The organism is Bacillus sp. bc15 (genome assembly GCF_900142585.1).
GTDB lineage: Bacteria > Bacillota > Bacilli > Bacillales > Bacillaceae_G > Bacillus_A > Bacillus_A cereus.
Map to the genome: position 1 here is coordinate 519,042 of NZ_FRBJ01000002.1, position 57,671 is coordinate 576,712.

The following is a 57,671-nucleotide window of genomic DNA, read 5'->3' on the forward strand; positions in this document are numbered from 1 at the left end:
TAAAAAACACTCATAATTTCGTAAAAACTACTTACAAATCCCACAGAAAAAATCCCTATAGCTTTTAAACTTAGAACGATAATATTAAAATAATTTAAGTCGGCAGAAGGCACCTTTTGGTGTCTTTTCTTTATTTTTACAAGGACCTGCTCAATTAATTCTTAAAAACATAATAGGAAACATTGTTTTATTTATCCCATTTTCATTCATGCTATATATAAAATTCGTTAATAAATCCACCTCAAACATACCTATATGCATAGGAGTATGTTTGAGGTGGAACTCCTTCAAATACTAGTTCCTTTTATAAGCCGTTTTTTTGATGTAGATGACATTATTCTCAATACAATAGAATGAATTATTGGAACATATTTAGCAATATATATCAAAAAACAATATTAAGAAACCCCCTCCACCTTAAGGTAGAAGGGATCTTTTAATTTCTATTTCAAACTACCTAAAATTTCCGTAAAGATAACCCCAAGCGTATGTGCACCTGCATCTGGATATCCTAAACTTCTTTCACCAACTACCGCTCCTCTGCCGAATGATCTTTCAACGATAGATTATATGCCTTGAAGTGCTACTTGCAACATTCAATTCAGATATATGACAGTAAAGAATACATCATCACGGTGTCAGCAAGCAAAAGTGTATTCTGCATTTCTGAAAACAGTAGATGGCAGATTATGACCTACTGAATCTGCTAAGAAAGAATATACAAGAACATCCTTAACATCCTCTTTATTTCCACTAATGATGACATCAAGAAAATCTTCTATTTGGAATTCTGGAGTAAATAACACAATCTTAGTTGTTCTGTTTGGTTCTAAAGAAACAAAAGTACGAGAGATTTCAACTAATTCATTTTGAGTTGGGAAAAAAGTGTTTCGACTTCTCTTAACAGTTACCGTCACATTACTAGTATGGCAACGCGAATCATTGTTTAGCATAATGTTGAGAGCAGTTGGAATAATCCCATTTTCAGAGACTGGAACTCGGAACACTCCAGTAGATTTATGGGCCATATAATCACATCCTTTCAAAATAAAATATATTTACAATATATTAGATGCAAAAAACGTTCATTTTGATATGGACAAATTACATGATTAATATATCTATAATAACCCTCGGTATTACTAAGCCAATGTTTTAAAAGATTAACAAATATCGCGAGAACCAATCGAATGTATATTAAAAGTAAAAAGAATAAGTTGTCTAAAAGACCCCCTATTTTGAGCCAATAATGAGACATTATGTTAATCTTATATGTATAGCTGCACAAAATTGAGAAACTTAAGGAGACAGATAAATTTTATGAGAAAATTATCTATATTACTTACTTTCATTCTAGTATTAGTCAGTGTTACGGCTGCTTGCACACAAGATAAAACAGATAGTGCCGTTGAAAATGGTCCAATAGAAGAACCAACCGCAAAAAATGAAAATGAAGAATTAATAAATTTTGAAGAAAAAGAAGAGATGAGCCGCTTGGAACAAGGCATTTTATTAGTTGGCGAGAGTGTTAAGGGAGGCTATTACTTGGCCGCTGTTCAAAGTGCATATTTAAATGCTAGCAACGATTCCGTCATTGTTAATGTCTCTGTAAAAAATGTACGAGGTCAAACGATTGGACTATCAGAATTAAAATATAACTTAAAAGATGAAAAAGACGGAAAAATCTATAAAGGAAAGGTGCTTGATCAAAACCCTTCTGATATACAAGTTAAACCAAATGAAACGGTAGAATTGAAAATAGCTTTTGAAGTACCACATACCGTAGATGAATATATGTTTTATATTGAAAGCTCTTTAGACCCTCTACAAACATACTGGAAAATTGATAAGCTACAATCACAAACAAACTAAGTCTAAAATAAGCAAAAAGCAATGAAAAATTTGATATAGATACAAATGAATACTATATAAACGTAAGACCATCGATTTAATGAATCGTTGGTCTTTTTCAAAAAATGCCCCATTAAAAACTAAGAGATAAAAAAGAACTAATCTCTAGAAGAGATTAGCTCAATATATCCAAAGCTATTATGGTACATAGTTTTATGAGCAAACGTTATATAATGTTGTATGGGATACATAACCTGTCATCCCTTTATATGTAACTTTTAACCACTGTTTAGAATTACTGTAATGACCTTGAACATATTCACCAGTTACCCATGTTCCAGTAATTTTCGTACCATCATTAAATGTATGTAAGACAGGTGAATTGACAGTATAACCACTGCGCATCTTTGCACCATATACACCTACCGTACCTCCCTTTGCACAAGCTGCTACTACTGTTTCATTTTCAGTAGCATTCGTAGCCGCGAAAGCAGAGCCGTTAAATGTAAATAAAGTAAATATAAAAGCTGTTAGTACTGTACAAATAGATAAACGACGTAACAAAATAAATTCCCCCTTTTTTTATAATTTACTTCTTCACAAATGATTATCTTAAATATTCTAACTATTTTCAATATATTAATGTTGAGAAATATTAGTTGTATTTTTGAAATAAGATTTTATCAAAAATAGTAACAAACTCATATTTTACAGGGAGAGCACCGAAAGAAGCCTTCTACATATCAACTATATAAAAGTCCCTCCACCTTAAGGCAGAGGGACTTGCTAATTCCTATTTCAAACTACCCGCAATCTCCGTAAAGATAACTCCAAGCGCATGTGCACCTGCATCAGGGTATCCTAAACTTCTTTCGCCAACTGTACCAGCGCGATCCTTTAAGCAGCTACTGGCAAAAAGGTTTTTTTAGTGTGGGATGAAGTTGGTATTTTTAAATTTAATGATACTGAACAAATTACTGATATGTGGTACATATGTGAAGAAATCAAATTGGCCATGGAAATAGGCTTTAGACTAGACAAATAAAAGTTGATTGATATTGTTAAAAAACAAAAAAACTCTAACTAATTCGTCATGGCGATTTAGTTAGAGTTTTTTTGTTTGAAGTATTCACGAGTATCTACCCTTATCTTTTCAGGTAAAACAATATCAAGTTCTTTATCTAACCATGCAAGAGTCTTTTTACGAAGAAACTCACGCATGTGTTCTTCCGCTTCAAGCATTACTAAGTTAATTGTACAAGAAGAATTGCTAGGTTCACAAGAATTACAAACCTCATCTCGATATAGTACACCATTCTGTACAATATTTTTACATTGAAAAATAGGTTTTGGGCCTTCGACAGCTTCTATTACATCCCAAAAAGAAATATCTTCTGGAGACTTAGCTAACCTATATCCTCCCTTTACACCTGGGACAGAATTCACAATGTCAGCTTTAGATAATTTACCGAAAACTTTTGAAAGGAATGTTTCAGAAAGTCCTTGAAACTCTGCCAAATCCTTTATTCCAACACTTTCCTTGGAAGGAGCATTGATTAAATAAACTAGGCAATGCAAGGCATATTCAACCCCAACACTATATTGCATATACAAATCACCTGCTTTTTATTTTAAGGGTTATCAAATTGTATCTTAGGACCATTTAGAATTTTAGTCAAATAAAAAAAGGCTCTTTTAGAATAGTATGTATTTCATTGACAAAAATAATTTCGGAGTTTATATTAAAGACAACATTAATCGTCGATTAATGTTGTCGACGATTAAAACATAAAAACTTTTAAAAAGGGGAAATACAAATGAACAAAACACTTATCATAAACGCACATCCAAAAGTGGATGATACATCATCGGTCAGCATTAAAGTTCTTAACCACTTTTTAGTATCTTATAAAGAATTAATTCCTAATAATGAAACGATTGAACAGATTAATTTATACGATGATGTAGTACCAATGATAGATAAAACTGTTTTAAGCGCATGGGAAAAGCAAGGAAATGGACAGCAGTTAACTGATGAAGAACAAAAAGTAACAGAGCGTATGTCCGAAATTTTACAACAATTCAAAAGTGCAAATACGTATGTAATCGTATTACCTTTGCACAACTTTAATATTCCATCAAAGTTAAAAGATTACATGGACAATATCATGATTGCACGTGAAACATTTAAATATACTGAAACTGGATCAGTGGGATTACTTAAAGATGGAAGAAGAATGCTTGTTATACAAGCAAGTGGAGGAATCTATACAAATGATGATTGGTATACAGAAGTGGAATACTCTCATAAATATTTAAAAGCAATGTTTAATTTCCTTGGTATTGAAGATTATCAAATTGTTCGTGCACAAGGAACAGCAGTACTAGATCCAAATGAAGTATTACAAAATGCATATAAAGAAGTTGAAGAAGCTGCTTCTAGATTGGCTAACAAATAAATTTTTTCACTGGAAGAATGATAGTTATAAATAAAGAACCCCTCCACCACAAGGCAGAGGGGATCTTCTCATTCCTATTTCAAACTACCAGCAATCTCCGTAAAGATAACTCCAAGCGCATGTGCACCTGCATCTGGATAGCCTAAGCTTCTTTCACCAACTGTACCGGCGCGGCCCATGCGAGCTACGATTTCTTTCGTATACTCTGCTCCTTTAACCGCTGCTTCGGCTCCTTTTTCGAAGGCAGTTTTCATGTCTTCTTCGTTTGAAGCGCTATCTAACCAAGAATCTACACATGGAGCAAGTGCGTCGACTAATGTTTTGTCACCAACTACCGCTCCTCTACCGAATGATCTTTCACCGATAGATTGTATGCCTTGCAGTGCTGCTTGTAACATTTCAGCGAATTCTTTCACTGTTAGCTCACGCTTCTCGCCTGCTGCTTTACTAGCTGCGCGGAATGCTCCGCCCCAAATTGGACCAGAAGCGCCGCCGCAATGTTCCATAATAATCATCGAACAACCGTCAAGGAATGATCCAATCGTTACATTTTCTTGTTCTACAATCGAATGCCACTCACGTTTTAATTGCTTAAATCCTTTTGCAACACTCATTCCGAAGTCGCCGTCACCTGCATGTGTATCTAACTCACAAAACGGTACTTCATTTTTAATAATAATATCGCTCATTTTATCAACGAGATAAATTATGTTGTTTAATGTGATGACATTATTTTTAATCACAGCGTGCTCTTCCGCTGTTTCTAGTTCAAAGGAAACTTCCTTCTCTTCTGTTTCTTCAAGTACATTCACGTACTCTACACTTTCAACTGGTCCATCTACTTTAAACGCTGGTGTATTACATTCTTTTGATAGTAATGTTTTTAGCTCGTCATCTAACTTCATTACCGTTAAAGACATACCAGCCATATCAATACTTGTCATATAGTTACCGACGAATACTCTATTAATTTTAATGTTTCTTGCAGCTAGTTCTCTCGTAACGGCGTTGTTAAATAAGTAAAGTTCTTGCAGTGGTGTTCCGCCAAAACCGTTAACTAGAAGTGCGATTTCCTCGCCATCTTTTACTCCTAAATCTTTCATTAAATCATTTGTCATACGGTTAGCTAATTCATCAGCCGACAGCATTTTTTCACGCTTAATTCCTGGTTCGCCGTGAATACCTACGCCGTATTCCATTTCATCTTCCGCAAGTGTGAAAGTAGGTGATCCGCTCGCTGGAACTGTACAAGACGTTAACGCTAAACCGATTGTGCGCACGTTAGTCGCTGCTTTTTCTGCTACAGCTTTCACCGCTCCTAAATCCATACCTGCTTCCGCTGCTGCGCCGGCAATTTTATGAACTAAAATAACTCCCGCAACGCCGCGGCGTCCTACTGTATATAGGCTATCTTCTACCGCAATATCATCGTCCACTTTTACGTAGTCGACTTCAATTCCATCTTCCGTCGCTAAATGCGCACCGTTTTTGAAATTCATAATATCGCCGCTATAATTTTTAATAATTAATAACGTACCTTTTTTACTAGCTGTCTCTTTAATCGCTTGGTAAACTTGAATTTGCGAAGGAGAAGCAAACACATCTCCGCACACTGCCGCATCTAACATTCCTTTTCCGACTAATCCTGCATGTGCCGGCTCATGGCCACTACCGCCGCCGCTAATTAATGTTACTTTATTTTCGTTCATTTCTTTCTTCTTAATGACTTTATATTTTTTCAAAAGCTCAAGCTCTGGGTGAGCCATAACCATTCCGTTGCACATTTCCATTACTAATGTTTCTGGTTTGTTTATAATCTTTTTCATTGTAGTTCTCCCTCAATTCCTTTAATATATTGTGATATATTTGAAATCTTCTTCTTACTACTCATGTTAAAATGAAAGCGTTTTATAGTAAACGGACAAAATGGACAATCTGTCTAAAGACACCGCTCTCATTTATGGGTAGGATTTTTATATTAATAACATTCTAGGGATGATTTAGATGACCTCTTCTATAATTTCTAAAAAGATAATCGCGAACTCATTGAAGTATTTAATGGAAACAGAGTCGTTTCATAAAATATCAGTGAGCGATATTATGTTACACTGTCAAATGCGTAGGCAAACTTTTTATTATCATTTTAAAGATAAATTTGAACTATTAAGCTGGATTTATAGAGAAGAAACGAAAGAAAATATTATAGACTTTCTCGATTATGAAAAATGGGAAAACATTTTCGATTTATTATTTGATTACTTTTATGAAAATCAAAAATTTTACCGAAATGCTTTTAAAGTCATTGAGCAAAACTCGTTTAATCACTATTTATTTGAGCATACGAAAAACTTATATATGAAGATTATTGATGAATTATCTGTGAGCTGTGGATTCAGCCTTTCTGATGAGACCAAAAATACGATTGCCTCCTTTTATAGTCACGGCTTCGTTGGAACGATAAAAGATTGGATTGAAAGCAAGTGCGAAGTAGATCCATCCGTTATGTCTTCTCTTATGAAAAATATGATAAACAATCAATTACTACTATTACTTGAGCAATCAGCAAAGTAATTAAAGGGTGGCAAAAGCAATGAAAAAGATTATGAATGATGTACAAAATATCGTTCAAGATATGCTGCATGGCTTTTATTTTGAACATAACGACAAAGTAAATTACGATGAAACAAATAACATCATTTATGTAAAAGATATCGAAAAAATGAAGCAAGACGTCGCTATTATAAGCGGCGGTGGTAGCGGACATGAACCTGCTGATATTGGTTATGTAGGAAAAGGTATGCTTACAGCGGCAGTAAACGGCAATATTTTCACTCCGCCTACAGTGGAACAAATTGTAGCGGCAACCCGCCTCATACCAAAAGATAAAAGTATACTATTCATCATCAAAAACTTTAAAGATGACGTAGAAAACTTTCTAGCAGCAAAGCAAATTGCTCAAGAAGAAGGAAGAAAAGTTGACCATATCATCGTAAATGACGATGTTTCAATTGAAGATGATGCTTCCTTTAATAAAAGAAGACGCGGCGTCGCTGGTACTGTTTTCGTTCAAAAAATACTTGGTGCGGCCGCTCTTGAAGGTCACTCTTTAGAAGAACTAACAACAATTGGCCGTTCTGTTACAGAAAACTTACACACATTAGGAGTTGCTCTTTCACCTGCAAACGATCCAGTGAAAGGAAAAGCTTCCTTCACATTAACCGAAGATGAAGTCTTTTACGGCGTCGGTATTCACGGCGAAAAAGGTTACCGCAAAGAAGCACTATCCTCTTCTGAAATATTAGCGATCGAACTAATGAACAAACTAAAAAGCATTTATCGCTGGAGAAAAGGTGACAACTTCGCTATTCTCATTAATGGATTAGGTGCGACACCATTAATGGAACAATACATTTTCGCAAATGACATTCGTCGTTTGTGTGAATTGGAAGGCTTACAAGTTACATTCGTAAAGGTTGGTACGTTGTTAACTTCTTTAGATATGAAGGGTGTTTCGCTCAGTTTGCTTAAGGTAGAGGATTTGGATTGGGTGAAGTGGTTGAAGGCAGATGTTAGAGTGGGTAATTGGTAAGTAAAAATCATGATGATAAAAGCCTTTAACTATAACAAGTTAAAGGCTTTTTACAAATTGAAATATCGCACGAGCGTTCAAAAAAAATTCGTAATCACCTCACTGAATGATGACAGGTCTTCCAAATAAAGCTGGATGATAAATTAACATCGCCCCTACAAATGAACACACTAAACAAAAAACAGCCTCGTATTTTATAACTAGAGAAGAGTTGATATCAAGCTTTTTCCCCTCTCTTCTTAATATCATTTTAAAAGCTCTATATAATAAATATCCAATAATCGCCCCGAGAGTGTTCGTAAATAAATCATCAATATCTGTAATTCTATTATTAAGTAATTGATTTAACTCAATTGCCAATGAAAAAAGAAATCCTGCACATACGGTGTTTTTCATTTTTCTAAAGTGCGGCCAAATCATCGGTAATAAAAAACCTAACGGCATAAACAGTACAATGTTCAAAAGATACGTAGTACTACCTGCCGTATCAAATAGAGTCAAATTGATTTGACTTACACGAATCCACGTTTCATATCTACTTATATCCCATACAGTCGCGATTTGCGTCACCTTATACACTAACGAAAGATAGAACAGAAAAACATACACCCACAAAAAATGCCGAATAGATATAGTTCTTTTCGCTTTAAAATAAACTCCAATTTGAAACACAATACAAAACATAATAGTAAAGAAATAAGTATACAAATAACTAATCAAAACTCCTGTATCCATGTAGAATCCCCTAACTTTACATTTTCATCTATGACTTTGTCTTTTTTAGTCTCCTTCATGATGTAACTCATTTATAGGATAGGAAAAACTTTTAAAATAAAGAGTGGGGTAAATATAAAATTTTTTTTAAATCTTCAGTTGGGTTTTATTATTACTCTTCTTAGGCATCCGCCATTGATAGCTAGGCAACAACATGCTTAAACCTAACAATACTATCATTTTTGCACGTAATCCTCGTAGTACTTTAACCGATAAAGCATATATAAAATCATGTGACTCGTTTGTTCAGTTAAAACATGAAATTAATAAATATATGACGTACTATAATCACTCTTGCTATCAATGGAATTTAAAGAAGATGACTTCTGTTTGCATACAGAAATCATCTTTTTTAGGTTGCCTAACTTTTTTTAAAATGTCCTTTACAAAGGGTACAGATCAAGAGCACCTTATTCCTATTCGAGGGGATCAACTAGACCTTCTTCCCTTAAAATCACACAAACCCATTTACAAATCTATAAAAGTAGATATAATATCCTTATGGAACCTTCATTAATTTATAAAGCATTGTCAAATGAAACAAGATGTCAAATTCTATCATGGTTAAAAAATCCAGAAAACCATTTCGACGAAAAACCTTATTTAGAACAAGGGATTAATTTTCAGATTGGAGTGTGTGTAGGAGATATTCAGCTTAAAACTGGCTTAGCCCAATCGGTTATTTCTAGTTATTTATTAACTATGAAAAAGGCAGGACTACTAGACTCTGACCGAATTGGAAAATGGACATATTATCGTCGAAATGAAAAAACAATACAAGCGTTTTCTGAATACGTTCAAAATGAATTATAAAGTAAAAGCAAATAATCAACCTACCATTGATTATTTGCTTTCACACATTCTGCTTTTATATAGCTGCCCAATACATTCTTTTTAAAACTTCGCTACCTATAAAAGAAAGAAACATAGAAAGGAGCATCTTTTTTAACATATCATATCTAGTTATTTAGATATCTGTGTTTGTGTTTAACATTACATAATTCTAATACTATTGACATCCAATCATGCTCATTTCCTTGTTAATAAATCGATTTCACTTTCAAAATAATAAGAAGAATGGAGAGTTTTACAAATGAAAAAAGTAAGTCCTTTACTTATTCTTACACTAGCAATAGGGGTGTTTGGAATTATTACTACCGAGATGGGTATTGTCGGTGTATTACCACAAATCACTCAGAAATTTGACATTTCAACTGCACAGGCAGGATTTTTAGTAAGTATATTCGCACTAGTCGTTGCTATTTCTGGTCCGTTTTTAATTCTGCTCGTCTCTAGTATTAATCGTAAAATAATTTTATTAATAGCAATCTTTGTTTTTGTTATTTCAAATATAATTTACGCTTATACAACACAATTTGAAATCATGCTTATTTTTCGTATTTTACCTGCAGCACTTCACCCACTCTTCTTTTCAATCGCTCTTGTAACTGCTGCTAAACTTGTCCCTCCTGAAAAGAGTGGTCAAGCGGTTACAAAAGTTTTCATGGGAATTACGGTTGGCTTTGCACTAGGTGTACCATTAACCTCTTACCTTGCAGATCAATTTTCATTAGAAATTGCTTTCTTATTCGGAGCGCTTATTAACGCCCTTGCATTCATTGGAATACTAATCTCACTTCCTTCTATGCCCGTTAAAGAAAAAATGTCTTTCGGCAAACAAATTCGTATACTCGGCAAACCAGGATTATGGTTAAATATTTTAACTGTCACATTCCTTTTTGCAGCCATGTTTTCCGTATACAGCTACTTCGCCGAATACCTTGCGAAAGTAACTTCCATGAATGGATCGCTCATCAGTATCATGCTATTCATATTTGGTATAGTTATGATTTTAGGCAATCATTTATTTGGTAGTCTTCTGCAAAGAAGCATAGTAAATACAGTAATATCGTTCCCTATTTTATATTCTATTGTTTACATATTGGTTTATTATTTAGGTCCTTATCTTGTTCCAATGATTTTTATGGTATTCATTTGGGGAATCGTGCATGCTGGTGGATTAATTGTTGGTCAAACATGGTTAATAAGTGAAGCAAGAGAAGCACCCGAATTTGGTAATAGCCTATTCGTTTCATTCTCAAATCTTGGAATTACTCTAGGAACAACTATTGGAGGCTGGTTCATTTCAAACTTAGGTATTCATCAACTTATTTGGAGTGGATTTATATTTACACTACTTTCATTTCTATTAATTATAATAAAACTAAAATTTTTCACTTCTAATAACCTAGCTTCATTATCAAGCTAGTACATTTTCAGTTCCAAACTGGATAAAAAACATTATACAGTGAAACTTTAATCAGCTCTCACCAATCGGGCGTTTATGGGCAGCCCGGCAAATAGTGGGATAAATTCTATATAAAATACTGGTTATTCTTCTTATAAGATTTTATAAACTATAAAGTATGACACTCAGAGCCTTTAGCTATAAATACAAGTTAAAGACTTTTTATATAAAAACAGCTTTAAAAGGTGCTAATTTTATGGAACATCATCAAAATAGAATACTAAAAAAAGGCTCCATTGCTGGAGCACTCAAAAAATAATATAACTAAACGAATTAAAACAAGGAACAGACAATTAAAATATACAAATAAAACATAAATAAATCTATATATATGTAATATTACATATAAAAATCCTATTTATCACTGCTATAATAAACTTACTCGATGATTGTTATATTATTCATAGGTTAAAAGCAATAAGTTACCTTCTTAACACCAATTTACAAAGAAAAAAGACATCTTAATTGATGTCTTTTTTTATTTTCCAAAGGACCTGCTCAATTATTGCGTAAAAAACATAAAGTAATTTGAATCCGTTAAAATACATGAGTGCACCCTTGTTTTCCCCTCTTATTAAAAGGAGGAACTATTATGGGTTTTGGTGGTAGTTGCGGCGAAGGCTGCGGTTTTGCTGGAGGATTTGCTTTATTAGTTGTACTGTTTATTTTATTAATCATCGTTGGAGCTTCTTGCTTCTGCTAAAAAACTATCAGAAAAGACACTCTTATATGGGTGTCTTTTCTTTATAATAAAGTGAAACTTTATTCCTCCGCATCCCTCATACTGTAATACCCCAAATTAATAATAACCAAGAAATACCCACCCATAATTCCGGCAGCGAATGTCCACATGAATTCATGGTGTTCAATTTCATACATAATAATCGCACCTAGTATTGCGGCTGCAAACCGATTTATCATTCCGAGCATCGGTGCTTTTTCTTTTTTTACAATGCTATCTCCGAACTTTTCAATACGCCTTCCTAAAATCCAGGCGCAGTACATACTCACCAAAAGGCCAATGCTTATCCCTACAAACTGGGCTGAAAAAGGTGTCACGAGCCAGCCCAATAACATTACGCCTAGCAAACAATACATTTGTATGTTAAACGATTTTAGTGCCATACGAATCATGTTATTCTCCTTTATCTTTCTCATTGTAATTCCGTATCATCAGTCCAATCTTCCAGGCTTCAAGCTTTCAGCTATATCTTTTTTAAAATGAGGGAATTTGATTTTGCTCACCATTAAATAAGCGAGTGCGCATGTACCAAACGCCACGGAAACTGGATTCTTTAAAAAACATAAAATGAGGAGACACATTGCCGCAAATGGAATCGGCATGCCGATAAAGGTCGGGAGTTTGCTTTGCTGTGTGTTAAATCTTGCAAGCCGAAGCATTCCGCAAATACTATAAGCAAGCGCACATATCATCCCGATAGACTGCAAATCTTTTAACGAAGTACTATATGCAAGAATAGATGGTGCCACACCGAAGGTCACTAAATCCGCAAATGAGTCTAGCTCTCCGCCTATTTCCGAAACAGAATCAAGTTTCCGAGCGACCATGCCATCAAACAGATCAAGGACCATACCTGTAATAATGAACATAACTGCACCGTACATCTCGTCAACGAAAACAGCATGAATAGCCAAAAGCCCACATATAAAATTTGCTATCGTAATCATATTTGGTATGAAACTCATAATGCACTTCTCCTCCTTTCTACTAATTGCTTCATCTAAGTTCTTACTCATTACAATCAAGATCCTTCTGCTTTTCTTCCAATATCACTTTATTTATTTTCGTTAACGTATCTGTCATTTGCTCTAGGGCGTTTATATCGATTTTAGAAAAATATTTCTCAATTAATACATCATCTAACTCAGACAACCGCTCTATATACTTACTACCGTTTGGACCAAGTGTAAGAAAATACTCCCGTTTATTATTAGGGTTTACTTGTTTTGAAATCATCTTCTGTTTCTCCAATTTCGATAAAACTTGGCTAACGGCACTTTTTGATACATTAAAAGTAGTCGCAATGTGATTTGCCGTCGTGTTTTCATTTAAATTAATATGAAATAGCATGCTCTCTTGCTGTCCTGTAAGACCGAACTCATCTTTTAACTCCTGGAATAGTAAAATGTAGAATTCATTATAAGCTCGGTTCATTTCATTAATTACTTCTTTATACGTTCTAGTCATAGCGTTATTCCTCCATGCTTTTATTTCGCTTAATAGTTAAGTTCACTTAACTTAACTATAGTATACCGTTATGTTCGTGTAAAGGGAAATATCGCTCTACACTTTACTCACAATGATACAAAAAAGAAGACACTCTTCTAAAACAAGTTTAGTCGCTTCTGTCTCACTGCTTTCCTCATCCAAATACTCGGTAAGTCATTCTGAATAATCAAAAAGAAAAACAATTAAATTCCATATAGACCCATTACTGGTTAAAATGTTATGATGGAATCACCCTACATAGTTACTCATAGCCAGACTGAGGAACTAGCGTCTTATTAAGTAATGCGCATAACTAAAATAAAAAAGACACTTTACGGTGTCTTTTTTATTTATATTCCTAGGAATTATCTCTTTTATAAACACACTCTATCAAACAGTAAAGGAGACAAACAGATGGAACATCCTGTTGCAAGAGAATTACGTTTTATACGGGTATGTCTTATCATTTTGATTATTGTCATTGCATTCTGGAACCGGGAGAAAACTGTGGAAATTACTGATCACGGTAGCGATCCTATTTTAAACACCAGCAATATGACCCAAGTTGGTGAGAATACATTTGCATACAAAGATGAATCGAATCAAATTAAAATATTTAAGTTTAATCCAGATACAAATGAAATAAAATTAATAAAAGAGTTTTATGCTAACGAATATTAATTACATGAATTAAATAATTCAAATCTGTAGAAGGCACTTTAAAGTGTCTTTTCTTTATGAACTACAAAGTATGAGGACCCAAGTCATTAGCTGCAATTACGACTAAGGCTTTTACTATATAAAAAATAAAACATAGTAAGAATAGAATACTCATTTAAATTATTTTTCACTTCACAAACTACATCCAAAAAGTTGGATAGCTTCTTTTACTACTCATATTATTAATGAATAAAGCAATAACTACAATAACAACGGAGCCAATTAAAACTGGTGTTACTAAATAACTCCAACTATTTGCCCCTAAAATAACGATAATCGGATCGGCGCCTGCCGGAGGATGCGTCGTTCTCGTTAACATCATAACGGCTATTGCCATCCCCACCGCTAAAGCAATTGTCCAATATTCATTCCCAAACAAATGATATATTGATAGACCAATGAAAGTTGAAATCAAATGTCCTCCAATAATATTACGCGGCTGAGATAATGGCGCATTCCAAACTCCAAACGCTAATACACAACTCGCACCAAATGGAGCCATTAATAATTCTGTAGAGGTTATGCTCGTTAAATATGTTAAGGTAAGAATTGTTAAAAATCCCCCTAGTAGTCCCGTTAAAGAGTCCTTTACATTTACTTGTAATGGGCTTCTTCCTTTCCCTTTCATTTTTGTAAAATATCGTACACTTATTGGTTGAGGATCTTTCTGCTTAGTTGCTGTTATATTATCCATCGTTCTCCTCCTTTATTTACCAACAATTATAACTCGACATAACTAACCTGTAAATATTAATTTAAGGGGTTAGTTCTAAAGTACAAAAAAAGAATCAACTGTTATAAGTTGATTCTCTAAACTTCTTCAAATTTTCGATCCTGAAATTTTGCTACCTTTTTCCGGTTCCCACATATTTTCATAGAACACCATTTTCGTTTTCCACTCTTATCTATAAATAATAAAACACAGTCAGGATTTGAACACCTTTTAAGGGAAATAAGCTTATTTTCTGCTATTAACGTTAAAGCGTCAAATGCAATTAACGATGCGAGTACATCCTCGATTTCTCCAACTGGGATAGATACTAGCTGCTGTTCAATGATTTTATATGTAAATGGTGCCTTCTCAATTTTTTTTTCTAAATACGTAATAAAATCATTAGAAATTTCTTGCTGATCAGCAATTGCCTCAAACTGTTTTCTCAATACTTCTCTTACCTCTAATATGCTAGATGTAACTTGATCCATTCGCTTCTGAATTCCTATAAGTGTTTTCTCATTCCAAAAAGGAAGATTAACCTTTATTACATGTAGCCATTCTAATACATCTTCATCTGTTATTAATAAATCATAACGTTGTCCACGCCTAACTAGCTCTGTATTTACTAAATCTAATGAGGGATTTCCAGATATAAGCGGGAATTGTTTTGTTTCCTGCATGTACTCATCACCTTCTCTTTAAACAATCATATTCCAGATTAATACAGAAGTGCAACTTTTTTATAAACTACAAAGTATGAAGATTAAAGCCTTTAGCCATAATTACGACTAAAGGCTTTTTGTATGTAAGTAAATGAAAAAGGAGCTACTTTTATGGAACATAATAAAAATGGAATGCTTGCTTTAATTGTTTTATTTTTAGGATTAGCATTTTTTGTAAGTGGAATGGTTTATCATTTATGGGGCTCATTTTAATTTCAACTTTTAGACAGATAAATAATTCGAATCAGAGAAACGCTCAATTTTTCCCTTTTCCTTCCAAAATTAATATAATAAGATATAAAATGTAATAAATATACAAATATATATAGCACTCATTAAAAGTGCTTCTATTTTGGAAGGAAGAAACAAACGATGAACAAAAAGTTATTAGCATCATTATTATGTAGCACATTCTTGTTTGGAGTATCAGCTTGCAGTTCACATGATGCGCCCGAGAAAAATGAGCAGGCTACTTCTAAAAAAACAGAGAATAACAAACTTAGCAGCAAGGATCCGCAAAAAGAACTTCCTACCAATGTAGATTCCTCTGATGTATACATGTCAATGGGATCTGCCGAGTCATTAGATGTTCTAGGGACTGGAGAAGTTAAAGCACAAGGTGTCTTTAAAGTATTAGACATCGCCGTTTATAATCGTAAAGAAGAACCCATTACACTAGATATTAACAACTTTAAATTAATTGATGGATTTGGAAGAGAATATCACATTTCCAATGAATATCAGTCAGTACTTAAAACTGCGAATATCTCCACATTCAAATTTAATATTGTTAATCCTAATGAAAGTTCGGAAGGAAACATTGTATTTGATGTACCGAAAAACACGCAAGGATTAACTTTAAAAATTAATAATGATAAGTTAGATAAAGAACTCCAATTAAAAGTGGAATAGGCCAATAAATGCGTCTCCCTTAACATTCTCTACCGACATAAAAAAGTACAGTCTTTTCTACAGCAGACTGTACTTTTTTATTTATCATTTCACATAACATTCCCTAATTTTTTTGACTAGATGCTCTCCAATCACGAAAAGATGTTGGGCGTCCAGAAAAAGCTCTTTGCTTTGTAACAGATGGTTTTTCTTCAGGAGTCATTGTTTTTTCTTTAAGAGTCGCTGGTTTTTCTTTAAGCGTCACTGATTTTTCTTCAAGAATAGTCACAGCTGTTTGCATTTTCTCTAACTGTTCTTTCAACAATTGTTGTTCAATCTTTAAATCCGTAAGTAAACGTAAAATCATCTCAGAATTAGCCATAAGATCCTCCTTCCCCCAATACACAGAATAAAATACAATATGTAGCAGACGAAATACCGGTGACAAAAATAAGGTCGTCAACTCTTTTTAACTTCCAAAATCCTTTTATTTTTTTAAGGACCTGCTCCATTCACCCTTAAAAACATAAATTAAATTAAATCCATTAATAAATGGTCTTTATGGAAGGAGGAGTTAATATGGGCTATGGAGGTAGTTGTGGTGGAGGCTGTGGTTTCGGCGGCGGATTTGCCTTACTTGTTGTGCTCTTCATCTTATTAATCATCGTTGGCGCTAGCTGTTGGGGCGGCGGATTCGGCTGCTAAGGAGAGGCACTCTTGAGAGTGTCTTTTTTTTGATATGTGGCTCGTATACATATTGTTCAAATCTATATAATTTTTAAAAATATAGTTTTAAAGCATATTTCTCAATGAATAAAACAACTTAACATGGTAAAATAATATTTGGATGGGAGTCCAATATATTATTAAAATTAAGATGGTTCAAGTCGAAGGAAGGCACCTTAGGGTGTCTTTTCTTTATGACTTCTAACATCAATAAAGGGTGGTACAAACTATTACATATGTTTGTACCACCCTTTATTGATGCGTTTAGACTTCACAGGTGTTGAAGTTTTAGACTTCTCCCTTAGTGTACCCATATTATTAGAACATCCTGTAATCTGTAGACAAAATGTAGCTAATAAAAACAATATTAATAATTTCTTCAATAAATCCTCCTACATACATAAAACACCATATGTTACAAAACAAACATAACATCAACTCTTCATAAAAACAATATAATCCTTGGTCCTTAAGCTATCTCTTAACATAGGAGTACTTCTACATATTCATCAAGCTAAGATTTTTAAATATCCCCTACTTAAGGAATTTGTAAGTATCAAGTAAGAAAAACGAGAACTTTGTTTCGTATAATCAAAATATAAAGTGAAGGAAGAAAGATTATTTCTGGGATTAATATGCATGTGACAAGAGAAGAAATCTACGTTTTTTTAGAATAATAATATGAGTATGTCCAAGTTTTGGAGATTGCTTGCAAATATTTTTAAGTTTTCGCACCAGAACCCTAATTACCCTACCTGTTTTTTACCATCACATATTGGAGGTTAAAACATGAATAAAAAAAAGAAAATACAAAGATCAGCACTTACCTTTACCCTACTCTTTTCTTTAGGCGTTTCATCTTTCCCGCTTACAACAACTATTCACGCAGATACACGTGAGAAACAATCTGCTGAAAAGAAATTAATCTCTTTAACGGAGCGTACATCATTATTTTTTGAATATCTCCAGCAAGGTAAGTATGCAGAGGCACTACAGTTGACGTCTACTGCTTTTCAATCCAAATTTACAGCAACCACATTACAAAACTGGTGGACACAAAGTGGCTGGAGCGGGATAAAAAGCATGGGAACCCCCGTGATAAAAGAACGAAACTCGGTCCATCAGACGTTGGAAATTCCAGCAGCTACCGAAGGAACTACCATACCGCTACTCCTTAAATTCACACCTGGCGGGAAAGTAGATGAAATTGGAGAAAGGCCACCCGAGGAATATTTTACCATCCTCCATCCTAGCTATGATCAACCTGACTCCTATCAAGAACGTGAAATCGTCATTGGAAATTCTACCTATCCGTTACCAGCGACATTAACAGTTCCGAAACATAAGCGTGGTGAAAAGCTGCCCGTAGTTGTTCTTGTTCATGGTGCTGGCATCCATGATCGCGATGCTACCTATTTGGGAACAAAAATCTTACGCGATCTTGCGGTAGGCCTTTCATCCAACGGAATTGCAGTGTTGCGCTATGAAAAACGTACCTTAGAACATGCATTAAAGATGAGTGCAGAACCTGTTACATTAGACCGTGATACTACAGATGATGCCATATATGCAGCAAAGTCAGCAGCGCAGCAGGAAGGCATTGATCCAAATAATATTTTCATTCTCGGACATAGCCAAGGAGCTGGCACAATGCCGCGTATACTGAGCAAAGCGCCTTCCTCACTTGTCCGAGGAAGTATCTTACTCGCACCACCTGCACGCCCTTTGACTGACATTGCCATTGATCAGTATCAATACCTTGGGGAGTCAAAGGAAGTAATCGATGAATTAAAAAGACAGGTCGCTTTTATCCAGGATCCTGCTTTCAATCCTGACCATCCTCCAGCTGGCTACAATTTTGGGTCACCTCATTTTATGTATGATGTTTCTAGGTGGCGTCCAGTTGAAGAAGCACAATCACGAAAAGAGCCTTTACTCATTTTGCAAGGAGCACGCGATTATCAAGTAACAGTAAAAGATGAATATACAAAATGGCAGAAAGGACTTTCAAACCGCGGGAATGTTCAGTTCAAAAAATACCCGAAATTGAATCATTTCTTCACGGAGGGTGACGGGGAATTAAGTCTTCCTAGTGAATACGAAATTCCTGCTAATGTTCCCGAGTATGTCATCCAAGACATTATTACATGGGTTAACGAGACAAAAAAATAAGAAAACATCAAAAGCCTTCATGCAATCATCATTGCGTGAAGGCTTTTTTGAAACTAGTGATTCAGAGATAGCTATTATAATGGATCAAAACGAAAATTATATTTTTCTACGTACTAAATAAAACGCTAAGGAACCCATAATAACAGGTGCAACGAAGTCAAAGAAATATGAAAAAGAAAAATTAAAAAGAAAAAGAAATGGTATAAGTGTATAGATAACTGCTAGTCCTATAAATAAAGGAATTCCAAATTGAAACTCTCGACATCGTTTAATTTTCCTATATAAGACTTCCCCAATTAGACAAGCTATAAGAGCTGGTATACTACCATAAGTGACGATAGTTTTTATGAACCCCTGTAAAACGTCTGGGTGAATAAAGCTAGGATTAAAAATATATGAAATTAAGAACCATCCAAAAATAAAAGCAAATAGACTTGCAGCATAACTAACTACAAATTTTATCAAAGTAAGCAACGTAATCATCCTCACAATTCCCTAATATTATCTTCATTTTATCATTTTCTCTTAAAAAGATTCCAAAAGGGTATACTTGCCCTTCAGCTTTCTTTTTTAACGCTTGTTCAAGACGTATTTTTTGATGTTATTCTGTATAAAAAACTTTTGGGAGCAACCTGTTCTGTTAGGTTGATAGCGATGGGGTGCCGCCAGCATTTCGAAAAAAATCACGCTAAACAAAAAACTATAACAAACTTTCCATATGGGCAACTAAATTACATAAAAAAAGACACTCTAAGGTGCCTTTCTCCGACTCGATAACCACTTTAATTTTACTAATGTGTATTGGACTTTCCATCCTCATCAATGAATGGAAAGTAGAGATGCTTCAATTATGTACCGATCTGGAGCGTCTCCTATATAGTCAAAAGGATAACAAGTTGTTAATGTTAATGTTGGCTCACTTTTTTCTACAATAACTGTTCGATCTTCTGAATCTGTTATCCAATGCTTGTTAATTTCATATGTATATGTTTTATTTTCATATTCCACGATAAGTTGGTCATTTTCCTTTAATTGACCAAGCTCGGTAAAAACAGTATCTCTATGTCCACTTAAAACTGTATGACCATTTCCAGATGGTGTAGTAGTTAAGTCACTAACAAACATACCTACACCCTTTTTTAGTACTTTATCATCGGCTCCCCAATATATAGAGTATTTCTTTTGTATTTTAGGGATAATTAAATATGCTACTTTATCTCCTAACTGATGGTTTACCTTTGAAGCAGGAATTTGTACAGGTTCTTCTTGTAATGAAGTGTCAGTCTTTATCTCTGTCTCTATTTGATTGATGTTTTGCTTTTCATTTTCTTTAGAAGGTGTGGAGATCTCATATTGTTTAGCCTCGTTAGTTGTCAACGACTCTGCTGATTGTCTAGCACTATACCATTCTAGAAAATAATAAGAAAAGATAGTAAGTCCAATAACAGTTAAACATAAGCCTATCCATTGTTTTTTATTCACTCTTATCACTCCATTTGAAAACGACAGGATTTCTCCTGCCGTTTTAAGGAACTATTTTATGCGTTTGTCTTTTTACGACGGAACATTAATACAGCTCCAGCTAATGCTAATCCTAAGCTTGCTAGCATCATTGTAACACCGTTTGATGCTGTATTAGGTAATTTTTCACCTTGTTTTTTTGTTTCTTTTTTCACAACTGTATTAGTATTTTTCTTTGTTTCTTTTGCAGTTGTTTGAGGCTTAGTTTGTTCTTGTTTATTATTTGTTGTTTGGTTGTTTTGTTTTGAATTCTCTTGCTTAGTATTTTCTTGTTTAACAGGTTCTTGTTTAGTGTTTTCCTGTTTAGTATTTTCTTGTTTAGGTTGTTCTTGAGGTTTAGTAGTTTCTTTATTTTCTGTTGTAGTATTTGTGCTCTTTGGATATTTATAATCCTCACATGGAATGCCGTCTTTATCATTATCTAAACGGTGCGGATCATTTCCAACACCATATCCATTTTGATCCCAGAATGCTTGAGCATCTTGTTGACTTTTAAAATGGCCACAGTTTTTTGTATCATTAGGACTCTTAGCTGCAAATGCAGAAGAACTGTACCCCACTGTTAATAGTGTTACCGCTGTTGCTGAAGCTAATAATTTTTTCATAAATTTCTTTATCCCCCTAAATGGTATGTATTTACATTGAAATATTTTACATTTAAAAAATTAAAAATACAATAATAATTTGTAGATAAATGTAAGATTTCTAGATAATAATACCAAACTGTTAATTTGTATATTGTCATATTATGTCGAAAGAAAATAAAAAAAGAGCCAAGGCCCTCTTTAATAACTACTAATAACCATAATCACTATTCTCACAGTAATATGAATTTGATTTATCACAACAAATATATGTTATTTGTTGGATAAATAATGGAATCAGTAAAGCGTTAGCTGTAGTAGCATTTGAGACAGTAATACTTTGAAAACATCCTCAAGTAAGAAAGTTTTTGTATCTCCTGGTGTTAATGTAATTATTACAATTCTACATGTCTAATGAGGAAAAAATATACCGTATACTATATACAGTTGGATATTATCAGGAATCATTTTGCACGAAAGAAAAGACACTCCTTATGAGTGTCTTTTCCAATAGTTTTTAGCAGAAGCAAGAAGCTCCAACGATGATTAATAAAATGAATAACACAACTAATAAAGCAAAGCCTCCCGAGAAGCCACAACCGCCACAACTACCACCATAACCCATAATAGTTCCTCCTTTAGATAAGAGGGGAAAACTAAGGTTCACTCATGTATTTTAATGGATTCGTTTCATCTTATGTTTTTTCGTATTGATTGAGCAGGTCCTTTCGAAAACTATTCACATATTAACTATATTTTTAAAAATTAATAATTCAACTATAACAATAAATAGATAAATTAATATAATGTATTAATTCTAAAAGAAGGGAGGAATAGCCATGCAATTAGTTTGTTTTAAAATAGTAAGTGGTCAGTATTTCTTGTTTGTAGAAGGTATTCAAATTCCTGTACCAATTCCAGCAGTTGCTGCAGCTTTATTAATTGGTTTAGGAGTAATTCCACTTTGTTCTTAATGTAAAGAATTCGAATCATTCCTATCTTTTCATTGGAAAAGCCTCAAATATATGAATACTTGAGGCTTTTCTTATAATTGAGAAAGACACTTTAACGTGGCTGAAGATCTCCTGATTTAACTAATGCGGCCGTTACATCATCACCGAAAGTATTGAGACAGAATACTTGCTCGTCTACCGTATCCATCACTGTAGCCTCACCTATCTTGCCACCTTGAAGTTTAATAAAATAGTTATGTTCTTCTAAAATTTTACTAAAATCTCTATTTGCCCATCTTTCAGTAATTGCTAATAGCTCTTCTTTATTCTTGAAATTGTTTCCGTTTAGAATGTTTCTTACTTTCTCTGCATTCTTTTTGGACATAGGGGTTGCTCCCTTTCCTTCACACGCTTTTACTTTTTGATGAGTCATGCTATGCATAGCTGAAATAACTTCTTCTTCAGTAGAAGTTACTGTAATGTGAAGTTGTGCATTTGAACCTTTCACTTCTGCTTCATTCGATAGTGTGTCTTCTTTATTAACCTCTGCAAAAACATGGTCCTCACTCTCAAGCGGGACTTCAGCAAACTGTAACATTCCATAAGTCATACCAGTTGCAAGTACTACTACACCTATAATAGATGCTAGCCAATACGTTAGCTTTTTGTCCATCTTCATTTCCCCTGTCTTCGTTTAAATATCTTAACTAAAGAGTACCATATTTAATTCCTTTTTATTGAAGTGTCTCTAATTTTTACTATAAAAAACGTATAAATCATTTAATACCAATATAACAACTTCACAATCATGACTATGCCTATTCTCATAACAGGATCTATATACGATGTCACTAAATCATCTGGTGAACTATTAGTTATTAGTACGGCTTTGCATCCTTATTCTCAAAAAGGATAATTATTGTACATACCAATTCTTATGTATAAAGACACCCAAAACAAGTGTTACGAAAAAAATATAAAAAAGACATCTTTTCTAGGGAAAGATGTCTTTTTTATATAAACCTTAATGTTCGTTCTGTAAAACCCTCGCTGCCTTTACTCCTTCTTTCTCTTCTTTTAAGAATAACGATACGATAAATGCAACAATAATAAAGATTAACCCAAGTGCAAATGCGCCTTGGAACCCTGACGTTAAACCGTTTAACTTCTCTACTGGATCCAGTGGATTTGCGGAGCTTTCCATATACTTAGTTGTTCCTGAAGACATTTTCGAAATAAAGATAGCTGTACCAATTGCACCAGCTACTTGTTGCAACGTACTAAATAGTGCTGTTCCGTGCGGATATAAATCTGGTGTTAATTGATTTAAACCGTATGTTTGTGCTGTCATGACAAACATGAGTCCAACCATTAATACGCTATGCATGACAATAATTTGTACCATTGATGTATCAGGAGTAATGCCTTTAAATAAGAACATTGCAATTCCTACTAAGACAATGCCGGGAACGATAATAACTTTCGGACTAAATTTATCAAATAGTTTACCTGCGATTGGTCCCATTATGGCGCTAATAACACTTCCCGGAAGCATGATAATTCCTGATTTAAAAGCTGTAACGAGTAAAACGGTTTGCAGGAACATCGGTAATAAAGTCATCGTTGAAAATAGCGACATCATCACAATGACAATTAATCCAACTGATAATGTAAACATCGGAACTTTAAATGCTCGTAATTCTAAAATTGGATTCTCAATTTTCAATTGTCGAACGGCAAAAATACATAATGAGATAAGCCCAACAATTAAAGTGCCATACACTTTTGCATCGGACCATCCTAAATCACCCGATGCACTAAAGCTATACACAAGCCCGCCAAATCCTAATGTCGATAAAAGGATAGATGGGTAATCTACTTTTGGCCTTGTTAACTCTGAAACATTTTGAATGTACTTCATCCCAATCATAATGGAAATGATCACGATAGGAATAACAATATAGAATAACCAGCGCCAATTTAATGAATCCACAATTACTCCAGATAATGTAGGGCCAATTGCCGGAGCTGCCATCATCACGAGTGCGATTAATCCCATTGTCGCACCACGTTTTTCAGGTGGACAAATGATTAAAATCGTATTCATTAATAACGGTGTAATTAACCCCGTCGCTACAGCTTGGACGATACGGCCAATTAATAAAACGGAAAATGTCGGTGCGAATCCCGCAATTAATGTACCGACTAAAAACGTTACCATAGCGATCAAAAACATTTGTCTCGTTGTGAGCCATTGCTGAAGTAATGCTGTAATTGGAACTAAAACCCCAACTACTAACATGTATGCTGTAGAAAGCCATTGAATCGTTGAAGCCGTTACGTCAAATTCTTTCATTAATACCGTTAACGCATTTCCAAGTAATGTTTCATTTAATAATGCAACCATTGCACCTAAAAGTAATGCAATTAAAATGGGGGTATGTTTCAAATTAGAAGTATCAACTTTGCCACTTACTGGGCTCTTAGTTGTCATATTCATTTACAGATTCTCCTCCTGTTTCTTACTTAAAAAACTTTAAATACACCGGAACACATGTAATATAATATACATATGTAGATTAAAAAGGGAGAATCAATTTTCAGCCACTGTATATTTAATCTACAAAAAAGGAGAATTGTAGATGAACGATAGTGAAAAACAACTTGATTTACGTATTAGACGTACACATAAATTACTGTGGGATTCCTTATTTGAATTAATGACGCAATCAAAACAGAAATATAGTACGATCACGATTAACCAAATATGTGACCGCGCAATGGTACACCGAACAACCTTTTATAAACACTTTGAAGATAAAGATGCTTTATTAACATTTGGATTTAAACGATACGGCAAGATGATTGCTGAAATACCGGTTTCAGATCGATTAAGTAAACCATTTCAAGTAATGGAACAATTTCTACATCATGAAGAAATCGGTAAAATATTAGAAACACAAATGTCTGATGAACAATTTATTAACCGGACACAGCATTTAAGTCACGAAACGAGAAAACAAGAAATAGAAGCGTTAAATCAACTGCACAAAAATCATACGATGCCCAATGATTTAATCATTGAATTTTATTCAGGGGCAATCACCTCATTAAGCGCATGGTGGTTTAAAAGTGAAAGAAAAGTTTCTGCTGCTGAAATGGATAGGTATCTCCACCAACTTATTAATCGGGATATCTTTCAGTTTGAAGAGGAATAAGACTACACCTTTTCAATCATGCAATAAAGTGAAACTTTAATCAGTGGGGGGTTTTGTTCATCCCCCACTGATTATTAGTTGAACTAATCGGACTTTTACGGACAGTTGATCCCCCACCTAACTTCTTTGCTTCCACTGAATTTTGAGGTGGGGGTCTTACTGCCCGTTAAAGCGGGATCAAATTGACCACAAAATAGGAATATGATATATTTTCCGTAGAATACTATATAAGTATGACATCAAATAAAATGGCATATAATAAAAAGAAGAGATGCGCTAACATCTCTTCCATAACTGCTACCGATTAGGGTGGTGGTTATTATAAGCTATTTCTTTTTGCGGAACCCACCCTTTTGCTTGTGACGGCGCGGAGTGGGTTTTTTGTTGTCCTTATCCAGAAGTTGCTTCCGCAAAAAATACGCTGAAACTTCGCGCACAGTCGCTTTGACAAACTCTTTTACAAGGTCAAACAAAAACTCCATATTATCACCTCCTTTCCTTCCGAATAGAAAGAAGGGATAACCATCCACCCTCACAATATGCAGTTGACTTTATTTTATCAAATGATTGTAAAGATATTATGTAAACAAAACAAATGAAATTTCACATAGAAAAAAAGCCCTTCTAAACCGGGCTTTTCTATCACCATTATTTAGCGATCTTCTTCAAATCCGAACTTTCTATAATTGAAAGCAGTCCACCTTTTATTAAGATGGACCATAACCAATAAGATGAGCAATTATAACTGCTATTAAACCGATTGAGTATTCAATGAGAATTAAAGGAAGAATCCACCTTGCCCACCTTGTCCATGAAATCCCTGCGATTGCTAATCCAGCCATTAGCGTACCACCTGTTGGAAAAATAATATTTCCAATACCATCGGCGAATGAAAAGGATAATACGGCTGTTTGGCGTGTAATGTCCAATAAATCTGCAAGTGGCGCCATAATAGGCATTGTCAACATCGCATGACCACTACCTGATGCTAAAATAAAATGAATCGCTACTTGGAAGTTGTACATTCCAACAACACTTAAAAAAGGAGATACATGTTTCATTTCTTCCGACACTTGATACAGTAGTGGGTCTATAATATGCCCTTGATTCAATACGACTAAAATAGCGCGTGATACACCAATGATTAAAGCTCCCCCGATTAAAGATGCCGATCCTTGTGTAAAAGATTCTACTGTATCATCAAGAGATATCTTGCCAAGAATTGCAATGATTATAGTTAAAATAATAAATAAGGCTGCAATTTCTTTTATATACCACTCGTACTTAATAACACCAAATACAAGAATAATATAATTGATTAAAAAGGCCGTTAATATCCATTTATGTCTTTTTGTTAACTCTACTTTCGCTGTTAGTAGGCTGTCTTGCTTGTTTGTATCGAATTTTCCGTAAATTCCGCTTGCAGGATCCCTCTTTACTTTCATCGCATGACGATAAACGAATGTAACAGCAATTACATATATGACTACGAATAAAACGAGGCGGAACCCCATCCCCGAATACATAGGAAGACCCGCTATCCCTTGAGCCAGCCCAACTGTAAACGGATTCATAATTGCCGTTGTAAATCCGACGGACGCTCCTACTAGTACCATCGCAGTTCCTGTTATCGTATCAAATCCAACCGCAAGAGCTAGCGGAATAAATAGAGGTACATACACTAAAGCTTCCTCAGCCATCCCCATTAATGACCCGCCAAGTGCAAAGAACAGCATGATAATAGGAATCATTAACTTTTCACGGTTAGCGAGTTTTTTTGCCATCGTTGAAACAAGAGCCTCAACTGTACCGGATGCCTTTAATACACCAAAAAAACCTCCGATAATAAGAATAAAAAAGATAATATTAGCAGCTTCTACCATCCCTGTAGGAATAGATTTTACCGTATCAAAAAATCCAAGTGGCGTTGATTCAATCCATTTAAATGAATTTGGATCTACTGTTGTATACCCATTTTTTTCAATCTGTTCATATTTTCCGGCCGGCAATATATGTGTAATAACAGCCGCAATAACTAGCAAGACAAGTAACATTGCAAATACGTTTATTTTCCATTCTTTTCTTTCCTTTTTTTCTTCTGGCTCGAATGAAACTGCCTTCTCTGATACTTGACTCATATACCAATCCCCTTTGCAATAAAATGAAACGTTGATCAATGGGGGTTTTGTTCATCCCCCACTGATTATTACTTTTCCGGGCAGCTGGCAGTCTGGTTTCCCCACTACCATGACGTACCAAGCTATCCACCAATTCTTTTATTTATAACACGCTAGGATTTAACTACCTTTTTACTAATTTCATTTACAAATTGGTTAAATAAACGTTGCTGTAGAGCATCCTTTTCCGACATCATTTCTGGATGCCATTGAACCGCTGCTACATAACGATGAGCTTTGGATTCAATAGCCTCTATCACACCATCAAAAGACCATGCGCTCGCCTCAAAATTTTCCCCTAATGTTTTCACTGCTTGATGGTGAAAAGAATTAACCATTAAAGATTTTTGGCCAATAGCCTCATAAATTTTCCCCTCTTCCAGAAGATCTACGGAATGAGAGCCTTGCCATTTACGGAACTGTTCTCGAACATGGAAATATTCTGGCCCCATCTCGTGCTCTAAGTCTTGATAAAGAGATCCACCAGCTGCAACATTTAATACCTGTAATCCTCGGCAAATTCCTAGAATAGGAATATCTTTTTCTAAAGCCTGCTTTGCCAAATTTAATTCAAAATTATCTCGTTCTTCCTCTACAGTACCTATATATGATTTTGGAATATCACCATAATAAACTGGATTGATGTCCGCGCCACCAGCCAATAACAATCCATCTAATTGATTAAGTGTGGACTCAATTTGATCCACTTCCTCAATTGGAAGTAGAACAACCGTTGCACCTGCTCGTTGAAGTGAACGGATGTAGTCGTAAGAAAAGATAGCCATATCTTGACCTGGTAGCCCTCGTAAGCCCTCCTTCCCTATTTCACTATGATCAATATAATACCCCGTAACACCAATTAGTGGTTTCATTTTCTCTCACCTCATAATTTAAATGGTTTCGTTGTCTTTCTCTGCTGAAATTGTATACTCTTAACCTCCCTTTTCTAGCAAGTGGTAAAGAATTAAATATGTAAATTATGACTCTACTCATTTCATTATTTCTTTACACACCATTGATATAAGCAAATATCGTGCCAACATTGAAATTAAAGTGATTATTTACATATTTTTAAATATTTTGTCGTTTTATCGGTGTTTACTATGCTGAAATGTATTATAATTGGTTATTAATTGGTTACATAATGACCAATTAATAACCAACTTTAGACCAATTCCATTCAACTAAAGAGGTGCTCTATGAACAAATTTGAAACCAACCACATTGTATTGATCACCGTTTTAAAAGAAACACGAAAAGCCCTACATCAACAACTAACGGAGATGGTAGGTGATCTCATAGATATCGAAAGTTTTTCTGTAGAAGAAAGTATTCCAAAAGTATTTCATTCTACATTAATTGTATTACCGAATACATTTACGATAGAAACGGTGAAAGACTTTATTGGGGGAAACTGCGAAGTAATAATAGCAAAACGAACATTAAATTATGAAAACGTAGACCAGCTTTTATTTTTACCAGAAGGAACACAAGCCCTATATGTGAATGATAATCATAAAACAGTATACGAATCAATTGAAACGATGCGTCAATTGGGGCTGAACCATATTGAATATGTCCCATACTATCCTGGAAAAACGAATATACAAATGATCAAGCTCGCAATCACACCTGGCGAACTTGAAATTATCCCTGATTTTGTAGAAAAAGTAATTAATATTGGTCATAGATTAATAGATATTACTACAATCATGTCCATTCTAGATCGATTTCATTTAATGGAGGAATCAGGTAACCACGTTTCTGAGAGATACTATCGAAAAATAGTAGATTTAACAAAGAATTTAGCTAAAGCTCATCGACAACTTCATCAAGTTATTGATGGTGTTGGTGATGGCATACTAGCTATTGATTATGAAGGAAGAATTGTTGTCTTTAATGAATTTCTGGAAAGCATGCTGAAAATAAAAAGTAAAAATGCTATTGGTCATCCGATTGATGCCATTATTGATAATATCGATTTAGTGAACTTCATCCTTTCAAATAAGCAACAAGAAAGCGGAATATTTGTTGTAAACGGCTTGGATGTAATAGTGGAACGTCTACATATAAATGATCAATCGATTATTGTTACTTTTAGAAATGCCCTTAAGACCATCGGATTTGAACGGAAATTGAGAAAAGAATTTGTCAAAAAAGGTTATGTAGCAAAATACAATTTTCATAACATCGTTGGGATTAGCTCTACGATCCAAGACACGAAACAAATTGCCAAAAGGCTAGCTAAGACTGATTTAACTGTATTAATTGAAGGTGAAAGTGGTACTGGAAAAGAGTTGTTTGCAAGTGCTATTCATAATGCTTCCCAGCGAAATAGCGGCCCTTTTCTTGCCGTTAACTTCAGTGCTTTATCGGATGATTTAGTCGAGAGTGAATTATTTGGTTATGAAGACGGAGCGTTTACCGGAGCAAAAAAGGGCGGGAAAATGGGACTATTTGAACAAGCAAATGGTGGCACTATTTTTTTAGATGAGATTGGAGATATTAGCCTGAAACTTCAAGCACGACTACTTCGAGTATTGCAGGAAAAAGAGATTATGCGCGTTGGCGGAAGCCAAATTATCCCGATAGACGTCCGGATTATTGCAGCAACCAATAAGGATCTACTGAAAATGATTCAAGAAAATATGTTTAGAGAAGATTTATACCATAGGCTTAAAGTACTCTTTATACACCTTCCCGAATTAAGGGCACGCCGAAATGACATTGAATTATTAGCTAAACATTTTGTCGCACTATCGGACCCTAAAGTCAAAATTGAACAAGAACTAATTGAAGAACTGCAAGGATATCCATGGTACGGAAATGTACGAGAACTTAAAAATACGATAGATTATATGCTTGCTGTCCGTACCGGAAACCAAATAACAAAAAATGATTTGCCTAATCAACATTATTTTCAAAAGCCTCCACATAAGAAAACAAATAGCGATCAGGCAGAAAATATTAAACCCTTTTCTTCAAGTTCAAACGCTCTTGATCAAGAATCACTTTTCATCCTTACCCTTATCATGAATTATGAAGAAAAAGGAAAGGCAATCGGACGAAGAATTATTTCTGAAAAGAGCCAAGAAGTCGAAATGAAATTAACTGAGGCACAGGTTAGACACCGATTGAACTTCCTGAAGATGAAAGGTTATGTGGAAATAAAAAAAGGTAGAGCAGGGATTCATTTAACAAGAAAAGGGTTGGAGATTCTACGTAGTCTTTAATCAAGGTTCGGATTTTCAGATACATAGAGGCTGTTTTATAAACAGCCTCTTTTTTTATGGAATAAAACGTCGATAAATTTAAGTTACAAATATTCATAATTAATATTAAAATGAACAATAGGGATAGGGGTATGGGCTTATAAAATTTATACATAACGAGGGAATAGAAATGAAACTACAATTAAAAGCGGATTTAATGTTACTACTAGTTACATTTTTTTGGGGTGCATCCATCCTACTTACAAAACTTGGACTTGATGGCATAGAAGAATATAATTTAATCGCATTACGATTTATTATCGCTTTTCTTTTATCAGGTTTAATATTTTACAAACATTTATTTAAGATCGATTTTAAAACTGTAAAATATGCATTTATACTCGCTTCTGTCTTATTTATCGTTTACATTTTCGCGACTTTCGGTACAAAGTATACGAGTGTTTCTAATGCTGGTTTCCTACTATGTCTCACAGTCATTTTCATTCCAATATTATCAGCTATATTTTTAAAACACATTCCGGAAAAGAAAGTGATAGTAGGGATCATTTTAACGATAATAGGAATCGGCTTATTAACATTAACGAGCGAATTCAAAATCGGTAACGGCGATATATTTTGCATACTGTCTGCCCTGTTTTATGCGATCCACGTCATCATTACTGGAAGTGTAACGAAACATGTGAATTCCATTGCACTTGGAGTTATACAACTCGGCTTCGTCGGCCTATTTAGTCTTATTTTTTCATTCATTATCGAAACGCCAAAACTGCCTAGCACAACCAACTCATGGCTCATCATTCTAGCCTTAAGCATATTTTGCACCGCAGTCGCATTCATCGTGCAAGTTATTGCCCAGCAATACACGACGCCTACACATACAGGACTTATCTTCTCATTAGAACCTGTCTTTTCCGCAGGCTTTGCTTTCATTTTCACAGGTGAAACGCTGACAGGAAAAGGATACTTAGGGGCTACGCTTATATTATTGAGTGTGTTAATTGCTGAGTTGGATTTTAAGAGTTTGTTGAGGCCTAATTATAAGAAGAATATAGAGTAAACATTTCAATATAATCAATAAACATACCCCAGAAAAATATGAGTTTATATTATTTTCATTCTCTTCACTTAGATTTTCCTTTTTAATAAGACTTTTTTAGATGCTATCTTCAAACAAGGTAGCATCTAAAAAATGTTAAAAGGAATCTCTCCTTAGTATCTTCTTATACTCGATGTAGTTTGCATACTTGACCTTTTCTACGTTCTTTAATTACTTACTGAATATAGTCATACAGATTTTTCGCTAACAATAAACAAGTTACTGTAATGAAAAGGGCACGAACATACCCGCTTCCTTTTTTTATAGCAAATTTGGAGCCAACAATCCCTCCAGCAATTTGAGCAATCCCCATTATAAAACCATATGCATAGTTTACTTGCCCTACATACATAAACATCAACAATGCACCAACATTACTTCCTAAATTAAGAAGCTTCGCATTACCTGCTGCTTTTAAAAAATCATATCCAATAAATAAAAGAGAAAACATTAAAAACGAGCCTGTTCCAGGACCTAGAAATCCATCATAAAAACCAATAGCAAAAACAAAGAAAGTAAAAATAATGACGTGTCGACCAGACAATTTCTTATGAGTGGAAATACTACCCCAATCCTTTTTGAATATCGTATAAATAGCGACCGCACCAAGCATAATCAGCATCAATGGCTTCAGTACTTCTGGATTCATTAAATGGACGGTCCATGCCCCTATTATGGAACCTATGAAAGTGAGCGGAACTAATTTAAACGCCGATTTCAAATCAAGATTACCAGAACGATAAAACACAATATTACTAGTTGCACTCCCCATTGTCGACGCTAGTTTATTCGTAGCTACTGCACTTGCTGGATTCAGTCCTGTAAATAATAAAGCTGGTAAAGCAATGAGTCCACCACCACCTACAACTGAATCAATAAATGCAGCTACAAATCCAAAAACAATCAAAATCATTAATACAGATGGGTCTAAATAAAAATCCATACTATTAACCTCCCCTTTAGTCACTATTCGAATAGTAACTAATAATTTGCTAAATGTAAACAGTTATTGTAACGTTAAAATATAAAGTGAAACTTTAATCAGTGGGGCCACTGATTATTAGTTGAACCAATCGGGCTTTTACGGGCAGCCCGACCCCCACCTAACTTCTTTGCTTCCGCTGAATTTTGAGGTGGGAGTCTTACTGCCCGTTAAAGCGGGATAAAAGCAAACATCGGAGGACGAAAAAAGTGGACTACATAGTGCAACAGCTTAAAAAAATTGGTTTCAATGAATATGAAGCTAAATCTTATGTATCTCTTGTTAAACAAGGGCCTGTCACAGCCTACCAAGTGAGTAAGGATTCGGGTGTCCCAAGAGCGCGAATTTATGAGATTTTAGGTAACCTTGTAGAAAAAGGAATTGTCATGAAGGAAGAAATAAATGACACCACTCGCTATTCACCTCTACCTGTTGAAATCTTTTTACAGAAGGCACAAACAGAATGGCAGTCTACTTACGAAGGAATAAGTGATTCATTAAAAAAACTAGAAACTTCCGAGGAAAAAACGGATAATCGAGTGATTACTTTAAAAGACAATCAAACAATCATTAGCTATTGTCAGGCATTAATAAAAAAAGCAGAACGACGTATTGTCATTTCAATGTGGGATGAGATGTATGAAGCGTTAAAAGAAGATCTATCTGAAGTAGCTGATAAAGTTACAATACAAGGTATTACCCTGCATGTTGAAAACCCAATTAAAAATCTAGAAGCCCATCGCATAACACCTTATACAGAAACCTTGTCTACAGAACATTGGTTTATTGTATCGATAGATTCTAAAGAGATGATTTATGGACCATCACTTGAAGAGCGTAATATTGCTTTTTATACAGATGACCCCGTTCATATATACTTATTAGAGGATTATGTATGGCATGATGTTTTAGTAAATCGACTTGTCCGACGTAGCCAAGATGACTTGCAGCAATGGATTACTGCAGAGAGAAGATCTTTCTTTATGGGGAAATGAGGAACATATTCAAGAGCAAACCAAAAGATTTGCGTATTAAACCTAACAACTTCTCCGTACAAAAATAGCCGACTATTATATAATAAATATTCGGCTATTTTTGTATAAATTTATACAGACGCTGCCATTACCCCAGCGATTAATGAGATAAACGCTTCTCCCACTCTTTTACCTTTTCAATTGTTACATCTAATTTTTTAGCTATTTCTTCTACACTCATTCCTTTAAAGAGCATTCCAGCTGCCGAAAGTGCTTTATCAATTTCTTCTTGCTTCTCTTGCTCATATAAACGACCTACTTTTGTCATCCGTAACCACTCCTTTACCTTTTTCGCGTAGTCTTCATCAATAAATTTATCTGTAGCTACAAGAATCCCAGCAATAACTTGAATTTGTTCTTGCTCATCGGAGATACACTTTGCTACTTCTATCGTTTTTTCAATTAAAATTTGTCTTTTCTCTCTACTATGCATAAGTGGTACAAGTATTAATTTCATGGTTTCTTCATCCGTCAAAGATTTTCCTTCTTCCATTTTTCTAATAATCTTTTGAAGAATGGCATCACCATTGTATTCATTTAGTAAAACCGCTTTAGAATTTAAACGTATACTACATACATCTATTTCTTCTATAGGATTCATTACCTCACTTGTATAAATAACTACGATTCGAATATCCGGTAACTCTTTCCTCTTATTATAGTAACGATACATAATTTGATTCGCATAATCCATATACTTCAAATGGTTTTCGAGGAAACGGGTATTACTTTCATACTCTAACATTAAAATTGAACCATCTTCCATTTCAAATAAAGTATCTGAGCGCCTTTGATCTGCACGAACTCTCGAAAATTCATTTAGCAACAATTCTTTTATTCTTGGATAACCTTTTAACCCATATGCTTCAAGCCCTTTATCCCTATAACATTCACTTAAAAACTTCATCAGAATATCTTTATTATGATAAGAAATATCATTCCCTGCCAATAGCTAATCCCCTTAACTATTAGTTACCATTTTCTTTATTATATAACTTATAAAATTAGCGTTACAACTTTCGTTCACATGCACATGCTATTTTCAAAACACCTTCCTCTCACTACTTCTCCCTCTCCACAAACCGCCCAAACTCCTTCAAAAACCTCAGCTTAAAACTACCAACAGGCCCATTCCGATGCTTTGCCACATGAATCTCCGTCATCTCTTTCTGCATCGTTTCCTTATCGTAATAATCCTCACGATACATAAGCATAATCACATCCGCATCTTGCTCAATCTGTCCCGTCTCTCTTAAATCTGATAAAAGCGGACGCTTATCTTGCCGCGACTCTACAGAACGGGATAATTGCGACAGCGCTACTACACAAACATTTAAATCACGTGCTAATAACTTAAGCTTACGAGAAATCTCACTAATCTCTTGAAATCGATTGCCCTTATGCTTCGAATCACCCGTAATAAGCTGCAAATAATCTACAATGACTAAAAGCTTTTTATCACCGTGTTTCCGCTTTAGCTTACGGGTTTGCATCCAAATATCTTGCACCGTAACACCTGCATTGTCGTAAATCTCAAATGGCAACTCACCAATCTCCGCAAACGCCTTACTTACCTTCTCCCAATCTTCCATCGCAAAACGATGCTTCGGATTTTTCAGCCTACCTCCTGACACTTCGCCTACGCAAGAAGCCATCCTTTTTAACAATTGCTTACTACTCATCTCTAACGAAAACAATCCAACCGCCGCTCCAGACTTCGCCGCATGCAGTCCAACATTAAGCGCAAACGCAGTCTTCCCCATAGAAGGACGCGCACCAAGAACGACAAAATCACCTTCCTGCAATCCGCACGTCATTTTATTTAACGATGTATAACCAGTCTCAATACCAGTAATCTCCTTTACATCTTGATGAAGCTCCTCATACAAATCAACTAACGCATCCTTCAAATCAAACTCACATACAGAGTCTTTCTCCTCTAACTCACAAAGTGCCGTAATCGTCTCACCGATAACTTTCTCACTCTTCTCCGCAATAAGACGCTCCCCCATCTTGTGCCCGAGAACACCAGCCTGATACATTTTCCACGCACCTCGAACAAGCCCCTCATAATAAGAGAAATTGCTAGTAGTAGGCACACCATCCATTAACCCTATAAAATACTCCATTCCCCCGATCCCCTCTAAAAACTTCGGATCTAGCCTAGAAATGAACGTCACAAGATCAATCGGTTGCCCCTCTCCTTCCATCTTTCGCATTAACTGAAATATAGACTTATGTACTGACATAGAAAAATAATGCTCCGTCAAACGGCACTCCTTAATAAGCCCTCCATCAATTAATAGAGAACCTAACACCGTCTTCTCCGCCTCTACATTTTGAATACTCATGGCCGCCACCCGCGCTCCGCTAAAAAGCGCTGCAACTCTTCCTCAGATGGCGCATTCTTCTCCCACTCCTCACACCTCGCCAAAAACTCCTCCGTCTCCCCCGTACTAACAGACGACTCCTTCTTCCTAAAGTTCGCCGTATCTGCCTCAACCTCACACAATTTCGTAAACCCTTTCCCGTGCCAGCCTCTCAAAATGCCCTTCACATAAGCAACCGTCCGCTTATTATTCTCAAACGCAATTTGAAGCGCCTTCAGCACAAGCTCCTCTGACAAATCTTCCATCCACGCACTCAGTTCCTCTACCGCATGAGGGGACAAACTACCGAAATGTTGCTCATAAAAAGAAAACACACGACTTCCCGTTTCTTCCTCTATAACCTCTTCTCCATCTTCTGTCTCCTCACAAACTGGCTCAACATCATCCACAGCCAAATCACTCGGCATACCGAAATGCGCTAAAAGCATCGGAACACTCAGCTCCTCCTCAGCGCACTTCTGAAGAAACATATGTACAAACTCCTTATTCTTCACACCCTTAAGCTCACGTAGCACACACTTCTCCACATTCGTATTCGTCACAGGATTATAACGAAGCCAATTCAAAACGAATAACTCCCGAGTCTCCGCATCATAAAGAATCTTCCCATAATCAATGAAGCGCTGCACAAGCTTATCAACAGTCTCCCGATTATAACCCGTCTCCATCTCCGCTAACCGCTTCGGAAAAGGAAAAATCCCACACTGCGTCGTCTTCGAACAAGTTAACAAATAAACATAAAAATACCGCTCCTCCGGCGTCAAATCCAAAACAAAATCATCCTGCCAAAAATTCACCTGCACAGTACGATACACCGCCATCCTAATTCCTCCCGTCTCCGTTCAAAAGTAAAAGCCTCTTCATAATATATATGGGAGACTGGCTGGGTTTTTGGCGTGTTATTTTAAATTTTTTTGACTACTACTACTACTACTACTACTACGGTGTTTGTGTTTGTGTTTGTGTTTGTGTTTGTTTTTGTTTTTGTTATGTTTTTTCTTAGTGATTTATTACTTGATAGGGGCTTGTAAGGGGCTTAGGAGGGGTTAGTTATCGGTTACTTCGATTAAGAAAACTCGATCGGAGAAGCCACCTCGTTCTTTTGCTTTCTTTTTTCGGATGTTGTTAATTTCTTCTAATGTTGTGCCTTCTTGTTCGGCTAGGGCGTTTATTAGTTCTAGTAGGTCGGATAGTTCTTCTAGTTTATCGGGTTTTGTTTTTGCTTCGATATATTCTGTTAGTTCTTCTTGTGTTTTCTTGCAGAGTTCTTTTATGTATTCGTCTTCGGGTAGGATTCTTGTTGTGGGTGTTTTTCCGTTAGCTTTTATGATTTGTGGGATTTTGTTTCGGATTAGTTTGTTGTAGGTTGGCATGGGATTTTCCTCCGTTTGGTTTTTCTTCTATTATAATGGAAAAGCAGTTTAACTGGTTGTTAAACTGCTTTGTTGCTTCTTATTAATTAATATCAATTTTTTCTACTAACATTGCTGGAATACTAATTTCGCCACCCATAGTAGATTTATAAGTATATATACCTGCAGATTTCCCCTTAACAGTAACATTATCTTTTTCTAACACTCTTGAATTTAGAATGTCACTTTTATAAACAACGTATAATACTTTATCGTAATTTCCATTAACCGCTACTCTTAATTGCGTCTCGCCTTTTCCTTCCATTACTTGAAGGACTTTCCCTGTAAATTTAGCTTTCTTTCCTTTAAACTCATCCGGTGTTCTGGCTAGTTGATCATATGTAATTCCTGTTTCATATCCAATTCGCTCTTATTCCTCTTTTGCCGCTTTCTCCGCTGCTGCTTTCTCTGCCGCTGCTTGTTCTGCTGGCCTTCTCCGCTGCTGCTTTTTCCTCTGCTGTTAACTCTTTCTTCTGTTCAGCTTTAGCTGGCTTAGCCTCAGTTTGTGCTTCTTCTGTCTTTTTCGTACCCTCAGAAGTTACACCAAATAAAATAAACATTGCTACTACGCCTATTCCATAGAACTTTAGTACACTTTTTCTATTTCTTTTTTCTTCTGATCCCCATCTAACTACTAATTGAGGTTTAATAATCCCAATAATTAATGCTATTAAGCATACAAAAAATAATAATGCAAATAAAGTATTCAAATCGCTTATCCCTCTCATCCTTTTATTTAATTACGATTAATTTCATTCAAACTATATATTCCCATGTTTTAATATTTTTTCAATACAAAATCATTTGATTGATTTGTCAGATAATACGAATTAACACTTATCAAATGAACTACCTGTAAAAATACTTATAAAGGAAATAAACGGAAGGATTTGTATTACAGTGATAATCAATGAAAAAAAGAATATAGCATCATATCGAAAATAGTTTTTAGTCTTAATAAAATAGAAAGACAGCTTCCCCATTTTATTACTAATAGGGAAACTGTTTACTTACAGGCTATATTTTATTGATTGCTTCTTTTATATACTGTTCTTCCTCATCCGTAAAAAGAGCGGGGAATTCGGCTAATGGGATTTTTGATTGTTTGATTATATCCTCTATATCACTTTGAGGTGTATCAAGATAGTTCGTTACTTCTTCTATTACATTGAAAAATTCCTTCAAGGTAACTTGAACGTCATGATGACTCGGATCCTTCTCCTCTTTCTTATACTTTTTCAACTTTCCTATCACATCCATAAAACGCCGATCAAACCTTTCTTTTAATTCCTTATTGTTATAAAAAGCTTGAACACTCTCTTTTAAAAAATGTTCCTCTAACCATTCTTTATTTTCTTTCTCCCATATAAAAGTTTGAAGAAAAGAAGAAAACAAAGCAACATCCACTCGTTCTTCCTTTTGAAACTTCTTCGTCATCTCATCCATATGCGAAAGCACCTTCGCAATTCTTTCTTGCTCCGCCAAAAGCAATTCCCTTTGAAAATGCATCTGTCTTAAAAAATCTTTCGTCTCTATATCACGCTGCAATATAATATTTTGAATTTCACCAAGCGAAAAACCGAGATGCTTAAACGATTGAATTTGCTGTAGCACATACAAATCATCTTTCGTATATAACCGATGCCCACCCTCAGTATAATCGCTTGGCTTTAATAAATTAATCTTGTCATAATAACGAAGCGTCCGCACCGTAACATCCCCAACACCTGCAAACTCACTAATCATCCACGCCATATCATCACCTACTTCACTAACTTCTTTCTCACATATTGAAGCATATGAGAAAAACTCATCTCATTCTGCCTACAACATTGAAATAAACCTACAACAAGTAATAAAAAAGGAACATTACCTCGATTTTCATACTCGCTAATACCATCATAGAAGTACTCATACTTTCTTTTTCGTAAAACAATATAAATCGCAATAAACAACACTGTAATCATAGCGAAAAATCGCTTTCCCTTTATCTCCACTTCTTGTTTCATCACCTATTCTCCTTCCACGACATACTTATCTTCTTTAAATAGAGGAATTCGAATGAAATAACGATATGGCTCGTCGCGTATTACTTTCCACGCAACAAAGATCACTTGAACTACCTCAAAGGCAAACACAATCCAAAACAAAACATCACTAATACGCGAACTAATATTAAATAGAAGAAAGATTAACAAATGAAAGTTGAACGCCTTTCGGCAATGGTATTTGTACACTTCATTTTTACGTGCCAGTGTGATGTACATAATTAGTGGTGAGAAGATTCCTATTGTGGCTGAGAGTAGTAGCATGATGATGGTGTTTCTTTTTTCTTTTGTGGTGGTTTTCATGAGTGGTTTGGTCCCCCTTTTTGATTTGTCTTCTTTAAGTTAGGGGGTGACGTTGGGGGAGATGCAAGGGGAATTTTAATTTAAAAACAGCAATACTTATTTCAGCGTTGCTGTCCTTCTTTCAAAATATGTATGAAGACGATATTCACATATCTCCTTCGTCCATTCAAATAAGATCTCTTCATCTTCTTTTCTAACATCCATATTTAGAGAAAATAATTTTCCATCAAATGATAGTAAACCTTTCGAGCTACCACTCCATTTTGTCATTGGCATTGTAGCAATTAATTTACTAACTTTTTCTTCATCATATTCCCACATACGTTGTGCTTGCTTGTCACTAAAATCTATTCGCTTGCGATATTCTTGTTCCATTAAAAACTGATGGAAGAATGGTGCAACTTCTTGTGGTGAGATAGGATGGTACCATTCCTCTTTTCCGCGTTGTAACATCGCTAACAATAGTAGCATTTTATAACTTTTTGCCATTCCTGTTTTTTCAACTTCTTGCAACCACGCTTCACAATGTAAAAACACTGTTTTTTCAAGTTCTGTTAATTCATCATTCCATGCTAAAAAGCCAACATATGATTTAAACTCTTGGCGATATTCTTTACTCTCTTCTATACCAAGTTTATGTAATTCTAAATATGCAGGTCGACGTCCAAGATCCATTTTTACAGTTTGATAGCTATGTTGCAATTTTTCTTTTCTCGGCATTTTCTTTTTCAGTAATTCATCTAATAACTGCTTTGCTTCTAATTCAAATTCTACTGTACATCCATCTGGCAATATATTTTGTGTACCATTTCCTTTCGTCTTTCCATCATCAACTCGAAGCATTTGCATTTTTATATCTGCATTTCGATAATTTGCAATTAAATCAATTACAACACAATACTCCTTATGCTCATGCAATCGTAAACCACGACCAATTTGTTGCGTGAAAATTGTTAATGATTCTGTTGGGCGAACAAATAAAAGTGTATCGACAGATGGAATATCAACACCTTCGTTAAATAAATCTACTGTGAAAATAGCATCTAGTTCATTATTATCCAGCTGTTTAATCGCATCTTCTCTCGAAATATGTTTTGTTTCCGAATGAAGTGAAATTGTACTATAACCGTTCTCATTAAAATATGTAGACAAAAAGACTGCTTGCCTAATACTAGAGCAAAAGACAATTGTTCTAGTTTTCTTATATTTCTTCCAAGCTTCTAAAATATTTAGGGCAATTTCCTCTCTTAACTGAATTTGCGTAAGTTCCTCACGATCATACTTATTGCCTATCCAACGTATTTGTGAGTAATCGGTATCATCATGTACTCCATAATAGTGAAAAGGAGATAACCATCCATGCTGAATCGCTTCCATAAAATCAATTCGATATGCAACGTTCCCATCACAAATCGAATAAATATCACGAAAATCATTTCGATCTGGTGTTGCCGTTATTCCCAATAAGAAGTCAGGGTTAAAATAATCTAGCACTCTTTTATAACTGTTAGCTGCAGCATGATGGAACTCGTCTACAATAATAAGATCAAAATCATTAGGTGAGAAGTTTTCTAAGTGACGCTTTCTACTCAACGTTTGAATAGATGCAAAAACAACATCCTTCTCGCCTTCCTTTTTCTTTCCATTATAAATCCCCGTAGTCTTATTATCGATTACACGTAGAAAAGATTTTTCTGCTTGATTTAATATTTCTTCTAAATGCGCAATAAATAAAACTCGCTTAAAACGTTTTGCAAAAAAAGCAGCTAAATAGGTCTTACCAAGTCCTGTTGCCATAACAACCATCGCTTTGTTGTATCCTTCTTCCAGTACATTCTCTAATTGTTCCAATGCAGGTAATTGTGCAAAGCGTGGTGCAATCTTTGTTTCATATACAGCTGATTCCTCTAATTCAATTTCTACTCCTGATCTCGCATTATAATCCTCTTGTCCCGAGGGAATCATCATTTCAATCTCTTCTTGCTTTGTCCAAGTTCGGACTAAACTCGAATGAGTTGTATGAAATTCTTCATACTCTTTACGATATTGTTTAATTGTTTCTATATTGATAGACTGAGTTGCTTCATTCATATGAATATGTAAAAATTGATCCATCGCCTCCGAAAAAGCTTCCTCTCCAACACTTTCTTTCACAAGCAAGCTCCATTCCACCCCACTTGTTAACGCGGAACGAGACATATTAGAAGAACCAACAATCATAACTCCGTCGCTCTCACGCTCAAATAAATAAGCCTTCGGATGAAATGATTTCCCAGCACTCCTCCACAGTCGAATCTCAATATCAGGATGAATTTCATACAATTTCTCTAAAGCACCTGGTTGCGTAATATACAAATAATCTCCTGTACAAACCTTAATATCTACATTCTTTTCGGCTGCTTTCCGCAAAAGAGGGGCTAAGACATCTACCCCCGATTTCATAACAAACGAAGTTAAAATATATATTGATTTTGCATCATCCATATAGCGCTCTAGCTTATGGATCAAATTATTCGTAACGAGCTGTACATTAGTCATCATGTACCTCAACTAAAAAAATTCTCTCCTGAAAACCACCACGTTTTTCAGCCTTCTGTTTACGTACCTGCTCAACAGCCTCTAACGTTACACCTTCATATTGTGCTAACGCATTCACTAGCTCTAATAAATCAGCTAATTCTTCTACTTTATGTTCTTTACTTTCAGCCTCTAAATACTCAGCTAACTCCTCTTGTGTTTTCTTACTCACTTCTTCTATATATTCTTTTTCATCTAGTATTCTAGTTGTGAATGTTTTTCCATTATTCTCGATAATTTCTGGTATGCGATCTCTTACTAATTTGTTGTAGGTTGGCATTTGAATTCCTCCATGGCTAATATTGTAACTTTTTGATTATATTATACAAGATTTAGTACTTTTCTTTCTATTTGCATACAATAAATATTTAAACAATATATTATAATTCAATAAATAAGGCCATATCAAAAACATACTCTGATGTTAGTTTGATACAGCCTTATCTTGCATATAGATATTACTTTAAAAACTCAAACTTCTTTTTATTATTTTAAAGTAATAATATTATTGAACTTTTAATCTACCTACAAAACATTACTATCCTTTAAATAATCATAGAGCTTATTATCCACCGATTTCTCCATAATCATATTCATCGTAACAACCGGCAGTTCTTTTCCATTTTTATCTTGCATTTCAGTTTGTTCTACACTTGTTTTATCAGGTCTCGCTTTTCCTAAATAGTAAAAGTCGCTTCCCTCGTCATCATCTTTTTTCACAAAAATATGGACGTCAATATTATTTTCTTTAGCATCAATAATTGTTTGAACTTCCTTCGATTTTAATGTTCTATTACTTCTTGTATACCATTTAAGAACATCTTGATTAAGGAATTCATCACCATAGTTCACACTCGATTCTACCTCATCGTTTTTATGATATGTGACAAATATTGGGCAAGTACTGTATTTGGTTTTATAGCCATACATAGTTGAAGTCTCATCAATGTGCCAATTTAAAAGTTTACATGCATCTTTTCTTGAATATTTTTTATATATAGTAAGGTTACTATCACACTCATAGTTTTTGTTTTTTTCTTTCGCACTTTTAATGATGTCCATTACCATGTACTTGAAGTATTCATTCTGTTCTAAACTTTCTCGGATTAGATCATTAAACATGTACTTATTATCTTCTTGTAACGCGAGAATTGGCTTTTCACCATATTTTTTCTGGTTATTCTGTGTGAAAAACGATAACTCAAAAACCCGCTGCACAGAAGTAATAGTAGCATCATCTGTTAAGCAATTAGATTCTTCAAGTTGTTTTATATACTCATCCTTATCAACTTTTTCTTGCTTTAATAATAAGTCTAACAAAACGATTTCGTTTTTACGTTTTCCATTTAATACTTCCAATGAAAACATCGTTAAAACTTTATTTTCGTACTCTGTTAATGCAGGGAGATCCTCTTTCATTTTCAATAAAAACTGATAATAGTTCGAATACCCTTCTACAAGTACAACTGGATCAATAGAATGGTTTACGATAAAGTCATATAGATATGGAATTCTTCCTATTCTATTTTTCAACTCACCAAAAGCTTCCTTTAATACTTTCATAGCTGTTAAATTGCTTTCGTTAATTGCTTTAAAGATCTGCTTTTTCGCTATCTCTTCAAAGTTAACTGTTGAAATACCTTTAATATAACTCGTGTCATTTGTATATCTACGTATATTATCTTTATTTTGTGATTTATCTCCGGAAAGGGCAATCGGAATTAAATAGTTGTTTTTATAGTTTCCAATAAAATCAATGATCGTAACAAAATCTTTTGAATCGTGTTTTCGAAGTCCACGCCCCAATTGCTGTATAAAGATAATACTCGATTGAGTTTGTCGTAACATAACAACTTGATTCACACTCGGAATATCAATTCCTTCATTAAATATATCCACCGTTAAAATATAATCAAGTACGCCATTTTCTAATTGATTCACGCGCAATTCTCTTTCCTCTTGGGAATGATCTCCTGTTAATGCAAATGTGCGAAAACCTCTATTATTTAAGGCATGTGATAATTGTTCTGCCTCATCTTTTCGGCTGCAAAACATTAGTCCTGTTACTTTCTTACCAGAAAAACCGTAATATTTTACTTTTTCAACTATATGATCCACTCGTTCTTCCGTAACAAGCTTAGATAAAACAGTAGTGTCATCTATCTTTTCACCATTATATTCAAAATCAGTAACTCCAAAATAATGAAAAGGACAAAGCATATCTTCTTCAAGTGCTTCTTGCAATCGAATTTCATAAGCAATGTTGTAATCAAATAGCTCATAAATATTAAAATTGTCTGTACGTTCAGGTGTAGCGGTCATTCCCATTAAAAATTTCGGTTTAAAATAATCAATGACTCTATGATAAGAACTAGCACCAGCTTTATGAACTTCATCTATTAAAATATAATCAAATAACCCAGGATCAAATTGATGTAAATTTTCTTCCTTTGAAATAGTCTGGATTGTCGCAAATAAATATTTAGCATTTATTTGCTTATTTGATCCTGATAAAACTCCAAAGTCCTCATCGGCTCCACCAAGAACCTTTTGAAAATCTGATTTTGCTTTATTTAATATTTGCTCCCGATGAACAATAAATAGCATCCGTTTAGGTGCAAAATTTCTAACATCAAATGCCGAAAGATATGTCTTACCCGTTCCTGTTGCGGAAATAACTAATCCTTTTGCTTCTCCAGCGTCTCGAATAGCTTGTATTTCTTGTAGCGCAGCTTGTTGCATTTTATTTGGCGTAATTTTCAACGCTTCTTCAATTGCATTATGATATTGACCAGGTAATTCTATAACTCGATCTAGCAACTTATTCTCTGCAACTTGTTCATATATTGTTTCGTAATTTGCAATCAACTCTTCAGTTAATACTTGAGAATGCTCCCAGACTTCTTCAAATTGATTTTTAAAATGCTGTACTATCTCTCCATCTTCATGCGATGTTAACTTAACATTCCATTCATAGTTTACCTTTAAAGCATGTGCAGTCAGGTTTGAACTACCAACAATTAATGAACAATGTGTTTTGTTATCAAATATGTATCCCTTTGAATGAAAACCAGATAAATTTGTTAATCTTACTTCTACATTTTCAAGTTTCATTAACTCTCTAAACACTTTTGGTGTATTAAAATTTAAGAATGTAGATGTTAATATACGTCCTTTAACTCCTTTTTGTTTAAGATCAAGGAAATGCGATTTTAAAGTCGCCAGCCCACTTTCCGTAATAAAAGCTACTGAGAAAATAAAGGATGTACTATTTTCTAGCTCCTCCAACAATGAACTTAAAACATTTTCATTTTTTTTCGTATTGTTTACTAGTAATTTAGGCTTATATATTCCAGGATGATTATGTTTTTGATCAATAAACCCTTTATATAAAGACCCTTCTAACTTTTGAATAAAATTCTCCATATGATCACCATTTATGACAAATTTTTATACTAATTGTATTACTCACTGATTTAAAGTGCAAATTTATTACAATAAAAAAACTATCCGCCTAAAACGGATAGTTTTATCAAATTACTTTATCAGCGATTCTTTTGATAACTTCTCAATAGTTGGGATATCCGCAGGTGCCCACTCTAAAGCTGCTAGTTCATTCGGATGTAACCATTTAATTGCTACGTGCTCAGTTAGAACCGGACTTCCTTCAACAAGTTTACAATAGAAAGTTTTCAAATGAACAATACCAAAATCATACTCATAGGCTGTATAATCAATTTGCTCACCAATCTGCACGCTACAATGCATTTCTTCATCAATTTCACGCTTTAACGCCTCTTGAGGTGTTTCTCCCTCTTCTATTTTCCCACCTGGAAATTCCCACATAAGGGGTAGCGATTTAGATGGTCCTCTTTGTGCACATAAAATTTTCTCATCTTGGACAATTACTGCTCCAACAACATAAATATTTTTTTTCATTATGTCCTCCTTAAATCTCACAGAAACTCTATACTTTATGTTTCCACACTTTATAGACTGAAAAATGCCTTTTATATCTTTTAACGACTAATATATTTTTAATTAGTAAGCTAGATTTTATCTAATCCTATCTAGCCCTTTTAATGTAATTAGCCTAACACTCTCATCTCTTTTATATTATATAGAAGTAACTACAAAAATAAAGCCCGATTGAATCCTTCCCTCTTAAACCTCTTTTTTCAACATTTCCTCATACCTAAAATCACATTGCTCCAACAACATCCTACTCTCTCCACTCCCCTTATAAAAGCTCTCCCAACCCCGCTCCCTCAAAATCCCCTTCCAACTCTCACTCTCCACCATCCTCTTAATAACACCATCCCAATAAGCAACCTCTTCCTCCGTCATATCTTTCGGGCCCATAATTCCTTTCCAGTGCTGGAATGTAACGTTGATTCCTTGTTCTTTCCATGTTGGGATTTCTGGTAGGCGGTCTAGACGTTTTGGTGCGGATACGGCTAGTATTTTTATTTTGCCGGCTTTGTATTGTTTTTCGGCTTCGGATAGAGTCATGGTTGCGGCGCTGATTTGTTTGTTCATTAGGGCGTTTATGATTTTTTCTTTGTTTTCGTAGACGAAGAATTGTAGTTCGGCAGGGTTTATGCCGAATGCTTTGCTTACTTGTACGAAGGATAGGTGATCGTCGTTTCCTAGGCCTGGGGCAACGCCGATTTTGAAGTTTTTCTTGTTTTGTTTTAGTTGTTCCATGAGTTGTTTTGCGTTTTCTATGTTTGAGTCTTTTGATACGACAACAACTTCCCAATCTGATGCAAGTGTTGCGAGCGGTGTGAAGTCTTTATATGTTAGTTTACTGTGGCCTAGTAGGTTGTTCGTTATGAGTAAGCTTGAGTTAATCGCCAGTACGTGACCGCCTTTTTGTTTCGTATATTTCCATCCGACATCACCGCTGCCACCTACTTTGTTTGTGACTGTGATTGGTTTTGTGAAGATTTTTTCTTCTGTTAGTGTTTTTTGCATTGCTCGTGCTGTTAAGTCCCATCCTGCTCCTTGAACGTTTGGCGCAACGATTTCTAATTTGTCGATGTTCACTTTATTCGTATGGGATTTTTCCGAGGAACAACCAGCTATTACTATTACTCCTGTCATGATCCATATACATAGTAATAATCGTTTTTTCATAGTCCTCTTCCTATTCGGTATTTTCGTTCTGGTCGTCCGATAATGCCGTATGTGTACTCTACTGTGCATTCGCCGGTCGCTACTAAGTATTCTAAATATCTTCTTGCGGTTGTTCTGGACGCACCCATTTGCTCTCCCATTTCTTCTATTGTAATTCCCTCTTCGAATCCTTTTATAATCCCTTTCACTTTTTGCAGCGTTAACGGATCCACACCTGTCGGTAAGTTTTTTATGTCTTGTGTTTGCGAAGTCCCGAAGAAATTATCGATGAGTGCTTGATTTACTTCATTGTTACTATGTAATAATTGCTTCTTTCTTTTATAGTCTTCAATGGTGCGAACGAATTTTTCTAACGTGACCGGTTTTATAAGGTAATTGCTTACGCCATTTCGAATTGCTTTTTCTAGCATATAGTTTTCATTCGCCGCTGTTACCATAATGACGTCAACGCTTGGAAAGTCAGCATGAATTTGTGGTAATAAGTCAGTTCCAATTCCATCTGGTAAGTAATTATCTAATAGAAGCAAATCGATTTCTTCCTTTTGTAGTAGTTCCATCGTTTCTTTCGCGTTCAATGCTTTTCCAATCACTTTTACGTCCTTTATTTTTAATAAAAACTCTTCCTGAATTTGCGCGACGCGGAAATCATCTTCTGCAATTGCCACCTTCAACATATGTCCATCCCCCTGTTTGTCATGTACTTTCTTTCAATGTTTTCGGAAGGTAAATTATAAAAATAGCTCCCCCATTTTTCTCGTTTTGAATTTCAATTGTTCCCTCTAGTAGATCTACCATTTCTTTCACGTTTGCTAGTCCGTAACCACGATCAGTTCCTTTCGTTGAAAATCCTTTTTGAAAAATGGTCGTTATTTTTTCTGCCGGTATTCCTATCCCGCTATCTATCACTTCAAACACAATATCGTGCCCAATATCCGTAACGAAGAAAGAAACTCTCTTCTCCTCTCGTTCACTCACCGCATCAAATGCATTATCAATTATGTTTCCAAGGATCGTAATAAGATGCGACACCTTTATATGGTCTGGTAACGGATGAAGCGCACTATCTCCTTCAATATGAAACTCAATTTTCTTCTCAGACGCTGTTCCGAGTTTTCCTAATAAAATAGCTTGTACTTTCGCATCGTGAATTTGATGGAACAAAATATGATTTTGGCTTTGATGAATGTTAGATTCTTGTTGGATAAATTCAATTGCTTCTTTGTAATGTCCTAACTGAAGTAATCCTGATAAGACGAAAAGTTTATTTGTAAATTCATGTGTTTGAGCACGTAAGTCCTCGGAATATTTTCTTACCTCAGATATCGTATTCACTAAGTTTTGCAGTTCTGTTTTATCTCTAAAACTACATACAACGCCTACCGTACTATTATTTTCGAGTATCGGTGTCATGTTTAAAATAAACACTTTATCTTGAAACGCGATTTCTTGATCGGTTTCTAGCACTCTTTCCATATTAAAATTCGGTAAAACTTTTGAAATGTGCTGCTGCATATAATCATCATTTACATGAAGCATTTCTTCTGCCGACGTGTTCATCATCGTAATAAAACCGTTTTGATCAATAGCTATAATTCCTTCTTTTATAGATAGTAGTATCGCGCTTCGTTCCCGGTATAACGCTGCGATTTCATTCGGCTCTAAACCGAGTGTATCTTTTCTGATGCTACGCGCTAAAAGGATTCCACCAACAATGCCGGCTAATAATACCGCTAAGGAAAAGAGTATAATTTCTTTCGTTCTACTCAATATGTTAGATTCAATACCTTGTATTGAAAACTCTACTGTTACAACGCCTACTACTTGATCGTAATCTCCGTTATGAACAATAATAGGTGCTTTCGCCATTAAAGCTGGACCGCTTGTACCATTTCCTTCGAGCGTATAATAACCACCAAAAGTGAGTGCTTCATAGTTATACGGGTTGTTACTCTTTGTTCCAATCAACTCAGAATTAGAATGGGAATACATAACCCCATAGCGATCTTCCACAATTACATAATCCGCACCAGCTTGCTCACGAACTTGTTCCGCAATAGATTGAATGTTACTTTTATGCTCGTTATTTTGAAAAGCCTCTTTTATAGCTGGCATAAAAGAAAGAGATTTAGATGTTTGCAGTGCTAACTGCTCCACTTGGCGCTTCGTATCAACGGACTGAATGTAAACAAATATTCCCGCTAATAGGAGAACGACAAATACAATTAACGCGATAATTAAGCTTACTATTTTCGTTTGCAATGAAACTTTGCGTGATTTCTTCATACTCCATATCCTTTGATAAAATATTCAAAACTATCAATCTCCTTTTTCTATTATTATGACAAAACTGAAAATGAAGCAACTATTAAAAATATCCATGTTCATAAAGTACAAAAAGAATAAAATTGTCATAATATTGAGATTTTATTTAAAGAACAGTACAATTCAACTACAATGAACGCGCTTTCATAATTATCATTTTATTTATAAGCAAGAGGAGGAATTAGTATGGCTCAAGTAAAATCAAACCGAGTCGCCGGCAATATCTTTAAAGGTTCTGTCGGTAATTTAATTGAATGGTACGACTGGTACGTTTACTCTGCTTTCGCCGTTTATTTTTCAGCAGAGTTCTTTCCTAAAGGCGATCCAACGAGTCAGTTACTGAACACAGCGGCTATTTTCGCAGTTGGATTTTTAATGCGCCCTATCGGAAGTTTATTAATGGGACGCTATGCAGATCGGCACGGGCGCCGGGCAGCATTAACGCTTTCCATTACGGTTATGGCCGGTGGTTCTTTAATTATTGCCTGTACACCGAGTTACGAAAGTATCGGTATTATGGCGCCAATTATTTTAGTTCTTGCCCGTTTACTACAAGGATTATCACTGGGCGGAGAGTACGGAACTTCCGCAACGTATTTATCTGAAATGGCTAGTAGTGGACGCCGCGGCTTTTATTCAAGTTTCCAATATGTAACGCTCGTTGCCGGACAGATGGTTGCGTTAGGCGTTCAAATTGTTCTTCAGCAATTACTAAGCGAACCAGATATGAAAGCTTGGGGATGGCGTATTCCATTCATTATTGGAGCGATGGGCGCAGTAGCTGTATTATGGCTTCGCCGCACGATGGATGAGTCGGAGCAATTCTCAAACATAAAATCACAAAAACGCGAAAGCGCAGGAACCGTTCGCGCTCTTATGAAACATCCGAAAGCAGTATTAACAGTAGTCGGCCTAACTTTAGGAGGTACCGTTGCATTTTATACGTACACAACATATTTACAAAAGTTCATGGTAAACACAGTCGGCCTTCCGAAAGAAGTTGTAAGCTGGATTAACTTTGTCGCACTACTTATATTTGTCGTACTTCAACCGATTGCAGGGCTACTATCCGATAAAATTGGACGCCGCCCACTATTAATGGCATTCGGTATTCTCGGAACATTACTAACAGCGCCAATCTTCTTCTTCATGGAAAAAACGACAGAACCAATCGTAGCATTTTTACTCATGATGGTCGGTCTCATTATCGTTACTGGTTACACTTCCATTAACGCAATTGTAAAAGCAGAACTCTTCCCAACTGAAATTCGCGCACTTGGCGTAGGTTTACCATATGCACTAACAGTTGCGATATTCGGCGGAACAGCTGAGTTCATCGCATTATGGCTAAAGAGCATCGGAATGGAATCACTCTTCTACTTCTACGTAGCTGGCTGTATCGCGATAAGCTTTATTACGTATTGGCGTATGGATGAGTCATCGAAAACTTCGCAGATTGAGGCGGAGCTTGGTGGGGATAAATTAGTTAACAATAAATCTAGTTAAAATTATGTATTCTATTATCTTCGTTTATCTGAAAAAGCATAATTCGTTAATATGCAATTTAAAAACCTCTACTTATATGTAGAGGTTTTTGTATGACGAAAAAACACGTAGTTCCATTGTTATTTTACAAACCCCAAATTCTTCCTCATCTTAAAGTGGAACAAATTTATTACTTAGAGTGTCTAATAAGTGTATTTCTAATATGAGTTGTCCAGATTGGATACAACATATCCCGTTTGACATCTATTTTTATGTATTACAAAAAAATGAAAGGACTTATTATTCCCAAAAGTAAAAAACATGTATTGTAATACTTTCACAGGTGAACCATTACAAGTGGAAACAAAAAAGAAATAACGCAAACTGTGACTTATCAATCATATAAAGTGAAACTTTAATCAGCGGGGGTCTTACTGCCCGGCAAATAGCGGGATAAACGTTTTGGATGTCATTTAACCTGTGAAATTTTAGCTACAGTAGTATTGTTACCTTATGTCATCTTTAATTGCATCGGTATTTAGAATACCTAGACAAAATCCATATATTCTTGAAAGAGGTTGAAAATTTATGTTCGTTTTAAACAAGTTCTATAACATTTTACATTACAAAAAGATTGTACCTGTAGTATTACTTTCATGTGTATCACTTATAGGCTGTTCCAATAGTAATGCTCAATCTGAACCACCTAAACAAACGAATCAAGCTAATCAAATTAAACAAGAAAATACAGGAAATCAATCTTTTGCTAAACTTGAAAAAGAATATGATGCTAAGCTTGGTATTTATGCACTGGACACAGGTACGAATCAAACGATTGCTTATCATTCAGATGATCGTTTTGCGTTTGCATCTACATCTAAATCATTAGCTGTGGGCGCTCTTTTACGCAAGAACTCATTAGAAGCTCTTGATCAAAGAATTACGTATACTCATGAAGATCTTTCTAATTATAATCCAATTACTGAAAAGCATGTTGATACAGGAATGACGTTAAAAGAACTTGCAGATGCTTCAGTTCGATATAGTGACAGCACAGCACATAATTTGATTCTTAAACAGTTAGGAGGTCCCTCTGAATTTGAAAAAATCTTGAGAGAAATGGGAGATACTGTTACTACTTCAGAACGATTTGAACCTGAATTAAATGAAGTGCATCCAGGAGAAACACATGATACCAGTACACCAGAAGCAATAGCTAAGACACTTCAATCATTTACATTAGGGACTGCACTTCCAACAGAAAAACGTGAACTATTAGTAGATTGGATGAAGAGAAATACAACTGGAGATAAATTGATTCGTGCGGGCGTACCAAAAGGATGGGAAGTAGCTGATAAAACAGGCGCGGGATCTTACGGAACAAGAAATGATATCGCAATTATTTGGCCACCAAATAAAAAGCCAATTGTTCTTGCTATACTTTCTAATCACGATAAAGAAGATGCTAAATATGACGATAAACTTATTGCAGATGCAACCAAAGTCGTGTTAAATACCTTAAAAGCTACGGAATAGAGGATAATAGGTTAAAAGTTTTCTATTTTAGGCGGTGTTTTCTCTAGTAGGAGTTGCACCGTATTTTCATCAACTAAAAATTTAATAGTGTCCCCAAAAATGAAATTTGGTGCTCCCCCTAAAACATCTGGACTGTAATAGCCAATAAAAAATGCAAACCAAACGCCCCTTAATCAGTCGTTTGGTTTGCATTTCCTTTTTCTAAAACCACAGAAAAGATAAGCACTATAGTTAACAGCATAATAAACCTTACTTCACTTCCATCACTTACAAAAAATGAATACAAAGTATATATTAAAATTAATATTCCATAAATAATTTTCTGCAATGTACTCCCTCCTTTTTGCCGTATATATTTTAGTATAAAAGTTTGATTCAAGTCCTATATCCAAATGAAAATACTTTTCTCTTGTTCATTTATCTATTTTCTTTTTATAACTCAAACTTCTTCGAATCATACTTTTCTAGAGTTTGCTGCAATTCATCTTGTTCATATGGAATATGCTTATCTGTCTGTATATCTTCAACATTTGCTCCACCTGCTAATAATCTCCTGTACATAAAAGAGTGCCCTGTTAATACTGTTTTAATCATTTTGTATCGCCCTCCTTTTGTTTGATTACTTGTATCATAAAACAAGTATCTGAAGTTGATATGTAGTCTATCTAGAGTGTATGTAAATTTAGAAAATCTCTAATAAAATGTTTGTATTATAACGTTACCACCAAAACTATTGCCCTAAACACCATGATTTGAAGAGATAGGCCCCCATGTTCTAGTCTCAATTCTTCCTACAGTTCTATATTCAGTAGAACTAGTTAATTCCTATAATATAAAAAGAGCACCACTTTTTGGATGCTCCTCGTTATAACTATATATTATTTAATTTCCTTCTTTTGCTGGTACCATTTTTCCTTCTTGAGAATCTGTACCTTCTGTTCTTTCAACTGTTTTTGCATATTCTGGTTTCTCAGGGGATCCCATTTCAAATCCTGGTTGAGAATCTGTACCTTCTTTTGTTGGTACCATTTTTCCTTCTTGAGAACCTGTACCCTCTGTTCTTTCAACAGTTTTTGCGTTTCCTTTAGGAGTTGCTGGCACTGCATCTTTAGGTAAATCAAAGTTTTGTGAGAAAGACGTTGTTCCATCTACACTCTGTGTAATTACTTGATTTGAACTACCTTCATTTGACTTTAAATTGTCCATTTTCGCATCATCTGCACCTCCCGCTACCAATCCTGTACTTAAAAGTGCTCCTGCTAATAATGTTTTAATCATTTTTCATTACCTCCTGTTTATTTGTAATATTCATCAAAAAAGTATCTAGAGTTAATGTTTTAGTCATTATCTTTATCTACTTGCTTTTTGATTACATTTAGCATAAGACAAGAATCTATAGTTGATATGGACTGTATCTGGAGATTATGTAAAGAAAAATAGATGATCAATTGTATATCCTAATGGATGCTTAGACAAGATTGAAACTTTATATGAATTTGGATAATTGAGTTCCCCTTTGTTTTTGGGTGTGAGGGACTAACCCTTTCTAATTTGAAAGCAAACTTTTTATTAATTGAAGAATTAAAAGAGGTGGGGATCTTACTGCCCATTAATGCGGGATAAAAGAAAACCGCCTGAAATGATGTGTAATCGAATAGTAGTACATAAAAAAATACAAGTAACAATAAATTAAATCTCGTTAAAACAAAAAGGGGATGTCCTAGTACCATGCCTAGGACATCTCCTTTACTTATCTAAATTTCTAAATTCTATACAGCACTATCAATTAAACAATTATTAGATATATCTTCTATCTAAAACATCGTATTATCATTAGCTGCTTCACTTGGAATCTCTTGAATTACATCCCAGTGTTCGACAATCTTTCCATCCTTGATACGAAATATATCCACTATAGCAACTCCCTTATCTTGAGAATTAGTACGAGAATGTACATGAAGAGCAACTGTATCCCCTTCAGCTACTACACGTTTAATCTCTGCAGAGGAATTAGGATTTTTAACAAAATCCTCCTTAAAGAAATCCATGAAGGCTTTTCGTCCATCAGCAACAAAAGGATTATGTTGCTTATAATCTTCGCTAACATATTTAGGGATAATATCGATATTATGTTTGTTAAAAACTTCATTATAGAAGTCAACTACCATCTTTTTATTCTTTTCATTTTCTTTCACTTCTTTTGATACAGAAGCAACATTCTCGCTCTTTATTGAGTTTCCTTTGTTATTACCGGTGGAAGCTTGATATACCAAAGTCGAAACTACTCCTAAAATAAATACAGAAATAATTGTTATGATTAAACTTTTCTCTAATTTCATATATACCTACCTCTTCTACTTAAATAAGTTTTCTTCTATAAAAAGTTTGAAGAAGGAGAAACCTTCCCCAAAATGTAATGTCAGGGGTAATGTTAGGAATTTCATTTATCCTAACCTCCCCCTATACAAGGCATATTAGAAACGATTAACTCTAACTTAATACCTCATTAACAGTTGCACTGTCCACAATTTGAATAAACTTCTTAACCTTATCGTTCTCATCAAACTTATAAAGATGACAAAAATCTGCTACAAATGACTTACCTGTAGCTTTATATGTTCCACTATATTTTCCATACACAATAACAGTATTGTTATTAAAAGTATAAATTTCATCTTTAGCGCTATAGTCATCCCATTCCGTGCCAAGACGTTCATGTACGTTTTTCACTACTTCATCTGGACCTATATAAGTACCTGCATATGGAAACCCAGCAGCTTCTGTCCAAGATACATTTTCACTTAAATACGTTTTGAACGCATCCAATTTCCCTTCGCCAGTTAACACATACGTTTCATGTAATAGTTTTTGATATTTATTCATATCATTAACCCCAAGGCATTTCTTTTGTTACAACTTTTGCACTTAATTCTAATACACCTTTATTTGCATAGTCTGGATATGCTGCTTCAAGTTTTGCCACAAAATCTTTTGAAGTTCCACTTTCCTCAGAAGCTTGAACCGCAGTTCTTAGATAATCCATTGTCGCAGTAAGTGCTTGATTATTTAGAGATTTTTCGATTGATCCATGGCTTGGTACAATTATGTCAGCATGTAATGCTTGTAACACTTTCAAGTTCTCAATCCACGCCTCCATCGCCGCTTTTGAACTAGTATCCGCTAAGAATACATGTATTTCGTTAAATACATCAATACCACCAATTAATACTTTCAGCTCTTTATTAAATAAGCTAGTTCTGTAATGATCTAAGCCTACTAGTTCAATTGTTAACCCCTGAAAATCAATTGTGTTTTCTTTAAACACTTGAGGTAATACCACGTTACTTGGTGCATTTTCTCCAAGGACGTCTTTCCAAACTTTTAATTTCCCTAAGACAGAATGAACGATATGTTCAACAGTAGACTCCGTAGCATACGCTATAGCTTCTGGGTAAGCAGCTTTAATATTTTCTAATCCAAAGTAGTAATCAGGATCCCCATGAGTAATAAAGATTTTATCTAAAGATAAGTCATTTTTTTTCAGATACTCAACAATTTCTTTCGAATCAGATTGAGTAAATTTTGAGTTTATTAAAAATGCATGTCCTGCTTTCTCAACTAATGTCGCTGTGACCATAAAGCTTTTTTCATCCGAACTAAACACCGTTAATTTCACATCTTGTTGATTTGTATCGATTGTTTTAAACATAGTATGTTATTCTCCTTTTGTTAAAGTTATTAACTAATTATCATATTTTTATCTTGTTCCGATAAAATCTCCCACTCCCATTCATCTGAAAGTGTAATAGTACTGGCGAATATTCCGGAGATGAATGTCAGGTGGCCTAAGATAACATGTTTGCTACTATATCCTAAATTTTCTTAATATAAATTTTTAAAACGCGCTTCAATTTTATCCGGCGTCATTACGCCACCACCAATAGGAATAATTTGATTATCCTTTTGTAAAAGTAAGGAAGGATAGCTATTAACACCAAGCTGTCGAACTTTATTGAAATCATTTTGGACATCTATTATTGTTTCTTGAGCGTTTAAACGTTCTAATACTTGTTCAGGGTCCAAACCATGCTCGATTGCAATCTTGCGATATGTTTCAGGATCACTCAGACTTTGGCCCTCATAATAAAACGCTTTTTGCATAGCCGAAGTGAATTCTAACAAACGTTCTGGCGCTAATGAGCGTAAAGCTGAAAAACCAATTGCAGCATCTTTCGAATTCATTTTAAAAGTCCCTTCCTCCACCAATTTTTGATATGAAGGACCAAATTCAGCACCTGTAAGTTGATTAATTCTTTTATTTCCTTCTTCTATATATGAGAAGTTTTTCATTGGTAAATTATCTAAAAATAACCCTCCACATAAAACCGTTAATGGCACTTCAATTTGGTTTTTGTAAAATCCTTTAATACTTTCTGAAAAACCATAGCACCATCCACAATATGCATCCCATACGTAAATAAGGTTATCTTGTTTCGTCTCCATT

64 protein-coding genes and 3 pseudogenes (1 of these 67 only partly in view) are annotated in these 57,671 nt (G+C 34.9%); 20 read left to right on the forward strand and 47 right to left on the reverse strand.

The features are described 5' to 3' along the window. A protein-coding gene (locus BUA87_RS12530) for a helix-turn-helix domain-containing protein (RefSeq protein ID WP_000395459.1) crosses the window boundary here: on the forward strand, positions 1–16 show its 3' portion. The gene continues 878 nt to the left of window position 1, outside the view; the window shows 16 of its 894 coding nt (coding positions 879–894); the start codon falls outside the window, past its left edge; the stop codon is at positions 14–16. A 427-nt stretch (positions 17–443) separates the two neighbouring features. Here BUA87_RS12530 and BUA87_RS12540 read toward each other — a convergent pair whose 3' ends face one another. Continuing rightward, complete coding sequence (locus tag BUA87_RS12540; protein ID WP_071713771.1) at positions 444–563, reverse strand: DAK2 domain-containing protein; 120 nt, start codon at positions 561–563, stop codon at positions 444–446. 75 nt (positions 564–638) lie between these two features. Beyond that, complete coding sequence (locus tag BUA87_RS12545; protein WP_000940659.1) at positions 639–1,028, reverse strand: hypothetical protein; 390 nt, start codon at positions 1,026–1,028, stop codon at positions 639–641. 292 nt (positions 1,029–1,320) lie between these two features. Between BUA87_RS12545 and BUA87_RS12550 the strand changes: the two genes are divergently transcribed. Beyond that, positions 1,321–1,872: a DUF4352 domain-containing protein gene (locus BUA87_RS12550; RefSeq protein ID WP_001228903.1), complete on the forward strand. Its 552-nt coding sequence runs from the start codon at positions 1,321–1,323 to the stop codon at positions 1,870–1,872. 192 nt (positions 1,873–2,064) lie between these two features. Here the strand turns inward: BUA87_RS12550 and BUA87_RS12555 are convergent, their stop codons facing one another. The 3 genes and pseudogenes from BUA87_RS12555 to BUA87_RS12565 form a co-directional block, all read right to left on the reverse strand. Continuing rightward, positions 2,065–2,415 (reverse strand): SH3 domain-containing protein, encoded by a 351-nt coding sequence (locus BUA87_RS12555; RefSeq protein ID WP_000946192.1) that lies wholly within the window; start codon positions 2,413–2,415, stop codon positions 2,065–2,067. A 229-nt stretch (positions 2,416–2,644) separates the two neighbouring features. Continuing rightward, positions 2,645–2,743 (reverse strand): annotated as a pseudogene (locus BUA87_RS12560) (DAK2 domain-containing protein); the annotation flags it as partial. 209 nt (positions 2,744–2,952) lie between these two features. After that, entirely contained in the window at positions 2,953–3,459 is a 507-nt protein-coding gene (locus BUA87_RS12565; protein WP_001200331.1) for an RrF2 family transcriptional regulator, read from the reverse strand. Between the two features lie 209 nt (positions 3,460–3,668). Here BUA87_RS12565 and BUA87_RS12570 point away from each other — a divergent pair, with 209 nt between their 5' ends. Beyond that, entirely contained in the window at positions 3,669–4,310 is a 642-nt protein-coding gene (locus BUA87_RS12570) for an FMN-dependent NADH-azoreductase (RefSeq protein ID WP_065228397.1), read from the forward strand. A gap of 74 nt (positions 4,311–4,384) precedes the next feature. On the opposite strand, the gene dhaK is transcribed toward BUA87_RS12570, so the two are convergent. Then, entirely contained in the window at positions 4,385–6,136 is a 1,752-nt protein-coding gene (gene dhaK / locus BUA87_RS12575) for a dihydroxyacetone kinase subunit DhaK (RefSeq protein WP_072939828.1), read from the reverse strand. A gap of 178 nt (positions 6,137–6,314) precedes the next feature. Here dhaK and dhaS point away from each other — a divergent pair, with 178 nt between their 5' ends. Together dhaS and dhaQ are read left to right on the forward strand one after the other, a co-directional pair. Next, positions 6,315–6,881, forward strand: coding sequence for a dihydroxyacetone kinase transcriptional activator DhaS (gene dhaS, locus BUA87_RS12580; protein ID WP_000204213.1), 567 nt, complete (start codon positions 6,315–6,317; stop codon positions 6,879–6,881). Between the two features lie 19 nt (positions 6,882–6,900). Next, a complete protein-coding gene (gene dhaQ / locus BUA87_RS12585) occupies positions 6,901–7,899 on the forward strand; it encodes a DhaKLM operon coactivator DhaQ (protein ID WP_000723360.1) in 999 nt (332 codons plus the stop codon). A 99-nt stretch (positions 7,900–7,998) separates the two neighbouring features. On the opposite strand, the gene BUA87_RS12590 is transcribed toward dhaQ, so the two are convergent. Continuing rightward, positions 7,999–8,634 carry a VanZ family protein gene (locus BUA87_RS12590; protein WP_000379422.1) on the reverse strand — a complete coding sequence of 212 codons (636 nt, stop codon included), beginning with the start codon at positions 8,632–8,634 and terminating at the stop codon, positions 7,999–8,001. 244 nt (positions 8,635–8,878) lie between these two features. Between BUA87_RS12590 and BUA87_RS30935 the strand changes: the two are divergent. The 4 genes and pseudogenes from BUA87_RS30935 to BUA87_RS12610 form a co-directional block, all read left to right on the forward strand. Further along, positions 8,879–9,029, forward strand: a pseudogene (locus BUA87_RS30935) (IS3 family transposase); the annotation flags it as partial. Between the two features lie 145 nt (positions 9,030–9,174). Next, a complete protein-coding gene (locus tag BUA87_RS12600) occupies positions 9,175–9,486 on the forward strand; it encodes an ArsR/SmtB family transcription factor (protein ID WP_000433732.1) in 312 nt (103 codons plus the stop codon). Positions 9,487–9,766: 280 nt separating this feature from the next. Further along, a complete protein-coding gene (locus BUA87_RS12605; protein ID WP_000757906.1) occupies positions 9,767–10,942 on the forward strand; it encodes an MFS transporter in 1,176 nt (391 codons plus the stop codon). A gap of 631 nt (positions 10,943–11,573) precedes the next feature. Next, positions 11,574–11,684 carry a YjcZ family sporulation protein gene (locus tag BUA87_RS12610; RefSeq protein ID WP_000505669.1) on the forward strand — a complete coding sequence of 37 codons (111 nt, stop codon included), beginning with the start codon at positions 11,574–11,576 and terminating at the stop codon, positions 11,682–11,684. 59 nt (positions 11,685–11,743) lie between these two features. On the opposite strand, the gene BUA87_RS12615 is transcribed toward BUA87_RS12610, so the two are convergent. The 3 genes from BUA87_RS12615 to BUA87_RS12625 are packed head-to-tail and all read right to left on the reverse strand — an operon-like array spanning position 11,744 to position 13,190. Then, on the reverse strand, positions 11,744–12,115 hold the full coding sequence (locus BUA87_RS12615; RefSeq protein WP_000620577.1) for an ATP synthase subunit I: 372 nt from the start codon (positions 12,113–12,115) through the stop codon (positions 11,744–11,746). A gap of 39 nt (positions 12,116–12,154) precedes the next feature. Further along, entirely contained in the window at positions 12,155–12,739 is a 585-nt protein-coding gene (gene pssA, locus BUA87_RS12620) for a CDP-diacylglycerol--serine O-phosphatidyltransferase (RefSeq protein ID WP_000042017.1), read from the reverse strand. Further along, positions 12,732–13,190 (reverse strand): MarR family winged helix-turn-helix transcriptional regulator, encoded by a 459-nt coding sequence (locus tag BUA87_RS12625; protein WP_000198941.1) that lies wholly within the window; start codon positions 13,188–13,190, stop codon positions 12,732–12,734. The genes pssA and BUA87_RS12625 overlap by 8 nt, the downstream gene beginning before the upstream one ends. Before the next feature lie 435 nt (positions 13,191–13,625). Here BUA87_RS12625 and BUA87_RS12630 point away from each other — a divergent pair, with 435 nt between their 5' ends. Continuing rightward, on the forward strand, positions 13,626–13,892 hold the full coding sequence (locus BUA87_RS12630; RefSeq protein ID WP_000400971.1) for a YmzC family protein: 267 nt from the start codon (positions 13,626–13,628) through the stop codon (positions 13,890–13,892). 178 nt (positions 13,893–14,070) lie between these two features. On the opposite strand, the gene BUA87_RS12635 is transcribed toward BUA87_RS12630, so the two are convergent. Both BUA87_RS12635 and BUA87_RS12640 read right to left on the reverse strand, forming a co-directional pair. After that, the gene (locus BUA87_RS12635) at positions 14,071–14,625 is read right to left on the reverse strand and encodes an HPP family protein (protein WP_000368844.1); all 555 of its coding nucleotides are present in this window, start codon (positions 14,623–14,625) and stop codon (positions 14,071–14,073) included. A gap of 116 nt (positions 14,626–14,741) precedes the next feature. After that, positions 14,742–15,326: a CGNR zinc finger domain-containing protein gene (locus BUA87_RS12640; RefSeq protein ID WP_072939833.1), complete on the reverse strand. Its 585-nt coding sequence runs from the start codon at positions 15,324–15,326 to the stop codon at positions 14,742–14,744. Positions 15,327–15,740: 414 nt separating this feature from the next. On the opposite strand from BUA87_RS12640, the gene BUA87_RS12645 reads away from it, so the two are divergent. Beyond that, positions 15,741–16,280, forward strand: coding sequence for a DUF4352 domain-containing protein (locus BUA87_RS12645; protein ID WP_072939836.1), 540 nt, complete (start codon positions 15,741–15,743; stop codon positions 16,278–16,280). A gap of 103 nt (positions 16,281–16,383) precedes the next feature. Here BUA87_RS12645 and BUA87_RS12650 read toward each other — a convergent pair whose 3' ends face one another. After that, complete coding sequence (locus tag BUA87_RS12650; protein WP_000013694.1) at positions 16,384–16,641, reverse strand: hypothetical protein; 258 nt, start codon at positions 16,639–16,641, stop codon at positions 16,384–16,386. A gap of 197 nt (positions 16,642–16,838) precedes the next feature. On the opposite strand from BUA87_RS12650, the gene BUA87_RS12655 reads away from it, so the two are divergent. After that, a complete protein-coding gene (locus BUA87_RS12655) occupies positions 16,839–16,964 on the forward strand; it encodes a YjcZ family sporulation protein (protein WP_000540377.1) in 126 nt (41 codons plus the stop codon). Positions 16,965–17,774: 810 nt separating this feature from the next. Continuing rightward, on the forward strand, positions 17,775–19,157 hold the full coding sequence (locus tag BUA87_RS12660; RefSeq protein ID WP_072939838.1) for an alpha/beta hydrolase: 1,383 nt from the start codon (positions 17,775–17,777) through the stop codon (positions 19,155–19,157). A 96-nt stretch (positions 19,158–19,253) separates the two neighbouring features. Here the strand turns inward: BUA87_RS12660 and BUA87_RS12665 are convergent, their stop codons facing one another. From BUA87_RS12665 to BUA87_RS12685, 5 genes and pseudogenes are all read right to left on the reverse strand, one after another. Continuing rightward, positions 19,254–19,640 (reverse strand): hypothetical protein, encoded by a 387-nt coding sequence (locus BUA87_RS12665; protein ID WP_000631589.1) that lies wholly within the window; start codon positions 19,638–19,640, stop codon positions 19,254–19,256. 25 nt (positions 19,641–19,665) lie between these two features. Continuing rightward, positions 19,666–19,788, reverse strand: a pseudogene (locus BUA87_RS31550) (N-acetyltransferase); the annotation flags it as partial. Positions 19,789–19,976: 188 nt separating this feature from the next. Continuing rightward, complete coding sequence (locus BUA87_RS12670) at positions 19,977–20,639, reverse strand: class D sortase (RefSeq protein ID WP_065228392.1); 663 nt, start codon at positions 20,637–20,639, stop codon at positions 19,977–19,979. A gap of 56 nt (positions 20,640–20,695) precedes the next feature. Further along, positions 20,696–21,283: an excalibur calcium-binding domain-containing protein gene (locus BUA87_RS12675; RefSeq protein WP_000734535.1), complete on the reverse strand. Its 588-nt coding sequence runs from the start codon at positions 21,281–21,283 to the stop codon at positions 20,696–20,698. A gap of 496 nt (positions 21,284–21,779) precedes the next feature. Further along, the gene (locus BUA87_RS12685) at positions 21,780–21,887 is read right to left on the reverse strand and encodes a YjcZ family sporulation protein (RefSeq protein ID WP_000540375.1); all 108 of its coding nucleotides are present in this window, start codon (positions 21,885–21,887) and stop codon (positions 21,780–21,782) included. A gap of 214 nt (positions 21,888–22,101) precedes the next feature. Between BUA87_RS12685 and BUA87_RS31810 the strand changes: the two genes are divergently transcribed. Further along, entirely contained in the window at positions 22,102–22,236 is a 135-nt protein-coding gene (locus BUA87_RS31810) for a hypothetical protein (protein WP_001177693.1), read from the forward strand. 91 nt (positions 22,237–22,327) lie between these two features. Here BUA87_RS31810 and BUA87_RS12690 read toward each other — a convergent pair whose 3' ends face one another. Together BUA87_RS12690 and BUA87_RS12695 are read right to left on the reverse strand one after the other, a co-directional pair. Continuing rightward, positions 22,328–22,888, reverse strand: a complete 561-nt coding sequence (locus tag BUA87_RS12690; protein WP_065228391.1) for a PRK06770 family protein — start codon at positions 22,886–22,888, stop codon at positions 22,328–22,330. Positions 22,889–23,239: 351 nt separating this feature from the next. Further along, a complete protein-coding gene (locus BUA87_RS12695) occupies positions 23,240–24,715 on the reverse strand; it encodes an MDR family MFS transporter (protein ID WP_081367161.1) in 1,476 nt (491 codons plus the stop codon). A gap of 142 nt (positions 24,716–24,857) precedes the next feature. Here BUA87_RS12695 and BUA87_RS12700 point away from each other — a divergent pair, with 142 nt between their 5' ends. Then, positions 24,858–25,433, forward strand: a complete 576-nt coding sequence (locus tag BUA87_RS12700) for a TetR/AcrR family transcriptional regulator (protein WP_071713746.1) — start codon at positions 24,858–24,860, stop codon at positions 25,431–25,433. Positions 25,434–25,759: 326 nt separating this feature from the next. On the opposite strand, the gene BUA87_RS31345 is transcribed toward BUA87_RS12700, so the two are convergent. From BUA87_RS31345 to BUA87_RS12710, 3 genes are all read right to left on the reverse strand, one after another. After that, the gene (locus tag BUA87_RS31345) at positions 25,760–25,915 is read right to left on the reverse strand and encodes a hypothetical protein (RefSeq protein WP_000394753.1); all 156 of its coding nucleotides are present in this window, start codon (positions 25,913–25,915) and stop codon (positions 25,760–25,762) included. A 225-nt stretch (positions 25,916–26,140) separates the two neighbouring features. Then, entirely contained in the window at positions 26,141–27,571 is a 1,431-nt protein-coding gene (locus tag BUA87_RS12705) for a YfcC family protein (RefSeq protein WP_071713747.1), read from the reverse strand. A gap of 152 nt (positions 27,572–27,723) precedes the next feature. After that, positions 27,724–28,482 carry a gamma-glutamyl-gamma-aminobutyrate hydrolase family protein gene (locus BUA87_RS12710; RefSeq protein ID WP_071713748.1) on the reverse strand — a complete coding sequence of 253 codons (759 nt, stop codon included), beginning with the start codon at positions 28,480–28,482 and terminating at the stop codon, positions 27,724–27,726. A 327-nt stretch (positions 28,483–28,809) separates the two neighbouring features. Here BUA87_RS12710 and BUA87_RS12715 point away from each other — a divergent pair, with 327 nt between their 5' ends. Continuing rightward, positions 28,810–30,843 (forward strand): sigma 54-interacting transcriptional regulator, encoded by a 2,034-nt coding sequence (locus tag BUA87_RS12715; protein WP_071713749.1) that lies wholly within the window; start codon positions 28,810–28,812, stop codon positions 30,841–30,843. A 169-nt stretch (positions 30,844–31,012) separates the two neighbouring features. After that, positions 31,013–31,900, forward strand: a complete 888-nt coding sequence (locus BUA87_RS12720) for a DMT family transporter (protein ID WP_000776056.1) — start codon at positions 31,013–31,015, stop codon at positions 31,898–31,900. A gap of 214 nt (positions 31,901–32,114) precedes the next feature. Here the strand turns inward: BUA87_RS12720 and BUA87_RS12725 are convergent, their stop codons facing one another. After that, positions 32,115–32,882 (reverse strand): TSUP family transporter, encoded by a 768-nt coding sequence (locus BUA87_RS12725; protein ID WP_000348458.1) that lies wholly within the window; start codon positions 32,880–32,882, stop codon positions 32,115–32,117. Between the two features lie 248 nt (positions 32,883–33,130). On the opposite strand from BUA87_RS12725, the gene BUA87_RS12730 reads away from it, so the two are divergent. Continuing rightward, on the forward strand, positions 33,131–33,916 hold the full coding sequence (locus BUA87_RS12730) for a TrmB family transcriptional regulator (protein WP_000384620.1): 786 nt from the start codon (positions 33,131–33,133) through the stop codon (positions 33,914–33,916). A gap of 139 nt (positions 33,917–34,055) precedes the next feature. Here the strand turns inward: BUA87_RS12730 and BUA87_RS30940 are convergent, their stop codons facing one another. The 16 genes from BUA87_RS30940 to BUA87_RS12805 all read right to left on the reverse strand — a co-directional run bounded on the left by BUA87_RS30940 (position 34,056) and on the right by BUA87_RS12805 (position 50,107). Then, positions 34,056–34,904: an RpnC/YadD family protein gene (locus BUA87_RS30940; RefSeq protein ID WP_000908110.1), complete on the reverse strand. Its 849-nt coding sequence runs from the start codon at positions 34,902–34,904 to the stop codon at positions 34,056–34,058. Positions 34,905–35,016: 112 nt separating this feature from the next. Continuing rightward, positions 35,017–36,306 (reverse strand): replicative DNA helicase, encoded by a 1,290-nt coding sequence (dnaB, locus tag BUA87_RS12740; protein WP_072939842.1) that lies wholly within the window; start codon positions 36,304–36,306, stop codon positions 35,017–35,019. Then, positions 36,303–37,166 carry a DnaD domain-containing protein gene (locus BUA87_RS12745; protein WP_072939845.1) on the reverse strand — a complete coding sequence of 288 codons (864 nt, stop codon included), beginning with the start codon at positions 37,164–37,166 and terminating at the stop codon, positions 36,303–36,305. The genes dnaB and BUA87_RS12745 overlap by 4 nt, the downstream gene beginning before the upstream one ends. Before the next feature lie 225 nt (positions 37,167–37,391). Continuing rightward, on the reverse strand, positions 37,392–37,718 hold the full coding sequence (locus tag BUA87_RS12750; RefSeq protein ID WP_071713753.1) for a nucleoside triphosphate pyrophosphohydrolase: 327 nt from the start codon (positions 37,716–37,718) through the stop codon (positions 37,392–37,394). 82 nt (positions 37,719–37,800) lie between these two features. Next, positions 37,801–38,022, reverse strand: coding sequence for a hypothetical protein (locus BUA87_RS31815; RefSeq protein ID WP_253207797.1), 222 nt, complete (start codon positions 38,020–38,022; stop codon positions 37,801–37,803). Between the two features lie 88 nt (positions 38,023–38,110). Further along, positions 38,111–38,467, reverse strand: coding sequence for a hypothetical protein (locus BUA87_RS31820; protein ID WP_253207796.1), 357 nt, complete (start codon positions 38,465–38,467; stop codon positions 38,111–38,113). A 307-nt stretch (positions 38,468–38,774) separates the two neighbouring features. Continuing rightward, complete coding sequence (locus tag BUA87_RS12760; protein WP_000312416.1) at positions 38,775–39,512, reverse strand: MerR family transcriptional regulator; 738 nt, start codon at positions 39,510–39,512, stop codon at positions 38,775–38,777. Positions 39,513–39,520: 8 nt separating this feature from the next. Next, complete coding sequence (locus BUA87_RS12765; RefSeq protein ID WP_072939848.1) at positions 39,521–39,766, reverse strand: hypothetical protein; 246 nt, start codon at positions 39,764–39,766, stop codon at positions 39,521–39,523. Positions 39,767–39,769: 3 nt separating this feature from the next. After that, positions 39,770–40,108, reverse strand: a complete 339-nt coding sequence (locus BUA87_RS12770; protein ID WP_000859134.1) for a DUF4870 domain-containing protein — start codon at positions 40,106–40,108, stop codon at positions 39,770–39,772. Between the two features lie 96 nt (positions 40,109–40,204). Then, complete coding sequence (locus BUA87_RS12775; protein ID WP_072939851.1) at positions 40,205–42,646, reverse strand: DEAD/DEAH box helicase family protein; 2,442 nt, start codon at positions 42,644–42,646, stop codon at positions 40,205–40,207. Further along, on the reverse strand, positions 42,639–42,965 hold the full coding sequence (locus BUA87_RS12780; protein WP_001143692.1) for a nucleoside triphosphate pyrophosphohydrolase: 327 nt from the start codon (positions 42,963–42,965) through the stop codon (positions 42,639–42,641). The genes BUA87_RS12775 and BUA87_RS12780 overlap by 8 nt, the downstream gene beginning before the upstream one ends. Positions 42,966–43,210: 245 nt before the next feature. After that, positions 43,211–46,111, reverse strand: a complete 2,901-nt coding sequence (locus tag BUA87_RS12785) for a DEAD/DEAH box helicase (protein WP_072939854.1) — start codon at positions 46,109–46,111, stop codon at positions 43,211–43,213. A gap of 111 nt (positions 46,112–46,222) precedes the next feature. Beyond that, positions 46,223–46,624, reverse strand: a complete 402-nt coding sequence (locus BUA87_RS12790; RefSeq protein WP_000739607.1) for a (deoxy)nucleoside triphosphate pyrophosphohydrolase — start codon at positions 46,622–46,624, stop codon at positions 46,223–46,225. Positions 46,625–46,849: 225 nt separating this feature from the next. Next, a complete protein-coding gene (locus BUA87_RS12795; RefSeq protein ID WP_072939857.1) occupies positions 46,850–47,824 on the reverse strand; it encodes a tripartite tricarboxylate transporter substrate binding protein in 975 nt (324 codons plus the stop codon). After that, the gene (locus BUA87_RS12800) at positions 47,821–48,498 is read right to left on the reverse strand and encodes a response regulator (protein WP_000921517.1); all 678 of its coding nucleotides are present in this window, start codon (positions 48,496–48,498) and stop codon (positions 47,821–47,823) included. The genes BUA87_RS12795 and BUA87_RS12800 overlap by 4 nt, the downstream gene beginning before the upstream one ends. A gap of 19 nt (positions 48,499–48,517) precedes the next feature. Then, positions 48,518–50,107, reverse strand: coding sequence for an ATP-binding protein (locus tag BUA87_RS12805; RefSeq protein ID WP_071713757.1), 1,590 nt, complete (start codon positions 50,105–50,107; stop codon positions 48,518–48,520). A gap of 225 nt (positions 50,108–50,332) precedes the next feature. Here BUA87_RS12805 and BUA87_RS12810 point away from each other — a divergent pair, with 225 nt between their 5' ends. Together BUA87_RS12810 and blaIII are read left to right on the forward strand one after the other, a co-directional pair. Further along, the gene (locus BUA87_RS12810; protein WP_016513670.1) at positions 50,333–51,652 is read left to right on the forward strand and encodes an MFS transporter; all 1,320 of its coding nucleotides are present in this window, start codon (positions 50,333–50,335) and stop codon (positions 51,650–51,652) included. A gap of 567 nt (positions 51,653–52,219) precedes the next feature. Continuing rightward, complete coding sequence (gene blaIII, locus BUA87_RS12820; RefSeq protein ID WP_050842691.1) at positions 52,220–53,167, forward strand: class A beta-lactamase BlaIII; 948 nt, start codon at positions 52,220–52,222, stop codon at positions 53,165–53,167. Positions 53,168–53,336: 169 nt separating this feature from the next. Here blaIII and BUA87_RS31350 read toward each other — a convergent pair whose 3' ends face one another. The 7 genes from BUA87_RS31350 to BUA87_RS12850 all read right to left on the reverse strand — a co-directional run bounded on the left by BUA87_RS31350 (position 53,337) and on the right by BUA87_RS12850 (position 57,670). Beyond that, positions 53,337–53,495, reverse strand: coding sequence for a hypothetical protein (locus BUA87_RS31350; protein WP_016513668.1), 159 nt, complete (start codon positions 53,493–53,495; stop codon positions 53,337–53,339). A gap of 104 nt (positions 53,496–53,599) precedes the next feature. Continuing rightward, entirely contained in the window at positions 53,600–53,761 is a 162-nt protein-coding gene (locus tag BUA87_RS31355; protein WP_016513667.1) for a hypothetical protein, read from the reverse strand. Between the two features lie 288 nt (positions 53,762–54,049). Continuing rightward, positions 54,050–54,445: a hypothetical protein gene (locus BUA87_RS12825; RefSeq protein ID WP_023521283.1), complete on the reverse strand. Its 396-nt coding sequence runs from the start codon at positions 54,443–54,445 to the stop codon at positions 54,050–54,052. A 536-nt stretch (positions 54,446–54,981) separates the two neighbouring features. Next, entirely contained in the window at positions 54,982–55,506 is a 525-nt protein-coding gene (locus tag BUA87_RS12835) for a nuclear transport factor 2 family protein (RefSeq protein WP_000764214.1), read from the reverse strand. A 151-nt stretch (positions 55,507–55,657) separates the two neighbouring features. Continuing rightward, complete coding sequence (locus BUA87_RS12840; protein WP_001046367.1) at positions 55,658–56,050, reverse strand: nuclear transport factor 2 family protein; 393 nt, start codon at positions 56,048–56,050, stop codon at positions 55,658–55,660. Positions 56,051–56,054: 4 nt separating this feature from the next. Then, positions 56,055–56,876, reverse strand: a complete 822-nt coding sequence (locus BUA87_RS12845) for an MBL fold metallo-hydrolase (protein ID WP_072939860.1) — start codon at positions 56,874–56,876, stop codon at positions 56,055–56,057. A 173-nt stretch (positions 56,877–57,049) separates the two neighbouring features. Continuing rightward, on the reverse strand, positions 57,050–57,670 hold the full coding sequence (locus tag BUA87_RS12850) for a DsbA family protein (protein WP_072939865.1): 621 nt from the start codon (positions 57,668–57,670) through the stop codon (positions 57,050–57,052). Position 57,671: the final 1 nt, after the last annotated feature.

Bases quoted from the DNA above. Each gene is read 5' to 3' on its own strand.
- BUA87_RS12545 (WP_000940659.1), bottom strand. From the start codon at position 1,028: ATGGCCCATAAATCTACTGGAGTGTTCCGAGTTCCAGTCTCTGAAAAT.
- BUA87_RS12550 (WP_001228903.1), top strand. From the start codon at position 1,321: ATGAGAAAATTATCTATATTACTTACTTTCATTCTAGTATTAGTCAGT.
- BUA87_RS12565 (WP_001200331.1), bottom strand. From the start codon at position 3,459: ATGCAATATAGTGTTGGGGTTGAATATGCCTTGCATTGCCTAGTTTAT.
- BUA87_RS12570 (WP_065228397.1), top strand. From the start codon at position 3,669: ATGAACAAAACACTTATCATAAACGCACATCCAAAAGTGGATGATACA.
- dhaK (WP_072939828.1), bottom strand. From the start codon at position 6,136: ATGAAAAAGATTATAAACAAACCAGAAACATTAGTAATGGAAATGTGC.
- dhaS (WP_000204213.1), top strand. From the start codon at position 6,315: ATGACCTCTTCTATAATTTCTAAAAAGATAATCGCGAACTCATTGAAG.
- dhaQ (WP_000723360.1), top strand. From the start codon at position 6,901: ATGAAAAAGATTATGAATGATGTACAAAATATCGTTCAAGATATGCTG.
- BUA87_RS12590 (WP_000379422.1), bottom strand. From the start codon at position 8,634: ATGGATACAGGAGTTTTGATTAGTTATTTGTATACTTATTTCTTTACT.
- BUA87_RS12600 (WP_000433732.1), top strand. From the start codon at position 9,175: ATGGAACCTTCATTAATTTATAAAGCATTGTCAAATGAAACAAGATGT.
- BUA87_RS12605 (WP_000757906.1), top strand. From the start codon at position 9,767: ATGAAAAAAGTAAGTCCTTTACTTATTCTTACACTAGCAATAGGGGTG.
- BUA87_RS12610 (WP_000505669.1), top strand. From the start codon at position 11,574: ATGGGTTTTGGTGGTAGTTGCGGCGAAGGCTGCGGTTTTGCTGGAGGA.
- BUA87_RS12615 (WP_000620577.1), bottom strand. From the start codon at position 12,115: ATGATTCGTATGGCACTAAAATCGTTTAACATACAAATGTATTGTTTG.
- pssA (WP_000042017.1), bottom strand. From the start codon at position 12,739: ATGAGTAAGAACTTAGATGAAGCAATTAGTAGAAAGGAGGAGAAGTGC.
- BUA87_RS12625 (WP_000198941.1), bottom strand. From the start codon at position 13,190: ATGACTAGAACGTATAAAGAAGTAATTAATGAAATGAACCGAGCTTAT.
- BUA87_RS12630 (WP_000400971.1), top strand. From the start codon at position 13,626: ATGGAACATCCTGTTGCAAGAGAATTACGTTTTATACGGGTATGTCTT.
- BUA87_RS12635 (WP_000368844.1), bottom strand. From the start codon at position 14,625: ATGGATAATATAACAGCAACTAAGCAGAAAGATCCTCAACCAATAAGT.
- BUA87_RS12640 (WP_072939833.1), bottom strand. From the start codon at position 15,326: ATGCAGGAAACAAAACAATTCCCGCTTATATCTGGAAATCCCTCATTA.
- BUA87_RS12645 (WP_072939836.1), top strand. From the start codon at position 15,741: ATGAACAAAAAGTTATTAGCATCATTATTATGTAGCACATTCTTGTTT.
- BUA87_RS12650 (WP_000013694.1), bottom strand. From the start codon at position 16,641: ATGGCTAATTCTGAGATGATTTTACGTTTACTTACGGATTTAAAGATT.
- BUA87_RS12655 (WP_000540377.1), top strand. From the start codon at position 16,839: ATGGGCTATGGAGGTAGTTGTGGTGGAGGCTGTGGTTTCGGCGGCGGA.
- BUA87_RS12660 (WP_072939838.1), top strand. From the start codon at position 17,775: ATGAATAAAAAAAAGAAAATACAAAGATCAGCACTTACCTTTACCCTA.
- BUA87_RS12665 (WP_000631589.1), bottom strand. From the start codon at position 19,640: ATGATTACGTTGCTTACTTTGATAAAATTTGTAGTTAGTTATGCTGCA.
- BUA87_RS12675 (WP_000734535.1), bottom strand. From the start codon at position 21,283: ATGAAAAAATTATTAGCTTCAGCAACAGCGGTAACACTATTAACAGTG.
- BUA87_RS12685 (WP_000540375.1), bottom strand. From the start codon at position 21,887: ATGGGTTATGGTGGTAGTTGTGGCGGTTGTGGCTTCTCGGGAGGCTTT.
- BUA87_RS31810 (WP_001177693.1), top strand. From the start codon at position 22,102: ATGCAATTAGTTTGTTTTAAAATAGTAAGTGGTCAGTATTTCTTGTTT.
- BUA87_RS12690 (WP_065228391.1), bottom strand. From the start codon at position 22,888: ATGGACAAAAAGCTAACGTATTGGCTAGCATCTATTATAGGTGTAGTA.
- BUA87_RS12695 (WP_081367161.1), bottom strand. From the start codon at position 24,715: ATGAATATGACAACTAAGAGCCCAGTAAGTGGCAAAGTTGATACTTCT.
- BUA87_RS12700 (WP_071713746.1), top strand. From the start codon at position 24,858: ATGAACGATAGTGAAAAACAACTTGATTTACGTATTAGACGTACACAT.
- BUA87_RS31345 (WP_000394753.1), bottom strand. From the start codon at position 25,915: ATGGAGTTTTTGTTTGACCTTGTAAAAGAGTTTGTCAAAGCGACTGTG.
- BUA87_RS12705 (WP_071713747.1), bottom strand. From the start codon at position 27,571: ATGAGTCAAGTATCAGAGAAGGCAGTTTCATTCGAGCCAGAAGAAAAA.
- BUA87_RS12710 (WP_071713748.1), bottom strand. From the start codon at position 28,482: ATGAAACCACTAATTGGTGTTACGGGGTATTATATTGATCATAGTGAA.
- BUA87_RS12715 (WP_071713749.1), top strand. From the start codon at position 28,810: ATGAACAAATTTGAAACCAACCACATTGTATTGATCACCGTTTTAAAA.
- BUA87_RS12720 (WP_000776056.1), top strand. From the start codon at position 31,013: ATGAAACTACAATTAAAAGCGGATTTAATGTTACTACTAGTTACATTT.
- BUA87_RS12725 (WP_000348458.1), bottom strand. From the start codon at position 32,882: ATGGATTTTTATTTAGACCCATCTGTATTAATGATTTTGATTGTTTTT.
- dnaB (WP_072939842.1), bottom strand. From the start codon at position 36,306: ATGAGTATTCAAAATGTAGAGGCGGAGAAGACGGTGTTAGGTTCTCTA.
- BUA87_RS12745 (WP_072939845.1), bottom strand. From the start codon at position 37,166: ATGGCGGTGTATCGTACTGTGCAGGTGAATTTTTGGCAGGATGATTTT.
- BUA87_RS12750 (WP_071713753.1), bottom strand. From the start codon at position 37,718: ATGCCAACCTACAACAAACTAATCCGAAACAAAATCCCACAAATCATA.
- BUA87_RS31815 (WP_253207797.1), bottom strand. From the start codon at position 38,022: ATGGAAGGAAAAGGCGAGACGCAATTAAGAGTAGCGGTTAATGGAAAT.
- BUA87_RS12760 (WP_000312416.1), bottom strand. From the start codon at position 39,512: ATGGCGTGGATGATTAGTGAGTTTGCAGGTGTTGGGGATGTTACGGTG.
- BUA87_RS12765 (WP_072939848.1), bottom strand. From the start codon at position 39,766: ATGAAACAAGAAGTGGAGATAAAGGGAAAGCGATTTTTCGCTATGATT.
- BUA87_RS12770 (WP_000859134.1), bottom strand. From the start codon at position 40,108: ATGAAAACCACCACAAAAGAAAAAAGAAACACCATCATCATGCTACTA.
- BUA87_RS12775 (WP_072939851.1), bottom strand. From the start codon at position 42,646: ATGACTAATGTACAGCTCGTTACGAATAATTTGATCCATAAGCTAGAG.
- BUA87_RS12780 (WP_001143692.1), bottom strand. From the start codon at position 42,965: ATGCCAACCTACAACAAATTAGTAAGAGATCGCATACCAGAAATTATC.
- BUA87_RS12785 (WP_072939854.1), bottom strand. From the start codon at position 46,111: ATGGAGAATTTTATTCAAAAGTTAGAAGGGTCTTTATATAAAGGGTTT.
- BUA87_RS12790 (WP_000739607.1), bottom strand. From the start codon at position 46,624: ATGAAAAAAAATATTTATGTTGTTGGAGCAGTAATTGTCCAAGATGAG.
- BUA87_RS12795 (WP_072939857.1), bottom strand. From the start codon at position 47,824: ATGAAAAAACGATTATTACTATGTATATGGATCATGACAGGAGTAATA.
- BUA87_RS12800 (WP_000921517.1), bottom strand. From the start codon at position 48,498: ATGTTGAAGGTGGCAATTGCAGAAGATGATTTCCGCGTCGCGCAAATT.
- BUA87_RS12805 (WP_071713757.1), bottom strand. From the start codon at position 50,107: ATGAAGAAATCACGCAAAGTTTCATTGCAAACGAAAATAGTAAGCTTA.
- BUA87_RS12810 (WP_016513670.1), top strand. From the start codon at position 50,333: ATGGCTCAAGTAAAATCAAACCGAGTCGCCGGCAATATCTTTAAAGGT.
- blaIII (WP_050842691.1), top strand. From the start codon at position 52,220: ATGTTCGTTTTAAACAAGTTCTATAACATTTTACATTACAAAAAGATT.
- BUA87_RS31355 (WP_016513667.1), bottom strand. From the start codon at position 53,761: ATGATTAAAACAGTATTAACAGGGCACTCTTTTATGTACAGGAGATTA.
- BUA87_RS12825 (WP_023521283.1), bottom strand. From the start codon at position 54,445: ATGATTAAAACATTATTAGCAGGAGCACTTTTAAGTACAGGATTGGTA.
- BUA87_RS12835 (WP_000764214.1), bottom strand. From the start codon at position 55,506: ATGAAATTAGAGAAAAGTTTAATCATAACAATTATTTCTGTATTTATT.
- BUA87_RS12840 (WP_001046367.1), bottom strand. From the start codon at position 56,050: ATGAATAAATATCAAAAACTATTACATGAAACGTATGTGTTAACTGGC.
- BUA87_RS12845 (WP_072939860.1), bottom strand. From the start codon at position 56,876: ATGTTTAAAACAATCGATACAAATCAACAAGATGTGAAATTAACGGTG.
- BUA87_RS12850 (WP_072939865.1), bottom strand. From the start codon at position 57,670: ATGGAGACGAAACAAGATAACCTTATTTACGTATGGGATGCATATTGT.